Raw genomic sequence first — 56774 nt, 5'->3', positions numbered from 1 at the left:
CAGATGGACGGCTAGTGGCCTGGTAGGTGGACAGCGGGCCATCGCATCGTCGCCTCATCGACCGACAACGGGAGGCACGAGATGCGAGGCATCGCAGAGCACGCGGTGGTCCTGGGCGCCGGCATGGCGGGGCTGCTCGCCGCACGCGCGCTGGCCGGGGCGTACGAGCGGGTCACGGTCGTCGAGCGTGACGAGACATGGACGGGACAGGCCCGCAAAGGCGTCCCCCAGGGCAGGCACGCCCACATCCTGCTGCCGCGCGGGCAGCAGATCCTGGAGGAGTTCTTTCCCGGCGTGGACCGGGAACTGATCGACGGCGGGGCCGTCGTCGCCGACCCGGGAGCCGACCACCGGTTCGTGCTGGGCGGCCACCGGCTCGTGCGGCGGACCGGCGTGGAACGGGCGATCCAGGCGAGCCGCCCGTTCCTGGAGCAGGTCGTCCGGGACCGGGTGGCGGCGCTGCCGGGGGTGCGGTTCGCGTGCGGGCGCGACGTCGTCGGGCTGCTCACCCGCGGGCCGCGGATCGCCGGCGTGCAGGTCATGCCGAGGAACGTCGGCGGCGCCGCCGAGGAGATCCGCGCGGACCTCGTCGTCGACGCGATGGGCCGCGGCGGCCGCACCCGGTACTGGCTGGAGCGGCTCGGGCACGGGCCCGTCCCGCGGGAGGAGGTCCGCGTCGGGGTCGGCTACGCGTCCCGCCCGATCCGGCTGGCGCTGGACGCGCGGATCGGCAAGGCCGTCGTGGTGGGGCCGCGGCCGGGACGGCCGAAAGGGATGGCGATGGTCGCCGTCGAGGGCGACCGGTACCTGCTGACCGTCGCCGGGCTGGACAGCCGCCCGCCGGCGGACGGGGACGGCCTCCTCGCGTCCGCACGGGAACTCGCGCCGCCGGAGGTGTTCGAAGCGATCCGCGCCGCCGAGCCGCTGGACGACATCGCCACCCACCGGTACTCGTCGGATCTGCGCAACCACTACCAGCGGGTGCGGGGCCTCCCCGACGGGCTGCTGGTCATCGGGGACGCGCTGTGCAGCTTCAACCCGATCTACGCCCAGGGCATGACCGTCGCCTGCCTGGAGGCAGAGGTACTGCGCCGCTGCCTGGACGCGGGACCGCGCGGTGCGACCCGGCGGTACTTCCGGGCGGTGGCCAAGGCGCTGAACGACCCGTGGCGGATGGCCGTCGCCGCCGACCTGTCGATGCCGGAGGTCGAGGGGCACCGCGGACCGGCCGTCAAGGTGATGAACGCCTACGTGGACCGTGTCCAGGCGGCCGCCGCCCGCGACGCCGACGTCGCCGAGCAGTTCTTCCGCGTCATCGGGCTGCTCGACCCGCCGGCCGCGTTGATGCGGCCCTCCGTCCTGGTCCGTGCCCTGGTCCCCGTCGGGCGCGGTGGGGATTCGCGTCCCGGTGTTCAGGAGCGGCGTGCCGCCGTGTGAGGCGTTCCGCGCACCGCCACCGCGCCGGCGCGGTGGCGGTGCGCATAGCCTGTCCGCATGCGGAATGGTGTGGCCGGGCTGCTGGACGTGTGCTGCGTGCTCGTGTTCATCGCGATCGGGCGTGCAACGCACGAGGAGGCGGCCGGCCTTGCGGGGTATGCCGCTACCGTTTGGCCGTTCCTCGTCGGGGTCGGCGCAGGGTGGGTCGTCAGCCGGGCCTGGCGGAGGCCCGAGGCGCTCGTGCCCGCGGGTGTTGCGGTGTGGGTGACGACCGTGGCCGGCGGGATGGCGCTGCGGGCTCTGTCGGGAGAGGGCACCGCTGCCGCGTTCGTGATCGTGGCCGGCGTCTTCCTCGGTTCGACCCTGCTCGGGTGGCGTCTCGCCGCCCGCCTCGCGGGTGTGCGGACGGCGTCCCGGCAGGGGTGAGCGCCCCGCGCCTCTTGTGGGACGTCTCCAAATGACCGCCCGGTCTCTTTGCTGATCGTCCCGGTTGACGGAAACGTGGCGTCCTGATGAAGTTACCGGCGAGTCACGTGGGTGACCGAGGGGCATGTCGAAAGGGACACGATGGCATCTGCGCTGCGCGACTGGCTGGAGAAGCCGAACAGCGGACGCGGCGTTCACCTGGCGGCCGACGACGGCGGCTGGGAGTTCCGGGACTACGGCGAGCTGGCCTCCGCCGCGCGACGCACCGCCGGGGCGCTGATCGAGGAGGGCGTGCGGCCGGGAGACGTCGTGTGCCTGATCCTGCCCACGGACTTCACCTGCATCGAGACCTACTACGCGGTCTGGGCCGCCGGCGCGACCGTGTGCCTGATCACCCCGCCGCTGTTCCAGGACGGGGACGACTACGTCACGCATGTGGCGGCGATCCTGCGGCAGGCCACCCCCGCGCTGGTCGTCGCGTCCAAGGACCTGGCCGAGTACGCGGGACGGGCCATGGGCGAGGCGGGGATGAGCGGCGAGCCGTGGCGTCCTCGGCAGGCGATGGACGAGGCGGAGGTGCGGCCGGCCGGGGAGCTGGCGCTGCTGCAGTTCACGTCCGGGTCCAGCGGCGCGCCGCGCGGCGTCATGGTCACCTGGGGCAACCTGGAGGCCAACAGCGAGCTGATCGCCCGGTCGGCCGGGTACGAGGACGGGGACGTGGTGGCCACGTGGCTGCCGCTCTACCACGACATGGGACTCATCGGCACCTTCATCACGCCGATCGCGCGGCAGGGGATGCTGCGGCTGATGCGGCCCGACCACTTCATCCGGGACCCGGCACGGTGGATCCGGCTCTTCGCCGAGGCCGCGCACACGGCCGCGCCGCCGTTTGCGTACGCGTACTGCGCGCGGCGCGTCAAGCCGGAGCAGCTGGAGGGCCTCGACCTGTCCGGCTGGAAGATGGCGCTGATCGGCGCCGAGCCCATCGACCCGCACACCCTGGAGGTGTTCGCCCGGCTCGTCGAGCCGTTCGGGTTCTCCCGGACGATGTACAAGCCCGCCTACGGCATGGCGGAGACGACGCTGCTGGTCACCATGGACAACGAGCGGCGCGACCCGCTCGCCGTCCGGCCCGACCCCGAGTCGCTGTCGTTCGGGGAGCCCGTCCGCATCCTGGACCAGCACACGCTGGGGCCGGAGTCGCTCGGCGCGAAGGCCGGGTGGGTCGTCGGGTGCGGCACCCCTCAGGACGATGTGCCCGTCGCCATCGTGGACGACGGCGGCGGCGAACTGGGGGAGGGGCTCCTCGGCGAGATCGTCGTCGGGGGCCCGTCGGCGTGCCCCGGGTACTACGCGGGCGCCGAGGCCAAGTCGACCCGGTTCATGGACGGCAAGGTCTACACGGGGGACGCCGGGTTCTTCCACCAGGGCCAGCTGTTCGTGCTCGGGCGGATGGGCGACAGCATCAAGGTCCGCGGACGGTCGGTGTACGTCGAGGACCTCGAATCGAAGATCGCCGAGGTGAGCCGGCTCGGCAAGGGCCGCATCGCGGTCGTCAGCGTGCCGGGCGCGGGACGGAAGGGACTCGCGCTGTTCGCCGAGACCCAGGACGAGTCGTGGACCGGCGCCGTCCGCGAGATGCTGCGCCGCCGCCTCGGCGACGACGTGGAACTGACGATCGTCGTCGGCACCGGGCTGATCCACCGCACGTCCAGCGGCAAACCGCGCCGCCGCTACATGTGGGAGCGGCTGCGGAGCGGGCAGATGGACGGGGCGCGAATCGTCGCCTGACGACCGGCCGATTGCTAAAGCCGGTGACAACAGGACACCATGGCGGTGACGCCGTGAAAGGTCGACGATGCCGGCTGTTGCCAAAACGCTCTTGCGCCTGGGTTCCCGCCTGGGCTCCACCGCCCAGAACGCCCTTGAGGTCGCCCGGTTCGGGGGGTTCGACACCGACGAGGACGCCTCTCCCTGCGAGGTGGTGACCGAACAGCGGGTGTACCGGCTGCGGCACTACTTCCCGGAGTCGGCCGGCGGGCCGGTGGTGCTGCTCGTCCCGCCGCTGATGATCACCGCGGAGGTGTACGACATCTCCTCGCGGGTCAGCGCCGTCGGCGTTCTGCGCGATCTCGGCGTCGACCCTTGGGTGGTGGACTTCGGCGCCCCCGAGCGGGAGCCCGGCGGGCTGGAACGGACGGTCAGCGACCACGTCCTCGCCGTCAGCGACGCCGTCGACCGGATCCGGAAGGCCACCGGGCGGGACGTGCACCTCGCCGGGTACTCCCAGGGCGGCATGTTCGTCTACCAGGCCGCCGCGTACCGGCGCAGCGAGGGCATCGAGTCGGTGGTGACGTTCGGCAGCCCCGCCGACACCAGCGTCGGCCTCCCGTTCGGGCTGCCGAGCTGGCTCGCGTCCGAGGGCGTGGAACGGATCCCGGACGCGCTGCTCGGCGCGTTCGCCGTGCCCGGGTGGGTGACGCGGCTCGGGTTCCAGGCGCTCAGCCCGGTCAAGTCGGTGCGGTCGCGGGTCGACTTCATCCTCCAGCTGCACGACCGGGAACGGCTCGCCCCGCGCGAGCGGCAGCGGCGGTTCCTGGAACGGGAGGGCTGGGTGTCGTGGCCCGGCCCGGCGCTGGCGGAGTTCATCCGCCAGTTCATCCAGCACAACCGGATGCTGACCGGCGGGTTCGTCATCGGCGACCGGCTCGTCACGCTCGCCGACATCACCTGCCCCGTGCTCACGTTCGTCGGCGAGGTCGACGAGATCGCGGCGCCGCCGATGGTGCGCGGGATCAGGAGGGCCGCGCCGCGCGCCCAGGTGTACGAGGCGTCCCTGCGTGCCGGGCATTTCGGGCTCGTCGTCGGCAGCCTCGCGATCGGGCGGACGTGGCCGGCGGTGGCCGGGTGGGCGAAGTGGCGCGCGGGCGACGGTGACCTGCCGGACATCGTCGCGCCGGTCGCCGGGGACGAGGAGTCCGTCCCGGCGGGGCTGCCCGGCGGGTCCGCCGGGTACGGGCTCCAGCTCGCGATGGGCGTCGGCGCGAGCGCCGCCCGCTCCGCCTTCCGCACCGCGTCCCGGGCGGTCCACGGCACCCGGCAGCTCACCGGCGAGGCCGCGCAGAACCTGCCGCGGCTGGCCCGGCTGGAACGCATCCAGTCCGACACCCGCATGTCCATGGGGCTGCTGCTGGACGAGCAGGCCGGGCGCAGGCCCGGCGACGTGTTCTTCCTGTACCAGGGGCGCGCCCACACGCACGACGCCGCGAAACGCCGCATCGACGCCGTCGTCCGCGGGCTGATCCACATCGGGGTGCGGCGGGGCGACGCGGTCGGGGTGCTGATGGGCACCAGGCCGACCGCGCTGGCACTGGTCGCGGCGCTCAGCCGGCTCGGCGCCGTCGCGGTGCTGCTGCGTCCCGACGGCGACCCCGCCGCGGAGGCGCGGCTGAGCGGCGTGACCCGCGTGATCGCCGACCCGGAGCACGCGGCGCGGGCCGCGAAACTGGACGGCGTCGACGGCTACCTGCTCGGCGGGGCGGGACGCGGCGAACGCGGGCCGCTGACGGACATGGAGATCATCGACGCGGAGCGCGTCGCGCTTCCCGGCTGGTACCGGCCGAACCCGGGACGGGCGGGCGACCTGGCGTTCGTCGTCTTCACCGGCGACGGGGAGCACCTGCGGGCCAGCCGGGTCACCAACCGGCGCTGGGCCCTGTCGGCGTTCGGGACGGCGTCGTCGGCGTCCCTGTCCTCGTCCGACACCGTGTACAGCATCACCCCGCTCCAGCACCCGTCCGCGCTGCTGATGAGCCTCGGCGGCGCCGTCGCGGGCGGCGCCCGGCTCGCCCTCGCCAGCGCCCACGCCCCGGCTCCCGGGGGGCGTGGCGGGACGTCCCCCCACACGGAGATCGACCCCGAGACGTTCTGGGACGAGGCGCGCCGCTACGGCGTGACCGTCGCGTCCTACACGTGGACGCTGCTGCGCGACCTCGTCAACGCGCCGCCGAACCCGGCCGAGCGGCACCACGCCGTCCGGCTGTTCATCGGCTCCGGCATGCCGCGCGGCCTGTGGCGGCGCGTGGAGGACCGGTTCGCCCCGGCCCGCGTGCTGGAGTTCTACGCCTCCACCGAGGGCGAGTCGGTCCTGGTCAACCTGAGCGGCAAGAAACCCGGGTCGCTGGGACGCCCGCTGCCGGGCAGCGCCGGGGTGCGGCTGGCCCGGTACGACCTGGAGAGCGGGCGCCTGGAGGAGGGGCCCGACGGGTTCGCGGTCGAGTGCGAGGCCGGCGAGATCGGCATGCTGCTCGCCCGGGTGCGGCTCGCCGCCGTCGGCACCGCGGCCCGTCCGGTGCGCGGCGTCTTCGCCCCCGAAGACGCCTGGACGATCACCGGGGACCTGTTCCGCCGGGACGCCGACGGCGACTTCTGGCTGGTCGGACGGGAGGCCGAGCTGATCCGCACGGCGGAGGGCATCGTCCCGCCCGGCCCGATCCGCGACGCGCTCGGCGACCTGCCCTACATCGACACCGTCGCCGTCTACGGCATCCCGGTGGGGGAGGCCGAGGCCGCGGCGGCGGCGGTGAGCCTGCGCGACGCGGGGGAGTTGAAGCCCCTGGATCTGTCGGAGGCGCTGCTGCGGGTGGAGCCGGGGCTGCGGCCCGCGATCGTGCGGGTCGTGGACGAGGTGCCCGTCACGGCGGGGCGGCGGCTGCGGATCGAGCCGCTGCGGGACGAGGGCGTCCCGCCCGCCGGGGACGGCCGTACGTACTACCGGGACAAGGCGGGCGCGTACCGGCCGCTGACGGCCGCGGCCCGGCGGCGGATCCTCGCGGCCGGGGCGGCCCGCGAGGCGCGCTGACACGGAGGCGTAGGTCACGGCAGATGAGCCTGGACTCACATGCCTCCGCTACGTTAGAACAAAGCAACAGATTCCGGCCATTTGTTGCACGTGTTCCGGAGGGTTCATGACGAGCGTCCTCGCGCCGCCGCCGCAGGGCAGCGGCCTGAAGCCGGTCCCGGGCGTGCCCGGCATCCCGTACATCGGCAGCACCCTCGCGGTGATGCGCGACCCGATCGGGATGGCCCGCAAACGGTACGACGAGTACGGTCCCGTCGCCTGGGGATGGCTGCTCGGGCAGCGGACCGTCACCGTCCAGGGCCCCGAGGCCGCCCAGGTCGTCCTGGTCAACCGCGACAAGGCGTTCGCGAACGGCCCGGCGTGGAGCTACTTCATCGGCCCGTTCTTCAAGCGGGGCATCATGCTCCTCGACTTCGAGGAGCACCTGCACCACCGGCGCATCATGCAGGAGGCGTTCACCCGCCCCCGGCTCCAGGCCTACATGGACGCGATGGCGCCCGGCATCGTCAAGGGCGTCGAGTCATGGGAGCCCGGCGAGGGCTTCAAGGTGTACGACCACATCAAGCAGCTCACGCTCGACCTCGCCGTGGACGTCTTCATGGGCGTCGAACTGGACGACGCCGAGCGCGCGCGGGTCAACGGCGCGTTCATCGACGCCGTCCGGGCGGGGACGGCCTACGTCCGCTTCCCCGTCCCCGGGCTCCGCTGGCATCGCGGGCTGCAGGCCCGCAAGGTGCTGGAGGAGTTCTTCTACCGGCACCTGCCCGCCAAACGCCGCGACGGCGGTGTCCTTCGAGAGGGGACGACACCCCACGCCCCCCGTGGGGCCTCCGGCGGTAGCGACCTGTTCGCCGCGCTGTGCCAGGCCGAGACCGACGACGGCGAGCGGTTCACCGACGAGGACGTCGTCAACCACATGATCTTCGCGTTGATGGCGGCGCACGACACCACCACCATCACGCTGACCACCATGGCCTACTACCTGGCCAAGTACCCCGAATGGCAGGAACGGCTGCGCGAGGAGTCGCTGGACCTCGGCAGGGCGCAGCCCGGCTACGACGACCTCGACCACTTCACCGGCATCGACATGGTGATGAAGGAGTCGCTGCGGATGCTCCCGCCGGTCCCGGCACTGCCGCGCAAGGTCGTCAAGGACACCTCCATCCTCGGCTTCCACGTCCCGGCCGGCTCGACCGTCGTGGTGCCGATGCTCAGCAACCACCACATGGCCGAATGGTGGACCGACCCGGACGCTTTCGACCCCGGGCGCTTCTCCGCCGAGCGCCGCGAGGACAAGGTCCACAAGTACGCGTGGTCGCCGTTCGGCGGAGGCGCGCACAAGTGCATCGGCATGCACTTCGCCGGGATGCAGGTCAAGACGATCCTGCACCAGGTGCTGCAGAGGTACCGCTGGAGCGTCCCCGCGCGGTACGAATGGCCCCTGGACACCACGTCCCTGCCGTCACCGAAGGACGGGCTCCCCGTCCGGCTGAACCGCCTGGAGCAGAGCTGATGAGCAAGGTCGTCGCCATCACCGGGGCGGCGCGGGGGATCGGACTCGCCACCGCCCGCGCCCTCAAGGCCAAGGGCGCCACCGTCGTCATCGGTGACATCGACGAGGCCGCCGTCAAGGAGGCCGCGCGGTCCCTCGGCGTCCCCGGCCTGCCCGTGGACGTGACGTCCCGCGAGTCGTTCACCGCGTTCCTGGACGCGGCCGAGGAGTCCGCCGGACGGCTCGACGTGGTGATCAACAACGCCGGCATCATGCCGATCGGCCCGGTCACCGGCGAGAGCGACGCCGACGCCCGCCGCTGCCTCGACGTCAACGTGCACGGCGTCATGCTCGGCACCAAGCTCGCCCTCGACCGGATGCTGCCGCGCGGCGCGGGCCACGTCGTCAACGTCGCGTCGGTGGCCGGGATCACGTTCACCCCCGGCCTCGCCCTCTACAACGCCAGCAAGGCCGCCGTCGTCGGGTTCACCGAGGCGACACGGCTGGAGGTCCGGGACCGGGGCGTCCACGTCAGCGCCGTCCTGCCGACGTTCACCAACACCGAACTGGTCGCCGGGACGCGCAGCCCGAAGGGGCAGAAGAACTGCGAGCCCGAGGACGTCGCCGCCGCCATCGTCGAACTGATCGGGAGGCCGCGGCCGCAGGTCGTCGTCCCGGAGAAGCTGGGCAGGCAGGTCAGGCTGAGCGCGCTGTTCCCCGAACGGGTCAGGCAGGCCGTCGCGCGGCGCCTCGGACTCGACAAGATCTTCCTGGAGTACGACCCGGACGCGCGGAAGGGCTACGACGCCCGCATCCGCACCGGTTCCTAGCCCGTCAGGCCCGCCGCGTCCCGCGTGCTTTGCGGCGTGCTCTCTCGGAGGCACGGGCACGGCGGGCCTGCGGGACGTAGCGGACGGCCTCGGGCAGCAGCGGCCACACGCGGTTCCCCGCGCGGACGGCCGCCGCGAAACGCCGGTGGCGGCGCTCGTCGGCGTCGCTCCACGGCAGGCCGAGAAGCTCGCGCATCCGCGGGTGCAGCCCGCCGACCGTGATGAACCGGGCGACCGCGTTCAGCGGCGGCGACACCGCCCGCCACACCGGCGCAGGGACCTTCGGCGGCGCGGGCAGCCCCTTGGTGACGTATCCGACCCCGTACCGGGCGGTCTTGTGCGGGACGATCTCTTCGTCGAGCATCCGCTTCCAGTACGCCTGGAACGCCTCCCAGTCTTCCGGCACCGCCCGGTCGCTGACCCCGTACATCCGGAACCAGACCTTGGACTCCTCGTAGATGCGGCGCTTCTCCGCCTCGCCGAGGGGCCTGATGAACGTCTCGATGCCGTACAGCATGTTGTCGAGGAAGGTGGCGTGCGCCCAGTAGTAGGTCTCGGGATCGAGCGCGTGGTAGCGGGTGCCGTCCGGCATCGTCCCCTTGATGTCGCGGTGGTAGTCGCGGACCTTCCGGCCCGTCTCCGCGGACCGCTCCGCGCCGTACACGGTGTTCAGGATCGGGCCGGCGGACCGCTTCACACGCGCGAAGGTCTCGGAGAAGAACACCGAGTGGTCGAGGACGCCCTGCCCGAGCGCGGGGAGCATGTTCTGCAGCACGGCCGCCCGGGGACCGACGAGGATCATCCGGGTGTCGCCGAAGTAGCGCCAGGTCAGCGATCCGGGCCCGAGGGGTGCCGGGGTCCGCGTCTCGGCCTGTTCCGTCATGTGCACCGCCGGAGATCTGAAACAGAAGTACAGAACGACGATTATTGTAACTGTGTCGCACCCGATGGCGTGAGCCGGGTGCCCGAGCCGGTTAGGGTGCGGCTATGACCTTGCGCGCGACCGCCCGCGTGACCGCCCGCGTGAACACCGCCGACGGGCTGCGGGCCCGGCTGGCGACACCGGAGACCGACGCCGACGACCTCGACACCCGCATCCTGGACGCCGCGCTCACGGAGTTCGAGACCTACGGGCTGCGCAGGGTCAGCGTCGAGGACGTCGCCAAGCGCGCCGGGGTCGCGCGCACCACCATCTACCGGCGCTTCACGAACAAGGAGCAACTGCTCCAGGCCGTGATCCTGCGGGAGTGCCGCCGTTTCCTCACCGCGATAGCGGAGGCCACCGAGGACCTCGACTCCCCTGACGACGCCGTCGTGGAGGGGTTCGTGGTGGGGCTGCAGAGCGCCCGCACGCACCCGCTGATGACGCGCGTCCTGGAGAGCGAGCCGGAGGCGTTCCTGCCGCAGCTCAGCATGAACGGCGGCGCGGTGATGCTCGCCGCCCGCGACATCCTCGCCGACCGCCTGCGCCGCGCCCGTCCCGGCGACCCGGGCGACCACGACACCGTGGCCGAGGTGCTGCTGCGGCTCGCGGTGTCGCTGCTGCTCCTCCCCGGCGGCGGGCTCGCGCTGGACGACGAGGACGCCATCCGCGCGTTCGCCCGCGGCTACCTCACCCGGATGCTGCGCCCCGGAAAGGACGACTGAGCGGAGCTCGTCGGGTCGGTCGACGGTGGGTGGTGGGTGGAGGACGGTGTCCGAGCGGAGCTCGTCGGTTGAATGGTGGTGGGTGGGGGCTGGAGGACGGTGTCCGAGCGGAGCTCGTCGGTTGAATGGTGGTGGGTGGGGGCTGGAGGACGGTGTTCCGCCGTCCTCGGCCGTCCCGTACTCTCTGCTCTATTGAACTTCGTTCTAGAATTGGAGGCGGCGTATGGAGGCGGTCGTTCAGACGTCCCACGGGAAGGTCCGCGGCACGACACGGGACGGCGTCACCGCCTTCCTCGGGATCCCCTACGCCGCGCCCCCGTTCGGGCCGAACCGCTTCCAGGCGCCCCGTCCGCCGGAGCCGTGGGACGGCGTTCGCGACACCGTCGAGTACGGGCCGACCGCGCCCAAGCCCGGCTACCCCAAGCCGTACGACGCGCTCCTGCCCGACCGTGACATCCCGGGTGACGACTGTCTCAACCTGAACGTCTGGACGCCCTTGCGGGGGGTGTCAGGGGGGTCGTCCACCCTGAGTGACTCGGCGCCGGAGCTCGGCGGCTCGGGGCTTCCGGTCATGGTGTGGATTCACGGTGGCGCGTTCCGGAACGGCTCCGGGGCCGTGCCGGTCTACAACGGCCACAACTTCGCCCGCGACGGCGTCGTCTGCGTGACGATCAACTACCGGCTCGGCGTCGAGGGCTTCGCGAATCTGCCCGGCGCGCCGCTCAACCGGGGGCTGCTCGACCAGATCGCCGCGCTGGAGTGGGTCCGCGACAACATCGCGGGCTTCGGCGGCGACCCGGGCCGCGTCACGGTCTTCGGCGAGTCCGCCGGCGGGATGAGCGTGACCACACTGCTCTCCCTCGACCTCGGTCTCTTCGGCCGCGCGATCGCGCAGAGCGGCGCGGGCAGCATCGCCCAGGACCCGGCCGACGCCATGCTCGTCACCCGGGAGATGGCCGCCCGGCTCGGCGTGGAGCCGACCGCCGAGGCGTTCGCGGCGCTCGACCCCGCCGTGATCATGCCCGTCCAGTCCGCCGTCGCCGCCGAGGTCTCCATGCTGCCCGACCCCGGCCGCTGGGGCGTCACCACCGCCGCGGGAGGCATGTCACTGACGCCGATCCTGGACGGCGAGCTGCTGGCCCGGCGCTCCGAGGACGCCATCGCGGACGGCGCCGGACGGGACGTGGACCTGCTCATCGGCTACACGTCCGAGGAGTTCCGGTTCTTCCTGATGCCGACCGGGCTCGCCGGTGACCTCACCGACGAGCTGGCCGGAGCCGTCGCCGCGGGCATGGGCGTCCCGCCGGGACTGCCCGCCGCCTACCGCGGCCACCACCCGGACATGACGCCGGGCGAGCTGCTGGCGACGATCATCACCGACCATCTGTTCCGCGTCCCCGCGAACCGCGCGGCGGACGGGCACGCCGCGTCCGGCGGCACCGGCGGGACGTGGATGTACGAGTTCGCGTGGCGGTCGCCCAAGCACGACCTGGGCGCCTGCCACGCGCTCGAACTCGGCTTCGTCTTCGACAATCTGACCAGCGAGACCGAGGGCCTGGCGGGACCGAACGCGCCGCAGGCCCTCGCCGACCGCATGCACCGCGCATGGACGGACTTCGCCGTGCACGGCGACCCGGGCTGGCCGCGGTTCGATCCGTCCGCCCGAGCGGTCAACGTGTTCGACGGCCCCGCCGACGAGGTCGTCAACGACCCCGGCGGCGGCGACCGCAAACTCTGGGACTGAACGCCCCCGTCAGCTGCCGAGGCGCTTGCGGCCCTGCGCACGTACGCGCTTGCGCTGGGACGGGTCGAGCATCAAGTAGCCGACGAGCGGCGCCCCGAGGACGCCGAGGATGATCAGCGTGGTCAGCCACCAGGGAAAGATGAACAGGGTCAGGAAGCCGACGACGACGCCGCCGATCACGAACTTTGTCTGGGTCGACATCTGGTACCTCCGTTTACGGGCCGCCCTATCTCTACAACGGCCACCAGGCGACCGCTGTTCCACGATATGTCGCGAGTCTGCCTCATGGCCATAGTGAACCGTTCCCGCAGGCGGCACGGTCCATCGAATCAGATGCGCCGTCGATCAGATGCGCAGGGAGAGCTGGCCCCCGCCCAGGGTTCGCAGCACCTCGGCGTGCAGCTTGCCGTTGGTGCACACGACGCTGCCGCCGTCGGGCCCGGGGACGCCGGACAGGTCGGTGAACATTCCACCGGCCTCCTCCACGATGACCTGGAGGGCGGCGAGGTCCCACAGGGACACCTCGGGCTCGGCGGACACGTCGACGGCCCCTTCGGCGACCATCATGTGCGACCAGAAGTCGCCGAACGCCCTCGTCCGCCACACCGACCGGGTCAGGTCGAGGAAACGGTCGAGGCGCCCCTGCTCCTCCCATCCGCTGAGGCTGGAGAACGACAGTGACGCGTCCGGCAGCTCCGTCACCGACGACACGTTCATCCGGGTCGCGCGGGTCAGGCTGCGTCCCGTCCAGGCGCCGCCGCCCCTGGCGCCCCACCAGCGCCGGTTCAGCGCGGGCGCCGACACGACCCCGACGACGATCTCGTCGTTCTCCATCAGCGCGATCAGCGTCGCCCACACCGGGACGCCCCGCACGAAGTTCTTCGTCGCGTCGATCGGGTCGATGATCCAGCAGCGGTTGCCGTAGCCGGTCTTGCCGTACTCCTCGCCGAGCACCGCGTCCCGCGGGCGGGCCCGCTTCAGGGTGCCGCGGATCTGCTCCTCGACGCTGCGGTCGGCGTCGCTGACCGGTGTCAGGTCAGGCTTGGTCTCGATGGCGAGATCGAGAGCGCGAAAACGCCTGGTCGTGATGTCGTCGGCCCCGTCCGCCAGCACATGTGCGAGACGCAGGTCATCGGAATAGCCCGCCACGGCGAGCAACGCTACCCTGATCACGGGTGGTCCAGACACACTTACCCGGGCTGTTCCGGCTTTTCGGTCGTCCGGGTGTGGCGCGCCGGTGCCGATGTGGGCCGTTTCGCGGGCGCGGTGGTGGCAGCATGGGGGCCATGGCGCACGACCTTCCCGCATGGGTGGCCGAGCTGACCGACCCACGCCGGGCTGAGACGCTCGACGAGCTCGCCGACCGCCTCGTCCCGCTGGCCGAGCACGCCATCGACGTGTCCCGTCGATTGCAGGCGCAACTCAACGAGCTCAACGATCCGTTCAAGCGCGAGGCCCTCTACGGGCGGGTGGAACGGCTGAAGGCCCGCGCGGGCGAGGCGCTGGAGGAGATCACGGCGGAGATCGCCGCCTCCGGGGAGGAGCGCATCGAGCGGGTCTGGGCGGACTGGGCCGGGCAGGCGGGGCAGGGCGGGCGCGGCGAGCGCGAGCGTGAGCTGCGGCGAAGGCTGGACCGCGACATCGTCCCGGTGCTGTTCAAGCAGCAGCAGGACGTCGCCGAGCGGGTCGCCGATCGCACCTCCGGGGCGCTGGAGGACGCGACGCAGACGCTCCTGACCCGGGTGGAGGAGCTGGCCAAGGCGGTCACCGACCTGATCCACGACGTGCTGCCGCTCGCCCGGGAGGGGCTGACGCTGGCCAGCCGCATCTCGGCCCTGTCGGGTCACGCGCGGAAGGCGGGCCGGGGGCGGGTCCCGGACGAGCTGAGGGAGGCCGGGGCCGAGACGACCCGGGCGTTCGACGAGGCCGTCGCGCGGCTGGAGCTGGAGTGGGCGGCGCTCGGCGCCCGGTCCGCCAGCGTCCGGGCGGCGCTGCGCGGGGCGGAGGAGAGCGCGTTCAGCCGGGTCACCGAGGAGATGACCCGGTGCGTGGAGGAACTCGCGCCCGAGCACGTCAAGGCGCTGAACGAGGCCGAGGCCAGGGCCAGGAGCCTGTTCGAGGAGCCGTCGAAGGGCTAGATGGCCTGGGGGAAGCGGAACAGCCTTCCGGGGTCGCGGGCGGCTTTGGTCTTCTTGAGGCGGTCCAGGTTGGGGCCGTAGTAGGCGTGCGCCCAGCCTTCGAGGTCGGGGTCGATGTAGTTCACGTAGGCGGTGCCGCTCATGTACGGCTCCATCGCCGCGTGAGTGGCGCGCAGCCAGGCGTTGTCCGGCGCGAGGTACTGGACGCAGAACAGGCCCTTCCGGTGCGGGAAGGCGGTGTCGCCGGGGGCCGGGCGGCCGATGGCTCCGCCCATGGCGTCCATCAGCACGGAACGGTTCCGGACGTCGTTGCCCTTGTCGAAACGGCCCAGGAGGGCGTTGATGGCGTCGTCGGGGAGGGGCTTGTAGGCGATGTGCGACTTTCCGGCGTAGTCGGCTCTGGGAAAGCCGCCGCCCGGACGCTGGCCGGGCAGTTCGCCTTGCGCGTGGCACGCCTCGACGGTCTGTCCCGCGCAGCCGCCCATGAACTTCATCGCGTCCAGATGCGGACGGCTCTGCGCGGTGGACGAGGCCGGGTCGGTGCCTATCGCCGAGGTCAGCCGGTTCATGTGGCCATCGGCATCGGCGAGCGCCACCCCGATGATCTCGACGCTGGGAGAGCCGGCGCCGGGTTCGGTGTCGAGGTGCAGGCTCGTCCAGGCCTCCTCCGGCGCGCCCGGTGCCCAGCGCTGCCAGCCCCGGATCACCTGGGCTGCCTTCGGCCACGGCCAGCGCAGGCTGAACGGTGTGACGTCGCCGGCCTCGTGCGTCCGGTAGGTGAACGACACCGCGACGCCGAAGTTGCCGCCGCCTCCGCCCCGGCACGCCCAGAACAGATCGGTGTTCCGCTCGGCGTCGCACGTCAGGACCCGGCCGTCCGCCGTGACGACCTGGACCGACTCCAGGACGTCGCACGACAGCCCATACGCGCGGGACGTCACGCCCAGGCCGCCGCCCAGCGTCAGCCCCGCCACTCCGACCGTGGGGCAGCTGCCCGACGGGACGCTCACACCGTCGCCGGCGAGCTCGCCGTACAGGTCGATCAGCCGCGTTCCCGCTCCGACGGTCGCGCTGCCGCCGTCGCGCTTCACCGTGCTCATGGGGGAGACGTCGATGACGAGTCCCGTGCCCGTCGACCAGCCCGCGTAGCCGTGGCCGCCGCAGCGCACCGCGACCGGCATCCCCTTCAAGGTCGCGAACGCGACGCATTCGGAAACGTCCTGCGGTGTCTCGCAGTAGGCGATGCCCGCCGGTTCGATGTCATCGTAGCGCGGGATGTAGAGGCGCCGGGCCTGGACGTACGACGCGTCGGACGGACGGATCAGCGTCCCGTCCAGGCCGCGGGCGAGGGCGCTCCAGTCGGCCGGGCCGGTCGGACGGGGCCGCGCCGGCGACGACCTCCGGCCGCTCGGGGGCGGCTTGTCGTCCGAGCATCCGGCGGCGGCCAGACCCCCGAGGATCGTCGCCTTGAACACCGCCCGCCGGTTCACGCGCCCATTGCTCCCTCGCGTCAGAGCTTCCGCAGCGTCTTGAGGAACGTCTCGTAGTGGGGGACGCCCCCGTCCCAGTGCTTCTGGTCGCCGACCAGGATGGCCTGGTAGATGGCGCCGTCGAACTCGAACACCCGGACCAGGCAGCGGGCCGGGATGCCGTCCTTGGTGAAGGTGAACTGGAGATCGGCCGCGCTGCCGCCCTGGTACGGGACGTTCCGGTGGAACTTCTCCTGCTTGAAGCCGGGATACTGAGAGTCGTCCCTCATCTTCTCGATCGCGTCGGCGAGGCCGTCCCCGGGGTTCCCGGCGGACGCGGAGGCGACGCGCTGGATCACGATGCCGCGGTGCACGCCCTCGGTCTGGTCCGTGAAGGTGACGTCGTCCCCGGAGCCGTCGTCCTTCCAGCCCTCGGGGACGGCCACGACGAACGCCGACCCCCGGTAGTGGCGGTATCCGCCGGGCGCGGCGGCGTCCGGCGACGACGAAGTGGTCGTGCTCGTGGAACCGCCGGCCCGGCCGTCGCCGCCCTCCGGGCCCTCCCCCCGGCTGGTGAACATCACGACCGTGACGACGGCGACGACCAGCGCGGCGGCGAAGACACCGGCCGGGATGATCAGCGGCCAGGGCGGGCGCCGGGGGCCGGGCGGCACGATGGTCGGTGGGGCCACCGGTGGCTGCGGCGTCTCGTTACGGGGCTGCAGCGTCACGTTGCGCGGCCCCGGGTCCGGCGGGACGAACGGGGGCGGTGCGGGGACGTGGGGGGCCGGCCCCCGCGCGACCTGGCGGAGCAGCCGTCCGGCCTCGTCGGGGCTGATCCGCAGGCCGGGATCCTTGCGCAGGAGCCCCTGGAGCACCGGGGTCAGGGGCCCGGCGCGCTCGATCGGGTCCGGGTCGTCCGACAGGACGGCGGCCATCACGCCCCACACGTCGGGCCGCTTGTACGGGGGGCGGCCCTCGACGGCGGCGTACAGGGTGGCCCCCAGGGACCACAGGTCCGACGCCGGTGTCGCCTTCTGGTGACGTGCCTGCTCGGGCGCCAGGTACGCGGGCGACCCGACGATGGCCCCCGCCTGCGTCAGGGTCTCGTCGCCCGCCACGGTCGCGATGCCGAAGTCGGTGAGGACGGCGCGGCCGCGCGGCAGCAGCACGTTCCCCGGCTTCACGTCGCGGTGCACGACCTCGGCCGCGTGCGCGGCGCTCAGCGCGTCCAGCAGGTCGAGGCCGATCGCCGCGACCCGGCCCGGCGGCAGCGGCCCCTCCCGCGCGATGACGGTGTCGAGGGCCTCGGCCCGGACGAGCTGCATCACGATCCAGGGCCGGCCGTCCTCCTCCACGACGTCGTGCACCGTCACGATGCCGGGATGGTCGAGCCGCGCCGCCGACCTGGCCTCCCGGAACGTCCGCGCGTACGTCCGCTCGACCTGCGCGTCGTCCAGGCCCTGCGGCAGCGACACCTCCTTGACCGCCACCTCGCGGCCGAGCGTGCGGTCGCGGGCCCGCCACACGGCGCCCATCCCGCCGCGGCCGAGCACCTCGATCAGCTCGTAGCGCCCCGCGATCAACTGGACCATGGGGGAAGACGATACCGATGCGGGGCGGGCGCGGCGTTCGCTATCCGGGGCCGCTATTCGGGCTCTCCCTCGCGGCTGGCGAGCAGCCGCCGCAGCGAGTCCAGCCGGGCCCGGCTGGCGCGCCCGTCGGCCACCCAGCCGTCCAGCCCGCAGCTGTCCTGCAGATGATCGCAGAGCGGGGGGCAGCGCTCCGCCGCGCCCTCCGCGAGGTCCTCGAACGCGTTGATCACGTGCCGGGGCTCGACGTGCGCGAGACCGAAGCTCCGCACGCCCGGGGTGTCGATGATCCAGCCCTCGCCGCCGGGCAGCTCCAGCGCGATCGCCGACGACGAGGTGTGCCGGCCGCGGCCGGTGACCGCGTTGACGTGGCTGACGGCCCGCTCGGCGTCCGGGACGAGCACGTTCACCAGCGTCGACTTGCCGACGCCGGAATGCCCGACCAGCACGCTCGTCCGCCCGGTCAGGTGGCCGCGCAGCCCGTCGAGGTCGCCGCCGCGTCGCGTCACGACATAGGGGACGCCGAGCGGCGCGTACTCGGCGACCAGGTCGCCGGCGTCGGCGAGGTCGGCCTTGGTGAGGCAGAGCAGCGGGTCCATCCCGGCGTCGTAGGCGGCGACGAGCTGCCGGTCGATCATGCGGGGACGGGGTTCGGGATCGGCCAGCGCGGTCACGATCACGAGCTGGTCGGCGTTCGCGACGACGATCCGCTCGAACGGGTCGGTGTCGTCGGCGGTGCGGCGCAGCGACGACGTGCGCGGCTCGACGCGGACGATGCGGGCCAGGGTGTCGGGGGCGCCGGACACGTCCCCGACGAGGGCGACCCGGTCGCCCACGACGACGCCCTTGCGGCCCAGTTCGCGGGCGCGCATCGCGGTGACGCCCCGCTCGTCGCCGGTGCCCTGGTCCACGATGCAGCGGTACCGGCCCCGGTCCACCGCGATCACGAAGCCGGGCGAGGCGTCCTCATGCGCGGGACGGCGGCGGGTGCGCGGACGCGACCCGCGGCGTCCGGGCCGCACCCGGACGTCGTCCTCGTCGTAGTCGTGCGTTCCTCGTGGCAGTGGTCCGTCCCTGCTGTCAGGCGGGCGCCAGCATCGACGCCCACGACTCCGTGAAGTTCGGAAGAGTTTTGCCCACGGTGCCCGGATTCTCTACCTCAATGCCGGGAACGGCCAGTCCGAGCAGGGCCGCCGCCATCACCATCCGGTGGTCGTCATAGGTGCGGAAGACGCCGCCGTGCAGCGGCCGCGGCCGGATCTCCAGCCCGTCCGGCAGCTCCCGGACGTCGCCGCCCAGCCCGCTGATCTCGGTGACCAGGGCCGCGAGCCGGTCGGTCTCGTGACCGCGCAGATGCGCGATGCCCGTCAGCCGGGACGGGGAGTCCGCCAGCGCGGCGAGGGCCGCGAGCACGGGCGTCAGCTCCCCGACGTCGTGCAGGTCGGCGTCCAGCCCGGAGAACCCGCCGGGGCCCCGCACGGTCAGCCCGTCCGGCCCGTGGGACACCTGCGCGCCCATCGCGCCGAGCAGCCCGCGCAGCGCGTCACCCGGCTGCGTGGTCTCGACCGGCCAGCCCGGCACGGTGACGCGCCCGCCGGTGACCAGCGCCGCACCGAGGAACTGCGCGGCGTTCGACAGGTCCGGCTCGATCACCCACTCGGCGGCCCGGATCGGGCCGGGCGCCGCCCGCCACAGGTCCTCCTCCGTCTCGACCGCCACGCCCGCCTCGCGCATCATGCGGACGGTCATCGCCAGATGCGGCGCCGACGGCACCGGCGGGCCCTCGTGCCTGACCTCCACGCCCTTCTCGAAACGCGGCGCGGCCAGCAGCAGCCCCGAAACGAACTGGGACGACCCGGACGCGTCGATCACGACCTGCCCGCCGTTCACCGAACCCGCCCCGCGCACCGTGAACGGCAGCGTGCCCCGCCCGCCGTCGTCGATGCCGGCGCCGAGCGCGCGGAGCGCGGTGATGATCGGGCCCATCGGCCGTTCCCGCGCCCGCGGATCGCCGTCGACGGACACCTCGCCGGACGCCAGCGCCGCGACGGGCGGCAGGAACCGCATCACCGTCCCCGCGAGACCCACGTCCACCCGCGCCGACCCTCTCAGCTCATCGGGCCGCACCTGCCAGCCGCCGGAGTCTTCCTCGATCGCCACGCCGAGCGCGCGGAGCGCCCCCGCCATCAGTTCGGTGTCGCGGCTCCGCAGCGGCCCCGCGATGCGCGCGGGCGTTTCGGCGAGCGCCGCCAGGATCAGGGCCCGGTTCGTCATCGACTTCGAGCCGGGCAGCGGCACGGTCGCGCCGACCGGGGCATGGGCGACCGGGGCGGTCCAATGCGGAGTGGGCATGACCCAAGGTTATCGGGCCCTGGGACGATCGGGCCGGGGCCGCTCAGACGGGGATGGTCAGCAGCGTCCCGCCGCTTTCGAGCCGCACCTCGAAACGGCTGATCTCCTGGCGGGTGAGCCCGGTCCCGCCCTGCATGACGAGCGGCTTCGGCTGGCCCGGCACGCCGTACCCCTTGTCGGGGACGCGCCACCCGGCGACGACGCTGCGGTCACCGTCCCGGGCCACGGCCTCCAGGTGGCACCTCAGCGGGCCCTTGATGCCGCGCAGCTCCAGGCTGACCTGCGTGCCCCAGCCCTTGTCCACCAGGCCGACCGTGCCGGACGCGCCCGTGCCCGCGTTCGTGGCCTGGAACTTCTCGCCGGTGATGGTCAGCGGCGGCGGCTTCTGGACGGTCCCGTCGTCGTTCAGCGCCGTTCCCAGGCCGACGCCGACGGCCAGCATCGCGGCCGCCGCCGCGGTGCCGACGACGTACGCGCCGCGACGAAACCGGCGGTCCTCCCTCCGCCGGCGCCGCATCATGTCGATCACCGGCGCGGGAGGTCCGGACGGCTCGTCCCCACCGCCCTCCGGCCCGGGTCCGGCACCGCCCGCGTCCCCGCCGCCGAGCGCGGACAGGACACCGGCCGTCCCGGACATCTCGGTCAGTTCGGTCTGGCACATTCCGCACTCGCGGAGATGGGCCTCGAAGGCCCGCCGATCGCCGTCTTCGAGAAGGCCCAGCGCGTACGCGCCGACATCGGTGTGCTCGACCTGCGAACTCATGAGGTCACCCCCCTCTCCTCCAAGGCGACGCGCAACGCGCGCAACGCGTAGTACACGCGGGACTTGACCGTTCCCACCGGGATGCCGAGGTACTCGGCGGCCTGATTCACCGTACGGTCGCGCAGGACCGTCTCCGTCAGCGCCTGCCGGTGCGCCGGGGAGAGCGAGTCCAGCGCCTCGGTCACCACGACCTTGCGCAGCAGGCCGTCCATCTCGTCCGCCATCGGCAGGTTCTCCAGGGGGCCGTCGCCGACCTCCGGCGGTCGGACCTCGCGCTGCCGCCGGTTGTCGATCACGATACGCCTGGAGACCGTGGCCAGCCACGGCATCAGCGAGGACGTGCGGTCGTCGAGCCGGTCCGCACTGCGCCATGCCCGGATCATGGTCTCCTGTACCACGTCCTCGGCCCACTGGCGGTCACCGCCGGTCAGCCGCAGGACGAACGCGAGGAGGGGCCGATGGTACTCGCGGTAGAGCTCGGCGACGATCTCCTCGTCGCGCACGGCCGAAGCCGGTCGCGCCGTGCCGGGGCGGCGGAGCAGGCTCCGCAACCCGCCGGTCTGGCGACCGGTCGATCCGGGAACTGCCATGGCCGGGGCGTCTCCGTTGTGGGGGGTTGGAGGACGGTCATGTGGCAGTACGAGACCGCCCCGGCCCGCGGTTCAACCGATTTGAGCTTCTTTTAAGGTTCTCTTCGGGAAGTCAGCGCCTGACCGCCTGCTTCACCTTGCCCGCCTGGACCGCCGTCCCCGCCTTGGCGGTCTTGCCCGCCTTCATGGCCTTCGCCGCCTGAGTGGCCGTCCCGGCCTTGACGGTCTGCCCGGCCCGCGCCGCCCGGCCCGGCTTGGACGCCCGGCCGGCCTTGAACGCGTTGCCAGCCATGGAGGCGCCGCCGGCCTTGATGTTCTTCATCGCGCCGCCCGCCTTCCCGGCCTTGAACGCGCCGCCCGCCTTCGCCGACTTGGCGGCCTTGAGCACGCCGCCCGGCTTCGCGCCCTTGAGCACGCCGCCCGCCTTGCCGGCCTTGAAGCCCGGCCTGGCCGCCTTGGTCGCCTTGAGGGCGCCGCCCGGCTTCGCGCCCTTGAGGGCGCCGCCCGCCTTGCCGGCCTTGAACGTGCCGCCTGGTTTGGCCGACTTGGCGGCCTTCGTCGCCTTCGCGGTCTGCTTGGCGGCCTTCCGTCCGCCCTCGGCGCGGGCGATGCGCACCTGCCGGGACGCCTCCCGGCGGGCGTCCCGGAGCGTCGCGGCGGCCTCCCTGCGCAGCGCCCTGGCTTCGGCGCCGCTCTTGATCTGCGTCTCCCGCGCCGCCCGCCGCAGCTCCGCGGTCCGCGGCGGACGCCGCGGCTCGGTCGCCACCATGAGCAGCGCGCCGAACAGCCCGGCGTTCTTCAGCAGGTGGGAGCGCTCGTTGGCACGGCGCTCGGGGTCGTCCTCGGTCCAGTACCGGTGCTCGGTCGCGAGCGCGGGCACCAGCTGGGCGGCGAGCAGCAGCGTGGTGAGCCGGCGGAACCTGCCGGTCAGCAGCAGTGCGCCGGTTCCGAGGCTGAGCGCGCCCTCCATGCGGACGAGCGTCTCGGGGTCCTTCGGCAGCCAGTCGATCCGGTCGGCCACGGGCTTGACCGCCGGGCCGACCCGCTCGGCGCGCTCGCGTGGGTCCCGGATGGCGTCCAGGCCGGTCATGATGTAGGGCGCCGCCACGAGCGGGCGGGCCAGGGTCGTGAAGGGTCGCATGACCCGCTACATGCCCATCACGTCACGCCTCAAGCACGGCAGGATGGGACCCATGTGCGGACGCTATGCCACCACCCGTGCGCGTCAGGAGCTGCTGGACGAGTTCCAGGTGCGGCTCGACGCCGTCGACGGGGACATCCAGCCCGACTACAACGTCGCCCCGACGAAGCAGGTTCCGGTCGTGCTCAACCGGCGCCCGAAGGACGCCCCCGAGGAGGAGGCGGCCGTCCGGCAGCTGCGGACGGTGCGCTGGGGGCTCGTCCCGTCCTGGGCCAAGGACCTGTCCATCGGCTCCCGAATGATCAACGCGCGGTTCGAGACGGTGCACGAGAAGCCGTCGTTCCGCCGGGCGTTCGCGCGGCGCCGCTGCCTGCTGCCGGCCGACGGCTACTTCGAGTGGTACACCCTCCAGGACCAGGGCGACTCGCCCGACCCGGCCGAGGGTGAGAAGAAGGCCAAGAAGAAGAAGCCGCAGAAGCAGCCCTACTTCATCCGCCCCAACGACGGCGCCGTCATGGCGATGGCCGGTCTCTACGAGCTGTGGAAGTCCCCCGAGGACGAGTGGCTGTGGACGTGCACGGTGATCACGACCGACGCGCCGGACGATCTCGGCCGTATCCACGACCGGATGCCGATGATCGTCGAACCCGACCGCTGGGACGCCTGGCTCGACCCCGGACTGAACGACACCGAGCAGGTACGCGGCCTGCTGGTGCCCGCCATGGCCGGGACAATGGAGGCCTACCCGGTGTCCAAGGCGGTCAACAACGTGAAAAACAACGGGCCGGAACTCATAGAACCCTCGACTTCTGGGGATAGTTCTGGCAATCATTCCGACAGTTTGTTCTGACCCGCTGTTTGTTCTGGCCGCTGCACGCGGGGGCGGCCGGGGCGAGAGCGTATTGCCCGGCACCCCCCACCGGGAGGAGTTCGCAGCATCGTGGACACCGCCGCAGCCCGTTCCCGCCTCGAGGCGCTGCTCGAGGACCTGGACCGTTCCATCGCCATTCTCCGCGGAGAAAGCCCCGAGCGCGACAATTCAGCCGCGGACGCCGGGGCGGGCCTCACCGCCCATGACCGCGTGGAGGCGGCCCTGGAGTCGCTCGAACGCCACCGCCGGGGCGTGCTCGCCGCCCTGGAGCGGATCGGCGCCGGCACCTACGGCCGGTGCGTCGGCTGCGGCCACCCCGTCCCCGACGGCCGCCTGGAGGCCCGCCCGGACGCCGCCCGCTGCATCACCTGCCAGTCCGCACACGACCGATCGCGCTAGCCCGGCGCCCGCGCCGAGCGGTTCACCGGCCGCGCGGGCGGGGCGGTCACGCGCTGCCCACGCGGCGGGCGCTGGCAAGCAGGTGGATTCCTAGGGATTCGTCTGGTTGGGGGGCGTTCAGTTCGGTGCGGACCAGGCGGGGGAGGGCTCGCGGGGACTTGACCAGGACGTGTTCGACGGTCGAGGGGGAAAGGACCGTGCGGGGCCTGATCCACTCGACTTCCAGGCCGGCGTCGGCGAGGAGTTCGCGGAGCTGGTGGGCCGAGAACGAGCGGGTGATCGTGCCGTCCGGCCAGGGGATGAGGACCACCTCGGCGCTCGGGACGTCGGACAGGTGCGCCCAGTAGTTCCGTTCGGCCAGCAGCGCCATGCCGAGGGTCAGGGAGTCGACGCAGAGCAGGACGCGGCCGCCGGGGCGCAGGACGCGGGCGATCTCGGCGACCGTGGTCTCGGTGGCGAGGTGGCGGGACAGCACGCGGTTCTCGGCGATCACCGCGTCCATCGAGCCGTCCGAGAGGAAGCCGAGGGTGCCGGTGTCGCCGATCAGCGGGATGGTGGTGCCCTTGGAGGACGGTGCGCCGTGGGAGGACGGGAGGCCCTCGGACCGGCCCTGTTCCCGTGCGGAGGGGCGACTCCCCGCGCCCCCCGGGAACCGCGCGGGATCGCGGACTTCGAGGACGGTGTGGCGTGCCTCGGCGGCCTGGGCGGCGGAGTGTCCGTGCGAGATGTCCAGGACGCGGCCCGGTCTGCGCGGCAGCCATCGTGTCAGCTGGGCGGCGGCGACCGCCCAGTAGAACGTCCAGTAGCGCGCCAGGGCGTCGCCCGCCCCGTCCCCGGAGATGTCGCGCAGACTGGCGATGGTGGGCTCGGACGATTGCGCCGAAAGCACCGGATGCACGTTTGCTCCTGTTCTCGCCATGTATGTCACTTCTCTTCCCCGTTACCGGGGGCGTCACCCTCCGTGCAGGACGGGGCCGGGCACGCGTTATCGCTGCTTCCGGCCCCCGCCGGGGAATCGGCGGCGCCGCTCCGGTGTTGCACCGTCTCACAACCCATAACGCGGAGGTGCACACCGATGACCACAGCCGTTGCCGACCAGCAGCGGAGAGCCGGGACCGCGGCACCGCGCGGCGACGCGAAGGCCCCTGTACGCGTGGCCAGGCCGCGCGGACCGATATCGTCTGTGGGATACGACGCCGCCGGCCGAGCCGAGGCCAAGGGCGCCACAGCCGAGGGGGTGGGTCAGGTACAGGGCACCACGGAGACCGTGGAGCAGCGTCAGGAGCGGTTCGAGCGCGACGTGCTTCCGTTCTTGGACCAGCTGTATTCGGCCGCGCTGCGCATGACGCGCAATCCGGCGGACGCCGAGGATCTGGTCCAGGAGACGTTCGCCAAGGCGTTCGCGTCCTTCCACCAGTTCAAGGAAGGCACCAACCTCAAGGCGTGGCTCTACCGCATCCTGACCAACACGTTCATCAACTCCTACCGCAAGAAGCAGCGCCAGCCGCAGCAGGCCGCCACCGAGGACATCGAGGACTGGCAGATAGCGCGCGCCGAGTCGCACACCTCCAGCGGGCTGAAGTCCGCCGAGGCGGAGGCTCTGGAGCACCTGCCCGACTCCGATGTGAAGCGGGCGCTGCAGGAGCTGCCCGAGGAGTTCCGGATCGCCGTCTACCTCGCCGACGTCGAGGGCTTCGCGTACAAGGAGATCGCCGAGATCATGGGCACGCCCATCGGCACGGTGATGTCCCGCCTGCACCGGGGCCGGCGCCAGCTGCGCGTGATGCTGGAGGACTACGCTGATGAGCGCGGTCTCACGAGGACGGGCGGAGGGTCCAAGTGAGCGGGAAGCGCGCCTGCCGCGTACAGCGGAGCGAGATGCCCGACATCGCGCCGTGTGGCGACGCGGTGAACGAGAGGGGTGAGTGAGCCATGAGCTGTGGCAACCACCATGAAACCCCCTGTGACGAGGTCCTGGCGCGGGTCTACACCTATCTCGACGGTGAGCTCGACCAGGGCGGCTGCGGCGAGGTGCGGCAGCACCTGGACGAGTGCGGGCCGTGCCTGCGCGAGTACGGGCTGGAAGAGGCCGTCAAGAAGCTGGTGAACAAGTCCTGCGGCTGCGAGCAGGCCCCCACCGACCTGCGCGCGAAGGTACTCGGCCGGATCGAGGAGATCTGCGGCGACATCAAGGCGTCCGGCGGCGCCGAGAAGACCGAGAGCGCCTGACCGGCACCTGATGCTCGGGCGCGTGCGGCCGGGCGCGGTCCCGGCCCGCGCCGCCGCACGCCCACCGGTATCGTTCTCGGGTGCTCGCACTCGTCACCGGCGCGGCCGGTTTCATCGGATCCCATCTGGTCGACCGGCTCCTCGCCGATGGCCATGAGGTCATCGGCGTGGACGACATGTCGTCCGGCGCCAACGTCCGCCCCGGGCTGGAGCTGTGGGAGATGGACGTCGGCGATCCGGGGCTCGTCGGGAAGGCGGCGGTGCGGCGTCCCGAGGTGATCTGCCATCTGGCCGCGCAGGTGAGCGTCCGCGCCAGCGTGGCCGACCCGCTGGGCGACGCGCTGACGAACGTGGTCGGGACGGCGAACGTGCTGGAGGCGGCGCGGGCGGCGGGCGGCCGCAAGGTGGTGTTCACGTCGAGCTGCGCGGTGTACGGGGTGCCGGACGCGCTGCCGGTCCCGCCGGACGCCGAGCTGCGGCCCGCGTCCCCGTACGCGGCGTCGAAGGTCTCCGGCGAGGTGTACGCGGGGATGTACAGGGCGCTGCACGGCATCGACTCCACGACGCTGACGCTGGCGAACGTGTACGGGCCGAGGCAGACGCCCGAGGGGGAGGCCGGCGTCATCTCGATCTTCACGGACGCGCTGCTGGCGGGCCGTCCCACGCGGGTCTACGGCGACGGGTCGCAGACACGCGACTACGTCTACGTGCTGGACGTGGTGGACGCGTTCGCCCGCGCGGCGGGGGAGCGGGGCGGCGGGCGCCGTCTCAACGTGGGCACCGGCGTGCAGACGGCCGACCGGGATCTGCACACGCTGGTGGCGGAGGCGGCGGGCGCGCCGGACGACCCGGAGTTCGCGCCGCCGCGGCTGGGTGATCTGCCCGCCATGTCCGTCGATCCGCGGGCGACGCGGGAGGCGCTCGGCTGGGAGCCGAAGACGGGCCTGCGGGAAGGGCTCGCCGAGACGGTCGCATGGGCGCGGGATCGGAACGCCCCAGCATGACGGAAAGCCGGTGCTTGGCCGTTTTGTGACCAATTCCTGGCGGTTAATGAGATCAGTCGAGGATGCACGTGCATTGTGACGTGCAGAGGGATTGTGCAATTACGTTGGGTGCATTCGCCTGGGGCAATTGATCACTTAAGGTGACGATTGCTTCACGGCTTGCTTTCGTTTCCCCGCATGCCTGTGTGACCTGGGCAGTTCACGTTAGGCTTGTGCCGGAATCAGCGACGGGAGCACGTGCACGCCCGTGAATTCGGGGTATGTGCTCGCCCGGGAAGCCTGGACCGGTCCGGTCCCGGTGGCCGGCCGCGAGGCCGGACGGCCCGGTTCGCGGGGGGAGGCAAGGAGCCATGCTCAAGCGTGTGAAGCCGGTGGGACACGGCCGGCGCGAGAGCGCCTCGGCGTCGTCGCTGATGATGCCCGAGGGCGTGTCCTGGGTGTAGGTGCCGGCAGGCACGCGCAAGCCCGGTGGCGGCCCGCCATTCGTCACTGAACACTTTCATTCACGGCAGGAACGCACAGGCCACGCCTCTGCGGACGGGCAGGATGAGAGCGTTCACTCCCCGAGGGGGGCGGCAATGCGTGGACTACCTCTCGCTGCCTGGGCGTACGTCTGTGGTGTGGTCGCCCTCGCGGTGGGCCTCATCGCGACGTCGTCCTTCGCGGAGATCGACTGGGGCAAGCTGGCCGTCCTGGCCCTGCTGTTCCTGATCTGCGACTCCGCGCCCGCCCGGCTGAACGTCGCGCGCGCCAGGGTGTCGCTGAGCTTCGCCGCCAGCCTGGCCTCGGTGGTGCTGCTCGGACCCGCCGGCGCGGCCCTGCTCGGCTTCTGCGCCGTGATCACCGGCCAGCGGTTCTTCGCCCCCGTCAAACGGATCTTCAACGGCGCGCAGCTCGCGCTCAGCGGCTTCATCGCCGGGACGGTCTTCGACCTCCTCGGCGGCGACCGCTTCCACCCCGAGCAGGCCCGCTGGGTGGAGAACGTCATCGGGCCGTTCCTCGGCGCCCTCGTCACCTTCGTCCTGGTCAACCTGACGCTGATGGCCGGGGTGCTGCTGCTCAGCCGGCAGGCCGCGCCGCGCGAGCTGCTGCACGAGAGCGGCCAGCTCGCCGTCGGCTGCCTCGGCTACGGCATGGTCGGCCTGCTGATCGCCGGGCTGTGGCCGCGGGTCGGGCCGTTCGCCGCCGTCCTGGTCCTGCTGCCGCTGTTCATCGCCCGCTGGGCGATGGACCAGGCGTACGTGCAGCAGCAGGCGCACTCCGCCACCCTCGCCGCGCTCTGCCAGGCCGTCGAGACCAAGGACTTCTACACCCGCGGCCACTCCGAGCGGGTGTCCCGCGGCTCGGTGATGATCGCCCAGGAGATCGGGATGCGGGCCGACCGCGTCGAGGCGATCCGCTACGCGGGGATGCTCCACGACGTCGGCAAGCTCGGCGTGCCCACCAAGGTGCTGCAGAAGAACGGGCCCATGACCGAGGAGGAGTTCGCCGCGATCCAGCTGCACCCGATGCGCGGGCTGGAGATCGTCCGGGAGATCGGGTTCCTGGACGAGGCGCTCGCCGGCATCATGCACCACCACGAGAAGATGAACGGCCGCGGCTACCCGATGGGCCTGGCCGGCGACGAGATCCCCGAGTTCGCCCGTGTCATCGCCGTCGCCGACGCGTTCGACTCGATGACGTCCACCCGCTCCTACCGGGCCGCCCGCAGCGTCGACGAGGCCGTGACGGAGCTGCGCCGCTGCATGGGCGACCACTTCGACCCGGTGATCGTGGAGGCGTTCCTGCGGGCGCTCGAACGCGACCCGTGGGTGCCGCCCGGCCCGGTCGTCCTGCCCGACGACGACGTCGTGGAGACCACCCAGCAGGACCACGACGACCCGAGCACGCCCCTGCGGGTCGCCGGCGACGAGGTGCGGCGGTGACGGGACGTCCATGAGCAGCCAGGACCGCACCCGGGAACGGGCCGCGTGGCAGACCATCGACTCCGGCCAGCTGCTGCTGATCGCCACCGCCGGGCTGTTCGTGATCGTCGCGATCACGCAGGTCGCGGCGGTCGGCCTCCGGCAGCCCAACGTCGCGATCATCTTCGGCGTGCTGATCGCGCTCGGCGAGCTGTTCCGGATGGTGATGCCGGGCAACCGGGAGGTCGCGCCCATCGCGAGCGCGGGCGCGATCGGCTACGCGCTGCTGGTCGGCGTCGGTCCCGAGGGCGCCCCGCCGGACGCGCCGCTCGGCGTCGTCGCCGCCGAGCACTCCGCGCTGCAGGTCGTCGCCGTCACCGCGGCAGGCATGCTGATCGGCTCGCTGCCGCACATCGCGGTCGGCCGGTCCCCGCGGCTGGACGCGATGGCGCGGCGGCTGTTCACGGTCTCGGTCGTCGCGCTGTGCTTCCGGCCTGTGCTGTCGCTCGACCTCGTCTGGCAGCTGCTGCTGGCGGTGATGGGCATCGTCGTGATCGCGTCCTGCTTCACCGATGTGCTGATCGCCGCGGTGATCCGGGCGGAGGCCGTCCGGGCGCGGTTCGGCATCGCGCTGCGGGACGAGATCGAGGCGAAGATGGCGCTGTGCGCCGCGACCAGCGCGACCGCCATGCTGATCGCGGTGGCGACGACCGCGATGGGCGAGGCCGCGCTGCTGATCTTCACGGTGCCGATCCTGGTGACGCAGTTCGCGTTCCGCCGGTACGCCGGGATCCGCGCCACGTACCTGCAGACCGTCCGGGCGCTGTCGCGCGTCACCGAGGTCGGCGGCTACGTGGAGACGGGCCATTCGCGGCGCGTGTCGCAGCTCGCGGTCGCGATGGGACGCGAGCTCGGCATGTCCGAGGAGGAACTGCTCGAACTGGAGTACGCGGCCCTCATGCACGACATCGGCCAGCTGTCGCTCGGCGACCCGATCCCGGGCGGTGCGACCGTGCTGGCGTCCCCGGCCGAGCAGCGCCGCATCGCCGAGCTCGGCGCCGAGGTGATCAAGCAGACCGGGGTCCTGGACCGGGTGGCGCACATCGTCCAGCTCTCCTCCCACCCCTACCGGTCGGGACGCGATCCCGCCGCCGGTGACTCCGCCGACACCAGGCCGGTCCCGCCGCCGCTCGCGGGCCGCATCATCAAGGTCGCCAACGCCTACGACGACCTGGTGGGCGAATCCCCCGACCGGGACAGGGGCGCCGCCGTGCTGGAGCGGCTGAGGCTCGACTCCGCCGCCGAGTACGACCCGACCGTCGTGGAGGCGCTCAGCCGCGTCGTGGACCGCCGCCCCCGCCAGTAGAGCTCCTGGGCCGGTGCGACGGCGGCCGTGACGGCGGCGGTGGCCGTCCACAGCAGCAGCGCGCCGAGGTGCTGGTCGTCGAGCGGCGCGGCGCCCCACCGCCGGCCGAGTTCCTCGTACCAGCTGCCGAGGACGGTCCCGTCCCGCATCAGGGCGACCCCGGCGATGACGTGCAGCGGCAGGACGGCGAACGGGACCAGCGTCCCGGCCGTCCCGTGGAAGTACGCCAGCCCGATGATCAGGAAGCAGAGCATCGCGAGCGAGTGCAGCGCGTGGTTGCTGAGCGTCGCGCCGAACAGCGGCGACACGTAGAACGCGTAGAGGCTGAGCAGGAGCAGCCCGGAGGCGACGACGGGATGGGCGAGCAGCCGGATCCCGCGGCAGCCGGCCGCGGCGGCCAGAAGCTGCGCGTTCTCGCCCCGCATGGCCCGCAGCGCCAGCCGCACCGGCGCCCCGTACAGGAGCAGCAGCGGTGCCAGCAGCCCGATGAGGATGTGCTGAACGGCGTGGGCACTGAACAGGACCATGCTGTACCGGGAGATTCCGCCCCCGGTGGCGAGCAGCGCGACGAGCAGCCCGCCGGCCCAGGCGGCGCCGCGGTGCCACGGCCAGTCCCGCACGCGCAGGACACCCGCCCCGTACAGGACGGCGCCGGTCACGATGAGGGCGAAGAACAGCGGATCGATCCACCAGTCGAGCAGGTAGGGGCCGGGGCCCGCCGGGCCGGGCAGCGGGAAGCCGAGGCGCAGCGCGACGATGTCGAGCGTGTCGGGGGCGTTCTCGGGCGGGGGAGTGCGGGAGAGCCCGGTGGCGAGGGCCATGGTCGCCGTCATGATGAGGACCTCGGCGGTCCCGAGCCGCAGGAAGCGCCCCGCGCCCGTCCCGTCCCGCAGGGCGGGGATCGTGGCGCGCCGGTGCCACCAGCCCAGCGCGCCGAGGACGGTGAGGGCCGCGACCTTCGCCACGACCACCATCCCGTACCGCGACCCGAGGTGGAGGCCGCCGAGCCGCACCCAGGCGTTGACCGCGCCGCTCACCGCGACGACGACGAACGACACCAGCGCCAGGGTGCTGTAGCGGCCGACGATCCGGGGCAGCCCGTCGCGGAGCGCGGGCCCGGCGGTGACCAGGGCGACGAGCCCGCCGATCCACAGCGCGGCGCCCACGACATGGGCGGCCAGGCTGTAGACGGCGAGCGCGTGGTACGAGGCGCCCGCCGCGTGGCCGGTGAACAGCGGCGGAAGCAGGGCGGCGAGCGCGGCCGCCAGCAGGTATCCGGCGCCGCCCTTCGCGCGGGGCAGGCTCGCCGCGACCGACAGCGCGACCGCGACGGCGAGGACGATCAGCAGCGCCCGTCCCTGCGGCAGCTCGATGAGGAGCGTCCGCATCATGTCCCCGGTCAGGCCGCCGACGCCGATGCCGAACAGGTCGAGGGCGCTGAACACGATCAGCGCCAGCGTGCACAGCGCCCACGCCAGTGCCGCCATGGACGCGGCGCGCAGGCAGCGGCGCCCTGCGGGCGACGGCGGCCGGGCGAACACGGCCGCGACCAGCAGCCATCCGACGGTGAGGACCGCTGCGACGTTCCCGCCGAGCTTGGCGACCGACAGGCCGACCTTGGTCAGCGCTCCGGCCTGCGACAGCTCCGGCGCCGACGTCTCGCTGAGCGCCCCGCCCAGCCGTATCACCAGCGCGACGACGACCAGCGCGATCGCGGCGGCGCCGATGGCGAGCATCGGCTTGTCGGTCGGGTGAGCCCGCCGCTCATGTGTCGCCACGGACGGGGATACGCATACGGCCGATCAGAAGGTTCAAAGCGCAATAAGGTACCGCCAAACCGATCAAGCGCCGAGGAGCGAGATGAGCGCCCAGGATCAGGGCAACACGTATCTGGAGAAGGTCGTCGCCCAGCAGGCGGTCCTGGAGGACGACCTGAAGGCGAGGCGTTCCCCGGCGCCGGCGCCCGCCGGTGCGAGCGCGCCGGCGCAGGCGGCCGGTCCGCTCGCCAAACGCGACCGGGCCCTCGGTGGCGCGCCGTCCGGGGACCGCCGTCCCGCCCCCGGTCCGGTGGACGTGCGGATCAGCGGGTTCTGGCGGTGGAAGAACGTGCTCGTCCCGCCGAACGCGTTCGTCGTGCACACGCGGCGCGGACGGGCCGAGCCGCTGCACATCGGGCTCGGGGTCTCGTTCCGGTTCAACCCGTCCACCGACTCGTTCCTCGTGGTGCCGGGTGCGACGCAGACGATACTGATCAACGCGTACTGCATCTGCCGGGAACTGCAGGGCGTCCTCGTCCAGGGCTACGTTCAGTGGATCATCCAGGACTTCGCCGTCGCGTACCGCAAACTCGACTTCGGCGACGCCGACGACCCGATGCGGCTGGTCAACATCCAGCTCAGGGAGCAGGCGGAGGCCGCGATCAAGGACAAGGTCTCCACGATGGGCGTGCGGGACGTCCTCAGCGACAAGCAGCCCATCATCGAGGAGCTGACGGCCCGGCTGCGGGCCGTGGCCGAAGGCCAGAACGAGGAGGGGCAGGGCGACGAGGGGCTCGGGCTGCGGATCGTCACCGTGCAGATCAAGGAGGCGGTGGTCAGCTCGTCCCGGCTCTGGGAGAACCTGCAGAAGCCGTACCGGGCCGAGCAGGGGCAGATCGCCCGGCTGGCGGAGCTGGAGGCCGCGGAGGTCGTCGCGCAGCGCGAGATGACGGCCGCGCGGATCAAGGAGTCGCAGCGGCTGGAGCACGAGCGGGAGCTGGCGGAACTGCGCGCCCGCAACGAGTCGCAGCTGTTCGACACCGAGGCCGCCGAGAAGCTGCGCCGCACGAAACGCGAGCACGACGACACCCGCGAGGTCGCCGAGCTGGAGACCGAGACGACGCGGCACACCCTGCGGATGGAGCGCGAGCGGCACGAGGAGGAGGCGGAGACGGGGCGGCTGCGCATCGAACGCGACCACGAGCTGGCCCGGCTCCGCGCGGAGGGCGAGCTGGCGCTGGCCGAGTCCCGCGCCCGGTCCCGGCACGAGCAGGCACTGCTGGACCTGGAGCGGGAGGGCGCCCGCGCCGCGATCGAGAACGACCGGACGCCCGCCGCGCTGCAGTCCCGGCTCATCGCCTCGCTGCCGGAGATCATGACCAAGCTGCCCAAGCCGGACGAGCTGCGCACCGTCACCGTCAACGGCGCCGACCAGACCAGCGTGGCCGGGTTGATCACCCAGCTGACCGCGGTCATCGGCGCCCTCCGCGGCGCGAACGGCGGTTCGAACGGCGGCTCGAACGGCTCGGCGTGACCCGGACTAGGCGGGCGGGAACGTCACGGGGAGGGCGGTCAGGGCCCGGTGGAAGGGGCCGGGGCGCCACTCCAGGTCGTCCGCGGGGAGGGCCAGTTCCAGGTCGGGGAGGCGGTCCAGGAGCGTCTCCATGGCCACCGACGCGATGAGGCGGGCGTGGTTCTTGGCCGGGCAGGTGTGCGGACCGCCGGAGAACGACAGGTGCGCGCGGTTGCCCTTGCGGTCGGCCATCGACCGGGTCGGGTCGGTGTTCGCCGCGGCATAGCTGATCAGGACGGGCTGGTGGGCGGGCAGCCGGTACCCGTGGAAGTCGATGTCCTGGCGGGGGAACGTCGTCCCATAGCTGGCCATCGGCGGGTCGGTCCACAGGATCTCGTCGAGGGCGTCCTCGACGGGCAGGTTGCCGCCGGACAGGTCGCCGCCGAACCGGTCGTTCGACAGAAGGAGCAGGATCCCGTTGGCGATGAGGTTCTGCTCCGGCTCGGTACCGGCGCCGACGAGCAGCGTGATCTGGTGGGCCATCTCGAAGTCGTCGAGCCCGGCGGGATGCCGCAGCATCCAGGACGTCACGTCCGCGCCCGGCTTCTCGCGCTTGTGCGCCACCAGTTCGAGGGTGGCCTCGGCGAGCAGCGCGTTGCCCTCCTCGGCTCCGACGGTGTCGAAGATGGCGCTCATGCCCCGCACGAGCTTGTCGCCGATGTCGCGGGGGCAGCCGAACATCTCGTTGAACACCAGCAGCGGCAGCGTGCGGGCGTACTGGCCGATGAGGTCGGCCTTGCCGTCGGCGGCGAACATGTCGATGAGGCGGTTCGCGCCGTCCGCGACGTGCTCGCGCAGCAGCGCCGGGTCGACCCGGTCCAGGCTGTCGACGATCACCGACCGGAGGCGCGCGTGGACGGCGCCGTTGGTGAACAGGGCGTTGGGCCGGGTCATCATCATCGGCAGCACCGGGCACTCGGGTCCGACCTCCTCCTCCCACACCTCGCTGCAGCGCGGGAACCGGTCGGGATCGCGCATGATCTCCAGTGCCGCGTCGTACCCGAGGACGAGCGTCGCCGGGACGCCCGGGGACAGCTCGACGGGCGCGAGGTCGCCGTGGGCGCGCATCTGCGCGTAGACGCGCCGCGGGTTCCTGGCGAACTCCGGCCCGTACATCGGGAAGCGGGCCGGTTCGGGGGTGGTCCGGTCGTCGGTCACGGTGTCTCCGTGTCGAGGGTGAGGAGGTGGTCGACGAGCGAGATCAGCGCCTCGGTGGACGATCTGCGGTCGCGGGCGTCGCAGTTGACCAGGGGCGTGGTGGGCGCGAGGTCGAGAGCCTCGCGGACCTCGGACTCGGGGAAGACCGGCGACTCGTCGAAGTGGTTGACGGCCACCGCGTACGGCAGGCCCTGCCGCTCCACGATGTCCATGATCTCGAACGACTGCTTGAGGCGGGCGGTGTCGACGAGGACCAGCGCGCCGAGGGCGCCGCGCGCCAGGTCGTCCCACAGCCGGGTGAAACGCTGCTGGCCCGGCGCCCCGAACAGGTACAGGACGAGGTCGTCGCTGAGCGTGAGGCGGCCGAAGTCCATGGCGACCGTGGTGGTCGTCTTGTCCTTGATGCCGGCGAGGTCGTCGACCATCGCGCCGGCCTGCGTCATCCGCTCCTCGGTGCGCAGCGGGCGGATCTCCGACAGCGTCCCGACATAGGTGGTCTTGCCGACCGCGAAATGGCCCACGATGAGGATCTTGACGGCCGTCCGCACGCTGTCGCGCAGGTAGGGCGTCTCAGAGGCGAGCGCGGAGTCCATCGAGCACCTCCTGAAGGAGCCGGACCTTGGACTGCTGGGCCGCCGGCGCGCCGGCCCGGGTGGTGAGGTGCCCGCTGTCGACCAGGTCGGACAGCAGGACTTTGGTGACCCCGACGGGCAGGCCGAGATGCCCGGCGATCTCCACGACCGACAGCGCGCCGCCGCGGCACAGTTCGATGATGCGGAGCTTCTCCGGGGACAGCCCGGTCCGCGGCAGGTCGCCGGTGGCGATCAGGAGGGTGACGAGGTCGAACACGTTGCGGGTCGGGTGGGCCCGGCCGCCGGTGACGACGTGCGGGCGGACCAGCGCCCGCTCGTTCCTGCGGGGGTTCATGCGGGACGGCCCGCGCCCGGACGCGGCGGGCTGGTCATCTCCTTGCCCAGCCGCTGCACCAGTTCCTGCAGCCGGAACGACACGGTCTCCATGTCCACGTGCTGCGTCGCCGACACCGCCAGGTACGCGCCGGGCCCGGCGGCGACGAGGAACACGTACCCGTCGTCGAACTCGTTGACCGTCTGCCGCCACGTGGTGCCCGGATCGCCGCAGAACTCGGCGGTGCTGCGGGCGAGCGACTGCAGCCCCGACATGCCCGCGGCCTGCCGTTCCGCGTCGTCCCTGCTGATCCGCTCGGAGTGCGCCATGAGCAGCCCGTCGGCCGACAGCAGGATCGCGTAGCGCGTCTCCGGCATGCGCAGCGCGTCGTCCAGCATCCAGCCGAGCCGGTTCGTCCCGTCGTCCATCGCGCCGTTCCACCCCTCGTTCATGGCCGCAGGTCCTTGCTCTCGATAACGGGGCCGTCGATCTCCGTGCCCTCGCCGCCGGCGCGGCCGGAGCGCGTCCCGCGCTGCCAGGCGCCGAGGCCCGCGGCGGTCTCCCTGGCCGGCCTGGCCGGTGGCGGGTCGTCGGTGTCCGCCACGCCGGGCTCCTCGTCCGCGCCGTCCGTCCCGGCGGGCCGTTCGGCGACCGCGACGCGGCTGCGCTTGGGCAGGCCGCCGACCGTGGACGGCCCGTCCTCGGGGGCGACGGCGGCGTTCTCCCCGATCGGCAGCGACGTGGTCACCGGTTCGGGCGGCCGGGCGTCCGGGACGGTGGTGAGCAGCGTGCTCGGCACGAACACCACGGCCCGCACGCCGCCGTACGGGGAGCGGCTGTCGACCGCCACCCGGAACCCGTAGCGGGCGGCGAGCACGCCCGCCACCGCGAACCCGACCTGCGGCGGGTCGCCGAGCCGGTGGATGTCCACCGACGTCTCGCCCGACAGCAGGTCGGACGCGCGCTGCAGCTCGTCGGCGTCCATCGCGACGCCCGCGTCGTCGATCGTGATGGCGACGCCGTTGTGCGTGGACCGGAAGTTGACCTCGACGGAGGTGTCGGGGCGGGAGTGCCGCGCGGCGTTGTCGAGCAGTTCGGCCAGCGTCAGCACGACGGGCTCCACGGCCCGGCTCGTCACCGCGCTGTTCACCGTCCCCTCCAGGTTGACGCGCAGGTAGTCGCGGATGCGGGACGTCGCGCCGCGGACCACGTCGCTCATCGAGGACGCCGAGCGCTGCTGCCCCGGCCACGACCCGCACAGCACGGCGGTGGCCTGGGCGCGCCGTCCGAGCTGGGCGTTCATGTGGTCGATGCGGAGCAGGCCCTCAAGGACGTCCGGGTCGTCGTGGCGTTCCTGCATGGTCGAGATGGCGAGCTGCTGCTCGTTGGCCAGGCTCTGCACGGCGCGCATCATGGCCCGCAGCGTCGACTTCGCGGACCGGTCGGACCGCTCGCGGACGCGGGCGGCGGACCCGGCGAACAGGTCCATCACGGTCTGCAGCGACTGCCCGAAGGCGGGGGCCTCGCGGTTCAGGTCGTACAGCGGGCCGGTGACGTGCACGCCGGGGTTGCCCAGCGACTCCATGAGCTCGGGCAGCCGGACGTTGGCCAGGTGCCGCAGCTCCTTCTCCCGCAGGTCCAGACCACGGGCCAGCACGGCGTTCTGCTCGCGTAGTTCGGCGGTCGCCTGCCGCTGGCGCAGCAGCAGGACCGCGGCGGCGATGCCCGCGCCCGCCACGAGGACGAACGCCGTCGCCAGGAGGAATTGATCCATCAGATCCTCGGTGCACACGAATCGGGCGAGGTGGGCCGGAGCGGACCGCCTCATGGCCGGGTGGGGTGGGTTCCGGACGGCGCAGATACGCCGCGGTTTCGGCACCGTAGGACGGGTGCGCACGGTGGTGCTTGTGCTCGCGCGCAGAGAATTTGCCGCCGGGCGCATCGCGCGATCACACGCCGTCTGAATCGCGTCACTTTCCGCTGGATTCGCCTGATTTAGCGGCAGTGATCGTACTACGCTCCACCTGCGGTGATCATCAGATGCCCGATGGCGCGGGCCGCCTCGCCTCGGCGGCATGGTACGTGGACCGACCGGAGGAAGGGCCTGCTGTGGACGACTTCCTCAGCGGGCCGGTTCGGCAGAGCAGCGCCGCCTACCGGCTCGTCCTGTACCGGTCGGACCGGACCGACTACGTCCGCACGGCCGGGGAGGCCCGCCGCGACCCCGACGACGCCTACCGGTTCCTGATGCCCCTCCACGGCGAGTTGCTCGTGCTCCGGGACTCCGGGCAGGCGCGGCTCCGGCCGGGGACGGGCGGCCTGCTGTCGCCGGCGGCGCCGCTGCGCGTCGTCCAGGACCGGCCCGCCCGGGCGCTCGTCATGACGATCCCGGCGCACGAGGTGGACGACCGGCTGCGCCCCGCGTCGCCGCTCACCACCGACCTCGACCTGTCCGCCGGCCTCGGACGCGTCGTCGCCGACATGGTCAGGGCCGTCGGCGACGAACGCGAGACCCTCACCGAGCCGCAGTTCGACGCCGCCTGCGACCGGATCACCGAGCTGCTGTGCATCGTCGTCGCGGGGGAGGACCGGCCCCCCGCCCCCGGCCACCTCGCCGAGGTGGAGGCGGTCGTGCGCCGCTACGTCCGCGAGCACGCCACCGACCCCGGCCTCACCGGCGCCGCGATGGCGCAGGACCTCGGCTGGTCCCTGCGGCAGATCCAGCTCGCGCTGCAGCGGGCCGGGACCACCCCGCGCGAGCTGATCCGGGAGGAGCGGCTCCGCCTCGTCCGGGACCGCCTCCGCAACCCCCTCTACCGGCACGTCACCATCACCGACCTCGCCCACGCCACCGGTTTCTCCTCGGCCAGCGCCCTCAGCCACGCGTTCCGGCAGCGCTTCGGCGTCACCCCCCGCGAACTCCGCCGAAACGGCGTCCCGCACTGACGTGGCGCCGCCCACGCCCGGCCGCGCTCGTTCTGTGCCGCATGACATGGACAGCGGCCCATCCGGGGGCGTTCACTCGTACCGTGGACGCACCCCTCGCCCCCGCGCCGCCTCGCACCCTCACGACCTGGTCGGGGCTGAACTGCTCCGTCCTCTTCTGCGACATCGCAGGTTTCGGCGACCCCTCCCGCGGCGACGAGGACCGCCGGGTCGTCCGCGAGGTCATCTACCGCATCCTGCTGTCCGCGCTGGAGTCCTCGGGCGTCCCGCCCGCGGACACCTACCGCGAGGACCGCGGCGACGGCGCTCTGGTCATCGTCTCGCCCGCCGTCCCGACCGCGTCCCTCGTGGACCCCCTCGCCGGGCACCTGGCCGTCGCCCTCCGCCTGCACAACCACCGCGCGAGCGCCGCCGTCCGCATCCAGCTCCGCGTCGCCCTGCACGTCGGTCCCGTAACCCCCGACGCCGAGGGCCTCAACGGGCAGGTCATCATCCAGACCGCCCGCCTCATGGAGGCCCCCGCCCTCAAGACCGCCCTCGCCGAAACAGGTGCCGACCTGGGCTTCATAGTCTCGCCGTTCGTCTATGAGGCCTTCGTGGCCCACCTGCGCGGCCCCCTGGACCCCCGTGCCTTCGAACAGGTGACCGTCCAGGTCAAGGAGACGGCCACCGAAGCCTGGATGTACCTGACGGGCGCAGAGCCCCCGTCCACCCGGCCTCCCGCGCCGACCTCAGACGGCCCCGACCGCCCCCAGGGCTCCACCGTCTTCAGCGGCAACGTCGAGGTGCGAGGTGACCTCGTCCTCGGCGACAAAATCATCAACGAACGCTGAGGCCACGCTCCCCCAGCGTTCGTTGACCCCCTGCATCAGCCGTGCCCACTTGCCGGGAGACCGCGAAACCGCGAGATTTCGGACGGCCGTGAACCGCAGCAACCAGGCCCTCGCGTCCGCGGTGAGCGAGGCTCCGGATTCGACCTGATAGGCGTCCAGGAAAGCCTGCGTCAGATCCCACCGCAGATTCGCCGGCTGGACATAAGCCAGATGGAGCGCCGTCAGCGTGACGTCGTACCACTGGACGTCCCAGTGCGCTCGGTCCCAGTCGACGATCTCGACGACCTCGCCATTCCTGACGAGGAGGTTCTCGGTTCGCAGATCATGATGCGTGAGCCCCTTGGGCCCCAGGTCCAGACCGGGCCGCTCGGCGCGGAGACGGGTCATCCCCGCCTCGACGGCCGTGACGTGATCGTGTGTCCTCCCCCGCGACGCCATATCGTCGACCAGGGCATCGATGCCCTCGAGAACGCTGGACATCCCCCAGTCATAGACCTGCAGGCCAGACGTCGGTGCGCGGAGCACGCCGGGATCGATGGCGCTTGCGGTCCGGTGCACGAGCGCCAGTTTCCGCGCGGCGTCGGTCACGAGTGGCTTTGACAGCCAGTCGGGCGTGCGGTCGTGCTCGGTGTAGGAGCGGACGAACCAGCGGTTGGACGGTCCCGTCACCCAGTCGCGACCACGGCGCCGCTTCGTCGCGACGGGAGAGCGCACAACGCACCCCGCGTCTGTCCTCTCCAGCGCCCGCATGATGGCGAACTGCCGGGAGAAAGGGATCCGCCCGCGCTCCTTGCGCACCTTCGAGGCGACGTAGAGACGGTCGCCTTGCCGATAGGTGTAGTGCAGGCTGTAGTGGCGGCGCGGGGCACCGAGGAACTCGGGTCGCCGGTGACCGTAATGCCACCTGAGAATCTCACGGCAAGTGAGAAATCGGTCGTTCGGATCCAGCAAGGCACGTCCTTGGCGCTTTACCTCGGGTCTCACTTGGACCCAGACTGCAAATTGCACCACACGTCGCTCCACGGACACCCTCTGAATGTTGAATCAACAGAGAGTCGGGAGCTGGAATTGGCCGCCGCTACAGCAACTGTTCGAGTTCCCGTGCGATGGCGGTCGCCTCGGCCATCGCGGCCTGTGCCTCGGTCGTTCGTCCGGCGGTGTCGTGGATGGTCGCAAGCAGCCGGAGAGTCTTGGCCTCTTCGTGGCGGTCTCCTAGTTGCAACGCCACCCGCTGGGCGAGCAGGGCCTTTGTCAGCGCCTCGGCGGGTCGGTCGAGCACCATCAGAATCTCGGCCAGGGCCCGCAACGTGACCGTCTGGCCGTAGCGGTACCCCACGCTCTCTTCCAGGGTGAAGGCCAGTTCGGCGGTCCTGAGCGCCTTCTCCGCGCGGCCCGTTCTCAGATACACCTTGCTGAGCAGGTCGAGGGAACTCGTGATCCCGCGCTCATCGCCGATGAGGTGACAGAGCCGCAATGAGCGCTTCGCCGCGCGCCGTGCCCGCCCCAGCGGACCGGCGTTGAGCTCGATGAGGCCGAGGGCGTTGAGAGCCGTCGCCTCCCCGTGCCGGCCGCCGGTGGAACGGCTGATGGACAGCGAGCGCTCGGCCTCCGCCCTGGCCTCGTCGAACATGCCCATGCGCCGGTAGCAACGGCACAGGCTGTTGCGGGCCTCGGCCTCGCCCTGCCGGTCACCGAGTTCCTGGAGGATGTCGAGCGCCTCCAGGCCCGTTTGGAGCGCGTCCTCGTACCGCCCGAGCCGCCGCCGGATCGTGGAGAGGTAGACCAGGGCCTGGCCCTCACCGTGCCGGTCGGCGATCTTCCGGCGGATGGCGAGGGCCTGTTCGATGTGTTCGCAGGCTTGGTCCTGGCGGCCTGTCCACCTGTAGAGATCACCGAGAAAGGCGAGCGTCTCGCCTTCGCCGTGGCGGTCCCCGATCTCTTTGCGGATCTTCAGCGCCCGTCTGGCGGCGTCGAGCGAGTGGTCGACGTGTCCCCAGCCGAAGTAGATCCGGGCCATGTTGTCGAGGGTCTCGGCCTCGCCCCTGAGGTCCCCGATCTCCTTCCGGATGGTCAGCGCGTCATCGGCGCATCGGTAGGCCCTGTCGTACTTGCTCAGCCCCTGGTAGCCGCGGGCCAGAGTGTCGAGCGTGGTCGCCTCGGCGTGCCGGTCGCTGATCTCGCGGCGGATCACGAGCGCCTGCTTGCCCAGTTCGAGTGCCATCCGGTAGTCGCTGAGCTGGAGGTAGGTCCTGGCCATGTTGTCCAGCACGGCCGCCTCGCCGTACCGGTCCTCGACCTGGACGCTGAGCTGGAGAGCGCCCGCGGCCTCCAGCAGTGCCTCCTGTGTCTGGCCGAGCTCGCGGAAGATGACCGAGATGTGGTGATGCATAAAGAAACGGGCGAGCGGATTGGAGCCCCGGTAGGTCGCCTCCAGGCCGAGCCGGTGGACCTCGAGGTTGTCGTGGCAGTACCGGCGCAGTTCGAAGAAGTCGTAGACGGCGTCGGCCAGCTCCCAGGTGAGCTGGTCCCAGTGGAGGCGGGCCACCTGCCGGGTGAGTTCGGTCAGGTTCTGCTGTTCCGACGCGAACCATTCGAGGTGGCGGACCCGCTCGGCGGGATCCGGATTCACGGGCGGCGCCGTCAGCTCCTGGCGGATGGTCCGGCGGTACCTGTCGAGAAACCGTCCCGCCTGCTGGGCGGTGGCGAGGTACCACATCGCGAGGCGCTGGATCGCGGCGGTCCGGACGACGGGCGAGTCCTCCCTGAGCGCCCGTCCGTGCGCGTACTCGCGGAGCAGTTCGTGAAGGTGGTAGCGGCCGCGTCCGATCGCCTGGACGAGGCCGGAGGCCTCCAGCCGGTCGAGCAGCCGCCGCGCCGCCTCCGGAGTCGTCCCCAGCAGCGCCCCCACCGCCTCCGGCGCGACGTTCGGCCCTTCCACCAGTCCCAGCAGCCGGAAGGCGCGCCGTGTCTCGGGGACCAGGCCCCGGTACGACAGGTCGAACGCCGCGCCGACGGCTTCGCCCGGGTCCTCGCCCAGGGCGAGCTTCGACAGCCGGTCGCCCTCCGCGAGAGCGGCGACGGTGTCGGCGACCGTCCGCTGGGGGCTGGTGGCGAGGTTCGCGGCGGCGACCCGGAGGGCGAGCGGGAGTCTCGCGCACATTTGGACCAGCTCCGCGGTGGCGTGCGGTTCGGCGCGCGTGCGTTCGGGTCCTGCGACCTCGCTGACCAGGTCGAGCGCCTCGGCCGCGCGCAGCAGGTCGAGCGGTATGGCGCGGGCGCCGTACCGCGCCACGAGCGCGGTGAGTTTCCGGCGTCCGGTCACGACGACGACGCATGCCGACGTGCCGGGCAGCATCGGGTAGACCTGCTGCGGCGACGCGGCGTCGTCCAGGACGATCAGGACGCGCTTGCCGGCGAGCCGCGAGCGGTAGAGGGCCGCGAGTTCGTCCTCGTCGACGGGCAGTCGGCTGGACGGGACCCGCAGCGTCCGCAGCGCCTGGCCGAGTGCTTCCCGGGGAGACAGGGCGCCGCGCCTGGAGTAGCCGCGCAGATCGATGAAGAGCTGCCCGTCCGGAAAGCGTTCCGACATCAGGTGCGCCCAATGGACCGCGAGCGCCGTCTTGCCGATGCCGGGCATCCCGGTGAGCGCGATGATCACCGGGGCGGAGCCACCGGCCTCAACGAGGGAGTTGAGCTGTGCGAGGACGTCCTGCCGCCCGGTGAACCCGGGGATGTCCAAAGGGAGTTGCCGGGGAGGATCGTCGGCCTCCGGCGATGCCGCGGTCATGTGAACGATCTTGTTGCCCGAGACCGAGTCGCCCCCGATGCTCGCCCCGCTTAGATAGGTCGTCATGCCGGGACCTCCGCGGTTAGATCGACCTGGGCTCACCGTAACCCGTGACGTTCCCGCGGGACTGCGGACAAGTGCACACACCGCGCGCGCGGCTACGCGGGTGCAGGGGACCCCGGCAGGGTGACGGTCACGTGGAGGCCGCCGGGTTCGCGGGGGGCGGCGCTGACGGTGCCGTCGTGGGCCCGGACGATCGACTGGACGATCGACAGGCCGAGACCCGCGCCCTTCGCGGTGACGACGCGGTCGGCGTCGAGGCGGCGGAACGGTTCGAAGAGGGCGGGGATCTCGTAGCGCGGGACGACGGGGCCGGAGTTGGACACCTCCAGGACGACCCGGTCGTGTTGTGTCCGGCACGCGACCTTCACCCAGCCGGGTTCGGTGTTGTGGCGCAGGCCGTTCTCCAGGAGGTTCTGCACGACGCGTTCGAGGAGGAGGGCGTCGCCGGTGGTCATGGCCTCGGCCGCGTCCGCCTCGACGGTGATGCCGGCGTCCCTCGCCTCCGGGGTGGTCTGGGACGTCACGTGCGCGACGACGTCGGCGAGGTCGACGGGGGTGCGGGTGGTGATCTCGTTCTCGGAACGGGCGAGCAGGAGCAGGCCGGTGATGAGGCGTTCGTGGCGGGCGTTGATCTGCAGGAGGGTCTCGCCGAGCTGCCGGACGTCCGGGGACGCCGAAGCGCGGTGCATCGCCACCTCGACCAGGGCGCGGCCCAGGGTGAGGGGGGTGCGCAGCTCGTGGGAGGCGTTGGCGACGAACCGGCGCTGGCCGTCGAAGGATCTGTCGAGGCGTTCGACCATCGTGTCGAAGGTGTCGGCGAGTTCCTTGACCTCGTCGCGGGGGCCGCGGAGCGCGATGCGTTCGTGCAGGCCGCGGTCGGCGGCGGGTGAACCGGCGATGCGGCGGGCGGTGTCGGTGACGCGGTGCAGGGGGGTGAGGACCCGGCCCGCGATGAGCCACCCGAAGCCCACCGCGGCCCCGCCGACGACCAGGAGCGCGATCGACCCCTGGGTGACCAGGGAGGTGGTGGCCGCGTCGTGCAGTTCGTCGCGCTCCTTCTCGAAGAGGCGCCGGATCTCGGTCATGGCGCGGCCGTCGTCGTCCAGGGGTGCGGGCGCCTCGGCGGGGCCGGGGCCGGGGCCGGTGCGGGTGGCGAGGATCTTGGTGTTGGAGCGGGACAGCTGCTGGCCGAACAAGACGTAGGTGACGCCGAGGAGCAGCAGGCCCGCGACGAAGAACAGGACGCCGTAGGTGAGGGTCAGCCGGGCGCGGAGCGACATCCTCATGGGATCCGGTACCCCGCCCCCTTGACGGTCTCGACGACGGGCGGGTCGGCGAGCTTGCGGCGCAGCTTGAGGACGGTGAGGCGGACCGCCCCGGTGAACGGGTCGGCGTGCTCGTCCCACACCTTCTCGAGGAGCTGCTCGGACGAGACGACGGCGCCGTCGGCGCGGAGCAGTTCGGCGAGGACGGCGAACTCCTTCTTCGCGAGGGGGACGTAGCGTCCGTCCCGGAACACCTCGCGGCGCGCCGGGTCGAGGGTGATGCCGGCGCGGTGCAGCGTCGGCGGCGCGGCGGGACGGCAGCGGCGGCCGAGGGCGAGGACGCGGGCGGCCAGCTCGGGGAACGCGAACGGTTTGGTGAGGTAGTCGTCGGCGCCGAGCCCGAGGCCGCCGACGCGGTCGGTGATCTCGGCGGCGGCGGTGAGCATCAGGACGCGCGCCGTGGTCACGCCCCGTGCGATCTCCCGGCAGACGTCGTCGCCGTGGACGAGGGGAAGGTCACGGTCCAGGACGACGACGTCGTAGTCGTTGACGCCGACGCGTTCCAGGGCGGCGGCCCCGTCGTGGGCGAGATCGACGGCGTGGGCCTCGTCCCGCAGCCATTCGGCGATCGCGCCGGCGAGCAGCCGCTCGTCCTCCACCACCAGCACCCGCATGATGCTCCCTCCACCTGCCTCGACCGGTGAAAGTGTGCCCGGCGCGGTGTTTCGTTTCCGTTAGTGATCTGGTCGCGGGGCGCGGAAACGCGGGGGAAACGTCCGGCCGGGTTGCATCGCTGTCCGTCCGGCCGGAACCGCTCCGGCCGTGGAGACGAGGGGACGACACGATGCGACTGCGGATGCTTGCGGTGGTGCCGCTGGCCCTGGCCCTCACACTGTCCGGCTGCGGCTCGGACGAGGAGGACGGCTCGGGCGTGGCGTCGGCGGGCGGCGCGAAGCGGGGCGGCGCGGCGGGGGACGGCGAGAACCTGAGCCCGGAGGAGATGGGCGTGAAGTTCGCCCAGTGCATGCGCGAGCACGGCGTGGACATGGAGGACCCGAAGCCCGGCCAGGGCGTCCGGCTCAAGGTCCAGGGCGACAAGGCGGTCGTGGACAAGGCCATGGAGGCGTGCCGGCGGTACAGCCCGCAGGCGAACCGCACCGGCGCGCCGGATCCGAGGCAGCAGGAGCGGGCCCGCGAGTTCGCCGAGTGCATGCGCCGGAACGGGGTGGAGAAGTTCCCGGACCCCGACCCGAACCAGCCGGGCATCCGGATCGACAAGAACGAGATCGGCGACGACCCGGACCTCGAGAAGGCGCAGCAGGAATGCGAGAAGGGCCTGCAGGGCGGCGGGAAGTGATGGGTGGGACCACCGCGGAGCGCGCCCCGGCGAAGGGGGACGAGCGTCCGCCGCGCCGCCGCCGGCCGCGCCTGAAGGTCGCCCTCGCCGTCGGCGCCCTGGTCGCGGTCGGCGGCGTCGCGACCGCCGCGGCGCTCGTCGGCGGCGGGGACTCCGGCGGCGGGACGGCGAGGGACCTGCCGCCGGGCACCACGAAGGTGGCCAGGCAGACGCTCAAGGACACCCTGACCGAGGACGGGAGGCTCGGCTACGGCCCGGCGCACACCGCGACGAGCCAGGCGAAGGGGACGCTGACGAGGCTCCCCGAGAGCGGCGACGAGATCACCCGGGGCCGCGAGCTGTACGAGGTGGACGGTGACCCGGTCGTGCTGATGTACGGGTCGAAGCCGTCCTACCGTCCGCTGACGATCGGCACCGAGGGAGCCGACGTGAAGCGGTTCGAGGCGAATCTCGGCAAGCTCGGTTACGGCGGCTTCACCGTGGACGGCGAGTACACCGCGGACACGGCCGCCGCCGTCATGGAATGGCAGGACGACATCGGCGTGGCCGAGACCGGGATCGTGGAACTCGGGCGGGTCGCGTTCGCGTCCGGGCCCGTCCGGGTGGACGCCGTCCACGCGAATGCGGGCGAGCCCGCGGCGCCCGGCAAGAAGGTCCTCGACTACACCGGCACCGCCAAGGCCGTGACGGTGGAGCTGGACACCGCCGACCAGCGGATGGCCGAGGAGGGCGCCGAGGTCGAGGTGACCCTGCCGGAGAACACGACCGTCACGGCGAAGATCGACCAGGTCACGACGGTGATCGAGCCGGGGGAGCAGGGACAGGACCCGTCGACGAAGGTGGAGGTGACCGTCTGGCTCGACTCCGGCGAGGCGAAGAAGGCCGCCGCCGAGTACGCGCTGGCCTCGGTCGACGTCGCGTTCACCGCCGGGAAGCGCGAGAACGTCCTGACGGTGCCGGTCTCCGCGCTGGTGGCGCTGCGGGAGGGCGGCTTCGGCGTGGAGGTCGTCGAGGGCGCCGCCTCGTCGTACGTCCCCGTCGAGACCGGCCTGTTCGCGGACGGGAGAGTGGAGGTCTCCGGGCCGGGGATCGCCGAGGGCACGGTCGTGGGGGTACCGAAATGATCACACTGCGGGACGTGACGAAGCTGTATCCCGGCGGCGTCCGCGCCCTCGGCGGCGTGTCGCTGCACATCGGCGCGGGGGAACTGGTCGCGATCGCCGGCCCGTCCGGGTCCGGCAAGTCGACCATGCTCAACGTCCTCGGCACGCTGGACCGCCCGACCTCGGGCACCGTCCACATCGACGGGCACGACGTGGGGCGGCTGGCCGACAACCGGCTGTCGGCGCTGCGGGCGAGCCGCATCGGCTTCGTCTTCCAGCACTTCCATCTGGCCGCGGGCACTCGGGCGCTCGACGACGTCGCGGACGGCCTCCTGTACTCGGGGCTGCGTCCGGCGGTGCGGCGCCGGCGGGCCGCGGCGGCGCTGGAGCGGGTCGGCCTCGGCCACCGGCTGGACCATCTGCCGCACGAGCTGTCCGGAGGCGAGCGGCAGCGCGTCGCGATCGCGCGGGCGGTGGCCGGCGAGCCGGCGCTGCTGCTGGCGGACGAGCCGACCGGCGCTCTCGACTCGGCGTCGGGGGACGGGGTGATGGCGCTGCTGCGCGAGCTGCACGCCGCCGGGACCACCGTCGTGGTCATCACGCATGACCGGGAGATCGCGGCCGGGCTGCCCCGCCGGGTCCGGATGCGCGACGGCCTCGTGGTGGAAGACTCCGCGACCGGCCCCGCGCTCACGGAGACGTCCACCGCAAGGGCGGCACGATGACGGCCCCGGCGCCGCGGCCCGCGCGGATGTGGCCGGGGGACGTGGTCGGGGTCGGCGCGGTCGGGCTGCGCACCCGTCCGATGCGGGCGTTCCTGTCGGCGCTCGGCATCGCGATCGGGATCGCGGCGATGGTCGCGGTCGTCGGCGTGTCCTCGTCCTCCCGCGCCGACCTCGACCGGGCGCTCGCCGCGCTGGGCACGAACCTGCTGACGGTGTCGCCCGGCAGCACGCTGACCGGTGAGGAGGCGCAGCTTCCCCTCGAATCGGAGGCGATGGTGGCGCGGATCGCCCCGGTGCGGGAGGTGTCGGCGATCGGCCTGCTGGACGAGGCGAAGGTGTACCGGACGAACAAGGTGCCCGAGACCGAGACGAAGGGGATCGCCGCCTACGCCGCCCGCACCGACCTGCGGGACGCCACGGGGGCCGGGCTCCGCAGCGGTGTCTGGCTGAACGCCGCGACCGGCGGCTTCCCCACGACGGTGCTCGGGGATACCGCCGCGGACCGGCTCGGCATCGGTCACGCCGCCCCGGACGTGCAGGTTCTCATCGGCGGCCGGTGGTTCACCGTCATCGGCATCCTCGAACCGGCGCCGCTTGCGCCCGAACTGGACGCCGCCGCGCTGGTCGGCTGGCCGGCCGCGCAGGACCGGCTGGGCTTCGACGGGCACCCGACGACGATCTACACGCGTTCGCAGGAGGCGAGCGTCGAGGACGTCAGGGACGTGCTGGGCGCGACCGCGAACCCGCAGGCGCCGAACGAGGTGGAGGTGTCGCGCCCGTCGGACGCGCTGGCGGCGAAGAAGGCCGCCGGTGAGGCGTTCACCGGACTGCTGCTCGGACTCGGCGCGGTCGCGCTGCTCGTCGGCGGAGTCGGGGTGGCCAACACGATGGTCATCTCGGTGCTGGAGCGCCGCTCGGAGATCGGCCTGCGCCGGTCCCTCGGCGCGACCCGCGGCCAGATCCGCACGCAGTTCCTCGCCGAGTCGCTGCTGCTGTCGGCGCTCGGCGGCGCCGGCGGCGCGTTCATCGGGGCGATCGTCACCGGCGTCTACGCCCTCTACCAGGGCTGGCCGGTCGTCGTCCCGGCGTGGGCGGTGGCGGGCGGAGTGGCCGCGACCCTGGTCATCGGCGCGGTGGCCGGTCTCTACCCGGCGGTCCGGGCGTCCCGCCTCAGTCCCACCGAGGCGCTGGCGGCGACCTGATGCCGGCGGCGACGCATGGACGGGGCGCGAGCGGTGAGGTTCCGGGGCATGGACGAGGGGGAGGCCGATCCCGTCACGATCGTGGTCACGTGGGACGTGAAACCCGGGCGGGAGCGCGACTTCGAGGAGTGGGCGGAGGGTTTCCACCGTGCCGCGGTCCGGTACTCCGGGCACCGGGGCGCGACGTGGCTGCGCGCCGAGGGGTCACGGACCCGGTACTACACCGTCGTCAACTTCTCCGACCGGGAACGGCTCGACCGGTGGCTGCGGTCCGGCGACCGCGCGGCCTGGATCGAGCGGGTCCGCGGGATCGCCGAGGAGCACCAGCGCGACACCACCGGAATGGAGACGTGGTTCAACCTGCCGGGGGAGTCGGTTCCGGCGCCGTCCAAGATGAAGATGATCATCGTGACGTTCTGCGCGGTCTACCCGCTCAGCCTGCTGCTGAACGCGTTCGTCACCCCGCTGACGAAGGCGTGGCCGGTGCCGGTGCAGGCGATGGTGTTCCCGCTCCTGGTGGTTCCGCTGCTCACGGTGTTCGTCATGCCCGCGCTCAGCCGGCTGCTCCGGCGCTGGCTGTACCCGGTCGGGCGGGTCCACCGGCCGGCGAGGCCCGGCCGGTGACCCCGCCGCCGGTCAGGCGAGCAGCTCCCGCAGTTCGTGGACGGCGTCGCGGAGCCGGTCCGCGAACGCCTGCATCTTGTCCGCCACCGGGCGGGGGGTGCTGAGGTAGACGTTGAAGCGGCCGGGGAGCAGCACGTACGCGACGCCGACGCACTGCTCGCTGGTCGACCCGAAACCGAAGTACCGAATGTTGACCGACGGCGCCGAGCTGGTGCTCAGGTAGTCGTCCCGCATCGTCAGCCAGCCGGGCGACTCGAACAGGGGGAGCGGCCCGGTGACGCCCAGCTCGGCACCGCGCCGCTTCTGGATCAACTGGAGCTCCCAGAGGTGCTGCTCGGGGGCCTGCCCGGACTGGCACTCCTTGGCGCGCCGGACGTGGGCGTCGGCGGCGGCGCGGAACGCGTCCCGGCGGGCCACGATGCCGGCGGTGGGATCGTCCATGATCTCCACGAAGCGCAGCACCTCCGGGGTGACGACGCGCATCGCCTCCGTGCGCCCGTGCCGGTACTGGCGGGTCGCGATCGACTCGTACGTGGCGCCGGTGAGGCCCTTCGCGCGCCTGTGGGCGAGCTGGTAGGCCATCTGGACGAACGCGTCCGGCGACATTCTCAGCCGCTTGATCGCATCGGTGCCGAAGTCGTCGAACGACACGGTGGCGGTGGCCGTCGCGGCGCCGTACGCGGCGAACGACGACGCGGCGTCCCGGATGTCGCGCCGCAGGTCGTCGTCGAGGACGAACTCGACCGACTCGACGATCGGGAGGCCCTGCGACACGGCGCCCGACCGCTGGGAGAGCTTCTCGGGGGAGGTGTTCAGCACCGCGTCGACGAAGCTGAGGATCGTCGTGCCGTCCAGGCCGCAGTGTTCGACGTTGATGCCCGCGGTGCCGTCGCCGAAGACGATGAACGACACGGCCTTGTCGAACCAGCGGTTGGCGCTGTCGCCGTGAAGCAGATGGTCGCAGGCGTCGAGGGTGTTCTTCGGGGTGAAGTTCTCCAGAGAGACGCAGAACAGCGCCGTCTCCACGTCGTCGAGCGCCTTCGCGTTGCCGGGGTCGAGGGCGAGGAGGGCCCGGCGGCTCGCGGCCCACTCGGCGCGGGCCTTGGTGGTGAGGTGGCCGGTGGACGGCTCCGGCGCCGCCTCGGCCTTCATGATCGTGCGCAGCCCCGCCATCAGCTCGTCCAGCGTGTGGGGACGTCCGTCCGGGCCGAGCACGTCCATCCGGATCATGTTGCCGCGGAAGAACACCACGATGTGGCGGGCCTGCGACGGCCCGGGCGACTCCTCCGTGTAGGGGGCGCGGACGGTGTCCTGCTCGGTGCCGGGGATGCGCGTCGTGGAGAACAGGAACTTGTTCTGCTCCATCGTCAGCGGCCGCCCGCGCTGCACGATGGGCGGGACGGCCTCGTCGTCGAGCCGCTGCTTGTAGTCCAGCGCACCGGCGATGAGCCCGGCCGCGCGTTCCACCTGCCCCTCGTCCGAGTCCTTGAAGAGGAAGAAGAAATTCGCGTTCAACGCGATCCGGTCACGCCGCCCGAGGTAGCGGTACGGCCAGAAGGTGTCGAGCCAGCTGTGCACGCCCTCGGCCGCGTCGTAGCGTTCGAGTGCCGCGTGCAGCGCGCGGCCCGGGCCGTCCGGGCGGGTGAACTCGGCCACCGCGGACTCGGTCCGCGCCCGCTGCTCATCGGTCAGCAGCGGCCCGCACCACTCCATGAACCGTTCGCAGGTCGCGTCGAGCGTCGGCAACGGCACCCGCGGCAGACGCTCCTCGTTGCCGAAGGTGCGGGTCGAGAGTTCTTCGCTGGCGTTCAATTCGATCCTCGTGTTCGGTCGCGGGGCTTGGAAATGTAGAGCTGCGCGTAGAACCAGCCGTCGGTCTCCAGGCCGCTCGGGTCGACGCCGGCGCCCGCGAGGCGGTCCAGGACGAGCGACTGCTCCTCGGGTGTCGCGAACCGCCGCTGCTTGAACAGGCCGTCGCGGCGGACGGTCTCGTACCCGGCGCCGGCGAGCGTCTCGGCGATCGGGTCGAACGGGAACATTCGCAGAACGAAATGCGCCATCCACGGCCTGCGCTCTTCCTGCGCGTCGACGACCCGGGAAATGGTGCGCTCGGTGACGTATCCGAGGCAGCCCGTCGAGATGACCAGGTCCGTGTGGGCGAGTTGTGCGCGCTGCTCGTCGGTCGGCTCGCCGTTCTCCAGATCGGCGTGGACGGCGCCGTCCAGGAATCCGGCTTCGAGTGCGTAGGAAAGGGCCTGTTCCGAGGCGTCCAGGCCGAGGAACCGCAGGCGATCGCCATGTTCACCGTAACCGTCGTGTTCCCCTGAAACGTCGTGTCCACCGGAACGGATCAGCTCCCGGTCGCGGGACAGCAGCGTTGCGCGCGTGTACCGGTGGGCGTCGTGGCCGCTGTAGCGATCGTACAGCTCGTCCATGGTGGCGCCGTATTTCACCAGGGCCGCGTTGATGCCGTAGGAGCAGCCGATGTCGAGAACGGTCGGGGACGGCACCCGGCGCGCCTCCCGGTATTCGGCGACGATCCGGCGGAAGTGCGGTTTGGCCAGTTCCGGGATGTTGTAGTCGAGTTCGCGGAGTGTGCTGAAGTAGGCGCGGGGGTCGGGTCGCGTGTAGATGTGGTCGAGCGAGATCTTGCCCGTCGTGTCGACGCGCACGGATAGCCTCCTAGTGAACACTTTCATCCTCGGTGGCCTGCACGGTGACGGCCTTGGGGACGGGCCGGATGAAAGGTTCAGTCCAGCAGCCGGTCGACCCGGACGGCGCGTCCCTCCGCCGCCAGGTGCTCGGGCAGGACGCGGCCGAAGAGCTGCTTCGTGCGCGCGACGCTGCCGATGACCCCCGGGCGCTCGCTGTAGGCGAAGATCGCCGTGTGCCGCGCCGTGTTCCCGTCGACGGTGCTCACCCGGTGCAGCGAGTACCGCCCCTTGAAGAGCTGCAGGTCGCCGGGGCGCAGCGTCAGCCGCCGGACGAGGTCCCCGCCGCGCCCGGTCAGCACCCGGCGGACGTCGCCGAAGTTCTCCGCCTCCGCCGAGCGGATGTTCGGGCAGTACTCGAAGACGCCCCCGTCCTCCGATTGCCGGGTCAGCAGGCTGACGGTGAACTCGTTGGTGTCGAAATGCCAGGGATGCTCCATCCCGGGGTTGACGACGTTGAGGCAGAGCCCCGACAGCGGGTCGGCGAGTTCGTGGACGCGCGGCAGCCCGAAGCAGGCCGCCACGAACCGCTGGAAGAGTTCGTTCGAATAGAGCCGGTGGATGATGAAGTCGGCGGGGATGTGGTCTCGGGCGACGAACGCGTTGCCCCGCTCGATCGTGATGCGCCCCGGATGGTCGTCCGGCAATGGGGAGCCGACGTCGATGTTGTAGGCGTTCACCGTTTCGACGTCGTAATGGGCGCGCGGCGCGATCGTCGCGCATTCCGCGCTCAGCGCCTCCTGCAATGACGGGCGAATGAAGTCGGGCAGTGCACAGCACCCGGATTCCGCCAGCGCGGCACGGGTGCGGGAAACGGCGGAGTCCCATCCGGCGCCGTCCGGCTCCGTGAGCGGATAGCGCCTCGTATCGATCACCCGGCCGAGAGCCTCCGCTGCGCCCATGAAGATCCTTCCAGTCCGGCGAACCCCAGATGGGTTTAGCACAATCCTTCCGGCAATTCAGGCCATACCTTTCTGGCCTGGTTTGTCAGAAAACGATAGGCCAGGCCCGTGACCTGTGCCTTCGAACGTTCCCGGGCTCGCCCGCCCGCCGTGTCCGGTGTGTCCCATCTCACCACCTCCCCCGGCCAGGGGGGTGACGACCGGCCGGACTTTCCGCGAACCTTTCCGCACACGGCGGCGTCACCGTCCTGTGAAGCATGATCGACGAAACGCGGAGGACGGGATGAACTGGCGGCTGACGGAGTTCACCGAGGACCGCGAACTCGGTCGCGGCGCACAGGGACGGGTCGTCCTGGCCCGCCACACCACGTCCGGCACACCGGTCGCGATCAAGTACCTCGCCGGTGACGACGCCGAGGCCGTCGCCGGGCTGCGGGCCGAGGCGCAGATGCTCGGCCGGCTGACCAGCCCGTACGTGGCGCGCCTCTACCGGTTCGTGGAGAGCGAGCACGGCGCCGCGATCGTCATGGAGGCGATCAACGGGGCGTCGCTGAAGGAGGTGCTGCGCGAACACGGGACCCTCGCACCGGAGGCGGCGCTGCTCGTCCTGAAGGGCTCGCTGCTCGGGCTCGCGGCGGCCCACGCCGTCGGCGTCGTCCACCGCGACTACAAGCCCGCGAACGTCATGGTGCAGGCCGACGGGCTCAGCAAGCTCGTCGACTTCGGCGTCGCCGTCCTGGCCGGACGCGGCTCGTTCGCCGGCACGCCCGTCTACATGGCGCCGGAGCAGTGGCGCGGCGAGCCGACCGGCCCCGCCACCGACGTGTACGCAGCGACCTGCGTGTTCGTCGAATGCGTGACCGGGCGGCGGCCGTTCGCCGCGGCGGAGCGGGCCGCGCTGATGAACCAGCACCTCACGGCGCCGGTCGACGCGGACGACGTGCCCGAGCCGCTGCGCCCCCTCGTCCTGCGGGGGATGGCGAAGGACCCGGCGGAGCGGCCCGCCGGCGCGGCGGCGTTCGTGACCGAGCTGGAGTCCGCCGCTGCCGCCGCTTATGGGCCCGACTGGGAGCAGCGCGGCGTCCGCGCGCTGGCCGCCGCCGCGGTCGCCCTGGCCGCGCTGTTCCCGCTCGGCGCGCTCACGGTCGCCCCGGCCGCGTCCGCCACCGCGGGCACCGCGGCCACCGCGGGCGCGACGGGCGCGGCGGGGACGGGCGGCGGCGCGTCGGCCGGCACCGCGGGGGCGGCCGTGAGCAAGGGCTTCCTCGCCACGGCGGCCGGCAAGGGCACGATGGCCGCCGCCGGCGCCGCCGTGGTGGCCGCGACCGCGGGCGGCACGGTCTACGCGGTGAAGGACAGCACGGAGCCGCCGCCCCGTCCCGTCGCGGCCGTGACCCTGGCCGCCGACGCCCGGACGCTCACCGGCCGGCCGACGATCCAGATCCAGAACGCGCGGTACGCGAAGGTCAGCGGCCTGAACGACCCGGCCCTGGAGCGCCGGATCAACACCGAGCTGCGCGGCCCGCTGGACCGGCTCATCGCGATGGCGAGGGGAGGCGCCGGCGAGCTGCCCTGCCGGGGCAGGCCCGTGAAGATCGGCACCCAGACGACGCTGGGGGTGCGCGGCCCTCGCCTGGTGTCCGTCCGCTACTTCCAGATCTCCGACTGGTGCCAGCAGGCGGACGGGTCGCCGGGCGGCGAGGTCGTCACCGTCGACCTGCGCACCGGCCGCAGGCTCACCGCCGCCGACGTGTTCCGTCCCGGCACGCTGACGGCCGCGGGCGTGCGGCGGCTCCAGTCGCACGTCGAGCAGCGCCGGGACGAAGGCGGGCGCCTCTGGGCGGACTGCAGCCCGGACGGACGGTTCGAGGTCGCCGACTTCCTGCCCAAGAAGGCGCCCACCGCCCCTGGCCGGGACACCGACCCGCCCTACCTGAGCGCGTTCTTCACCCCCGCCGAGTTCCGGATCGCGTTCCTCGCCGGCGGCAGTGACGGCTGCGGCAACCTGAACTTCGGCGGCTCCTACGAAAGCGTCCGCGAACTGCTGAAACCCGAGATCGTCGCGATGCTGCCCGGTGGCCCGTCCCCGGCGCGCACTTGACCTCGGGGTTCACATAGCGTGGTCCGAGGTGGGTAGGCGATCTTCCAGGGGTGTGAGACCTTCCAGGGTGTGAGACGGGTCCCGATGGAGAGCGGACGGTGCAGGGCGGCGAGTCGATGCTGAGAGAGCTGGTGGCGGCCAGCCACTTGATGTCCATGGAGCAGCTCCCCGACGCGGTCACCCGGCACGCCGCCGACACGGGCCTGCGCGACGTGGTGATCTACGTCGCCGACCTGCAGCAGACGGTCCTGAGGCTCCTGACCGGGCGTGGGCACGACGCCGCGCGGGACCCCGGTCACGAGGTCGCGGAGTACAAGATCGAGGGCACGCTGGCCGGGCGGGCGTTCCAGACCGTGGAACCGGTCACGGGCCAGGTGTTCGACGACGGGACCTGTCGGCGATGGGTGCCGATCCTCGACGGCGCCGAGCGGATCGGGGTGATCCGGGTCACCGTCCGGCGGGACGACGAGCGGGCCATGGACGACGCCGAGTACCTGGCCGGGCTGGTCGCGCTGATCATCGTCAGCAAGGGGCCGTACAGCGACTCCTACTCCCGGCTGGTGCGGACCCGGCCCATGACGGTGTCGGCGGAGATGCAGTGGCGGCTGATGCCGCCGATGACGTTCGCCAACGACCAGGTGGTGGTCGGCGCGGCCCTGGAACCGGCCTACAAGCTGGGCGGCGACGCCTTCGACTACGCGCTGGCGGCCGACACCGCCTTCCTCGCCGTCTTCGACGCCATGGGGCACGACACGGCGGCGGGGCTGACGTCCAACCTGGCCGTCGCCGCCTGCCGCAACACCCGGCTCCAGGGCGCGGGCCTCGTCGAGACGGGGCAGGCGATCGAGGACGTGCTGGTCGAACAGGACGGCGGGCGGTTCGTGACGGCCGTGCTGGCGGAGCTCGACATCCGGACCGGGATCCTGTCGTGGGCCCTGTTCGGGCATCCCGCGCCGGTCGTCCTCCGGCGGGGGCGCTGGGTGACCAGCCTGGAGTGCCGGCCGGGCGTCCCGCTCGGCATCGATCTCGGCATCGCCCCCGAGCTGTGCGGCATGCAGCTCGAACCGGGCGACCGGGTCCTGTTCTACACCGACGGCATCGTGGAGGCCCGCAACCCGGACAAGCAGGAGTTCGGGCTCCGCCGCTTCGTCGACTTCATCATCAAGCAGGAGGCCAACGGCCTGCCCGTTCCCGAGACGCTGCGGCGGCTCATCCACGACATCCTGGAGCATCACGCGGGGCGGCTGGACGACGACGCCACCGTCCTGCTCCTCGAATGGCACGGCCCGCCCGACAATCCCGAGGACGCCATCGAACCGGTGCGGCACATCTGACCCCGCGCCGCCCGCTTGGCCCCGCGCCGCCTACCTGAGCCTCGCGGCCGCAACCCGGAGCGTCGCCGCCTACCTGAGCCCGAGGGCGTCCATCAGCATCGGGTACGCCTCGTGCAGGTCGCGCTCCCAGTACGGCCAGTCGTGCTGCCCGTCGAAGAAGCGGGCGGTGACG

51 protein-coding genes and 1 pseudogene (2 of these 52 running past the window's edge) are annotated in these 56774 nt (G+C 72.2%); 27 read left to right on the top strand and 25 right to left on the bottom strand.

The genetic code is table 11. The features are described 5' to 3' along the window. From ACTWPP_RS27440 to ACTWPP_RS27410, 7 genes are all read left to right on the top strand, one after another. Positions 1–15, top strand: partial view of an AAA family ATPase gene (locus ACTWPP_RS27440; RefSeq protein ID WP_443107251.1) — the end only. Its footprint begins 2016 nt before the window's first position; 15 of the gene's 2031 nt are visible here — the last part of the coding sequence; the start codon falls outside the window, past its left edge; the stop codon is at positions 13–15. 66 nt (positions 16–81) lie between these two features. Continuing rightward, a complete protein-coding gene (locus ACTWPP_RS27435) occupies positions 82–1437 on the top strand; it encodes an FAD-dependent oxidoreductase (RefSeq protein ID WP_443107250.1) in 1356 nt (451 codons plus the stop codon). Between the two features lie 57 nt (positions 1438–1494). Next, positions 1495–1863, top strand: a complete 369-nt coding sequence (locus ACTWPP_RS27430) for a DUF3054 domain-containing protein (protein ID WP_443107249.1) — start codon at positions 1495–1497, stop codon at positions 1861–1863. A 141-nt stretch (positions 1864–2004) separates the two neighbouring features. Continuing rightward, entirely contained in the window at positions 2005–3654 is a 1650-nt protein-coding gene (locus ACTWPP_RS27425) for an AMP-binding protein (RefSeq protein ID WP_443107248.1), read from the top strand. A gap of 91 nt (positions 3655–3745) precedes the next feature. Continuing rightward, positions 3746–6724 carry an AMP-binding protein gene (locus tag ACTWPP_RS27420; protein ID WP_443107247.1) on the top strand — a complete coding sequence of 993 codons (2979 nt, stop codon included), beginning with the start codon at positions 3746–3748 and terminating at the stop codon, positions 6722–6724. A 106-nt stretch (positions 6725–6830) separates the two neighbouring features. Further along, the gene (locus ACTWPP_RS27415; protein WP_443107246.1) at positions 6831–8237 is read left to right on the top strand and encodes a cytochrome P450; all 1407 of its coding nucleotides are present in this window, start codon (positions 6831–6833) and stop codon (positions 8235–8237) included. Beyond that, positions 8237–9046, top strand: coding sequence for an SDR family oxidoreductase (locus tag ACTWPP_RS27410; protein WP_443107245.1), 810 nt, complete (start codon positions 8237–8239; stop codon positions 9044–9046). The genes ACTWPP_RS27415 and ACTWPP_RS27410 overlap by 1 nt, the downstream gene beginning before the upstream one ends. A gap of 4 nt (positions 9047–9050) precedes the next feature. On the opposite strand, the gene ACTWPP_RS27405 is transcribed toward ACTWPP_RS27410, so the two are convergent. Then, positions 9051–9929: an oxygenase MpaB family protein gene (locus tag ACTWPP_RS27405; RefSeq protein ID WP_443107244.1), complete on the bottom strand. Its 879-nt coding sequence runs from the start codon at positions 9927–9929 to the stop codon at positions 9051–9053. Positions 9930–10033: 104 nt separating this feature from the next. Here ACTWPP_RS27405 and ACTWPP_RS27400 point away from each other — a divergent pair, with 104 nt between their 5' ends. Together ACTWPP_RS27400 and ACTWPP_RS27395 are read left to right on the top strand one after the other, a co-directional pair. Further along, the gene (locus ACTWPP_RS27400; protein ID WP_443107243.1) at positions 10034–10693 is read left to right on the top strand and encodes a TetR/AcrR family transcriptional regulator; all 660 of its coding nucleotides are present in this window, start codon (positions 10034–10036) and stop codon (positions 10691–10693) included. Positions 10694–10916: 223 nt separating this feature from the next. Beyond that, entirely contained in the window at positions 10917–12437 is a 1521-nt protein-coding gene (locus ACTWPP_RS27395; protein WP_443107242.1) for a carboxylesterase/lipase family protein, read from the top strand. Between the two features lie 9 nt (positions 12438–12446). Here ACTWPP_RS27395 and ACTWPP_RS27390 read toward each other — a convergent pair whose 3' ends face one another. Further along, the gene (locus ACTWPP_RS27390) at positions 12447–12638 is read right to left on the bottom strand and encodes a hypothetical protein (protein WP_443107241.1); all 192 of its coding nucleotides are present in this window, start codon (positions 12636–12638) and stop codon (positions 12447–12449) included. A gap of 144 nt (positions 12639–12782) precedes the next feature. Then, the gene (gene hisN / locus ACTWPP_RS27385) at positions 12783–13586 is read right to left on the bottom strand and encodes a histidinol-phosphatase (RefSeq protein ID WP_443107240.1); all 804 of its coding nucleotides are present in this window, start codon (positions 13584–13586) and stop codon (positions 12783–12785) included. A gap of 137 nt (positions 13587–13723) precedes the next feature. Here hisN and ACTWPP_RS27380 point away from each other — a divergent pair, with 137 nt between their 5' ends. Then, positions 13724–14575, top strand: a complete 852-nt coding sequence (locus tag ACTWPP_RS27380) for a hypothetical protein (RefSeq protein WP_443107239.1) — start codon at positions 13724–13726, stop codon at positions 14573–14575. On the opposite strand, the gene ACTWPP_RS27375 is transcribed toward ACTWPP_RS27380, so the two are convergent. From ACTWPP_RS27375 to ACTWPP_RS27345, 7 genes are all read right to left on the bottom strand, one after another. Next, positions 14572–16065 carry an FAD-binding oxidoreductase gene (locus tag ACTWPP_RS27375; protein WP_443107238.1) on the bottom strand — a complete coding sequence of 498 codons (1494 nt, stop codon included), beginning with the start codon at positions 16063–16065 and terminating at the stop codon, positions 14572–14574. The genes ACTWPP_RS27380 and ACTWPP_RS27375 overlap by 4 nt on opposite strands. A 20-nt stretch (positions 16066–16085) precedes the next feature. Next, complete coding sequence (locus tag ACTWPP_RS27370) at positions 16086–17639, bottom strand: serine/threonine-protein kinase (protein WP_443107237.1); 1554 nt, start codon at positions 17637–17639, stop codon at positions 16086–16088. A gap of 53 nt (positions 17640–17692) precedes the next feature. Further along, a complete protein-coding gene (rsgA, locus tag ACTWPP_RS27365; RefSeq protein WP_443107261.1) occupies positions 17693–18700 on the bottom strand; it encodes a ribosome small subunit-dependent GTPase A in 1008 nt (335 codons plus the stop codon). A gap of 16 nt (positions 18701–18716) precedes the next feature. Then, positions 18717–19988: a 3-phosphoshikimate 1-carboxyvinyltransferase gene (gene aroA, locus ACTWPP_RS27360; RefSeq protein ID WP_443107236.1), complete on the bottom strand. Its 1272-nt coding sequence runs from the start codon at positions 19986–19988 to the stop codon at positions 18717–18719. Between the two features lie 43 nt (positions 19989–20031). Then, positions 20032–20751 (bottom strand): hypothetical protein, encoded by a 720-nt coding sequence (locus tag ACTWPP_RS27355; RefSeq protein ID WP_443107235.1) that lies wholly within the window; start codon positions 20749–20751, stop codon positions 20032–20034. After that, positions 20748–21341, bottom strand: a complete 594-nt coding sequence (locus ACTWPP_RS27350; RefSeq protein WP_392900991.1) for a sigma-70 family RNA polymerase sigma factor — start codon at positions 21339–21341, stop codon at positions 20748–20750. The genes ACTWPP_RS27355 and ACTWPP_RS27350 overlap by 4 nt, the downstream gene beginning before the upstream one ends. 112 nt (positions 21342–21453) lie before the next feature. Next, positions 21454–22482 (bottom strand): DoxX family membrane protein, encoded by a 1029-nt coding sequence (locus ACTWPP_RS27345; RefSeq protein WP_443107234.1) that lies wholly within the window; start codon positions 22480–22482, stop codon positions 21454–21456. Positions 22483–22534: 52 nt separating this feature from the next. On the opposite strand from ACTWPP_RS27345, the gene ACTWPP_RS27340 reads away from it, so the two are divergent. Both ACTWPP_RS27340 and ACTWPP_RS27335 read left to right on the top strand, forming a co-directional pair. Then, positions 22535–23332 carry an SOS response-associated peptidase gene (locus tag ACTWPP_RS27340; RefSeq protein WP_443107233.1) on the top strand — a complete coding sequence of 266 codons (798 nt, stop codon included), beginning with the start codon at positions 22535–22537 and terminating at the stop codon, positions 23330–23332. 90 nt (positions 23333–23422) lie between these two features. Next, positions 23423–23752, top strand: a complete 330-nt coding sequence (locus tag ACTWPP_RS27335) for a TraR/DksA family transcriptional regulator (RefSeq protein WP_443107232.1) — start codon at positions 23423–23425, stop codon at positions 23750–23752. A 46-nt stretch (positions 23753–23798) separates the two neighbouring features. Here ACTWPP_RS27335 and ACTWPP_RS27330 read toward each other — a convergent pair whose 3' ends face one another. Continuing rightward, positions 23799–24650 carry a methyltransferase domain-containing protein gene (locus ACTWPP_RS27330; protein ID WP_443107231.1) on the bottom strand — a complete coding sequence of 284 codons (852 nt, stop codon included), beginning with the start codon at positions 24648–24650 and terminating at the stop codon, positions 23799–23801. Between the two features lie 339 nt (positions 24651–24989). Between ACTWPP_RS27330 and ACTWPP_RS27325 the strand changes: the two genes are divergently transcribed. From ACTWPP_RS27325 to ACTWPP_RS27305, 5 genes are all read left to right on the top strand, one after another. Next, positions 24990–25595 carry a sigma-70 family RNA polymerase sigma factor gene (locus tag ACTWPP_RS27325; RefSeq protein ID WP_443107260.1) on the top strand — a complete coding sequence of 202 codons (606 nt, stop codon included), beginning with the start codon at positions 24990–24992 and terminating at the stop codon, positions 25593–25595. A gap of 89 nt (positions 25596–25684) precedes the next feature. Continuing rightward, positions 25685–25981, top strand: a complete 297-nt coding sequence (rsrA, locus tag ACTWPP_RS27320) for a mycothiol system anti-sigma-R factor (RefSeq protein WP_443107230.1) — start codon at positions 25685–25687, stop codon at positions 25979–25981. An 80-nt stretch (positions 25982–26061) separates the two neighbouring features. Beyond that, a complete protein-coding gene (locus ACTWPP_RS27315; RefSeq protein ID WP_443107229.1) occupies positions 26062–26985 on the top strand; it encodes an NAD-dependent epimerase/dehydratase family protein in 924 nt (307 codons plus the stop codon). Between the two features lie 578 nt (positions 26986–27563). After that, complete coding sequence (locus ACTWPP_RS27310; RefSeq protein WP_443107228.1) at positions 27564–28910, top strand: HD-GYP domain-containing protein; 1347 nt, start codon at positions 27564–27566, stop codon at positions 28908–28910. A 10-nt stretch (positions 28911–28920) separates the two neighbouring features. After that, entirely contained in the window at positions 28921–30255 is a 1335-nt protein-coding gene (locus tag ACTWPP_RS27305; RefSeq protein ID WP_443107227.1) for an HD-GYP domain-containing protein, read from the top strand. 23 nt (positions 30256–30278) lie between these two features. Here the strand turns inward: ACTWPP_RS27305 and ACTWPP_RS27300 are convergent. After that, a pseudogene (locus tag ACTWPP_RS27300) lies at positions 30279–31643 on the bottom strand (cytochrome c oxidase assembly protein); the annotation flags it as partial. A 472-nt stretch (positions 31644–32115) separates the two neighbouring features. Here ACTWPP_RS27300 and ACTWPP_RS27295 point away from each other — a divergent pair. Beyond that, a complete protein-coding gene (locus ACTWPP_RS27295; protein ID WP_443107226.1) occupies positions 32116–33546 on the top strand; it encodes an SPFH domain-containing protein in 1431 nt (476 codons plus the stop codon). A 6-nt stretch (positions 33547–33552) separates the two neighbouring features. Here ACTWPP_RS27295 and ACTWPP_RS27290 read toward each other — a convergent pair whose 3' ends face one another. Genes ACTWPP_RS27290 through ACTWPP_RS27270 form a run of 5 tightly spaced genes read right to left on the bottom strand, consistent with a single transcriptional unit; the run spans position 33553 to position 37423 of the window. Further along, positions 33553–34743, bottom strand: a complete 1191-nt coding sequence (locus ACTWPP_RS27290; protein ID WP_443107225.1) for a cytochrome P450 — start codon at positions 34741–34743, stop codon at positions 33553–33555. Next, positions 34740–35336 carry a GTP-binding protein gene (locus tag ACTWPP_RS27285; protein ID WP_443107224.1) on the bottom strand — a complete coding sequence of 199 codons (597 nt, stop codon included), beginning with the start codon at positions 35334–35336 and terminating at the stop codon, positions 34740–34742. The genes ACTWPP_RS27290 and ACTWPP_RS27285 overlap by 4 nt, the downstream gene beginning before the upstream one ends. After that, on the bottom strand, positions 35314–35670 hold the full coding sequence (locus tag ACTWPP_RS27280) for a DUF742 domain-containing protein (RefSeq protein WP_443107223.1): 357 nt from the start codon (positions 35668–35670) through the stop codon (positions 35314–35316). The genes ACTWPP_RS27285 and ACTWPP_RS27280 overlap by 23 nt, the downstream gene beginning before the upstream one ends. Beyond that, a complete protein-coding gene (locus ACTWPP_RS27275) occupies positions 35667–36101 on the bottom strand; it encodes a roadblock/LC7 domain-containing protein (RefSeq protein ID WP_358454586.1) in 435 nt (144 codons plus the stop codon). The genes ACTWPP_RS27280 and ACTWPP_RS27275 overlap by 4 nt, the downstream gene beginning before the upstream one ends. Further along, a complete protein-coding gene (locus ACTWPP_RS27270) occupies positions 36098–37423 on the bottom strand; it encodes an ATP-binding protein (protein WP_443107222.1) in 1326 nt (441 codons plus the stop codon). The genes ACTWPP_RS27275 and ACTWPP_RS27270 overlap by 4 nt, the downstream gene beginning before the upstream one ends. A gap of 335 nt (positions 37424–37758) precedes the next feature. Between ACTWPP_RS27270 and ACTWPP_RS27265 the strand changes: the two genes are divergently transcribed. Next, positions 37759–38595, top strand: coding sequence for a helix-turn-helix domain-containing protein (locus ACTWPP_RS27265; RefSeq protein WP_443107221.1), 837 nt, complete (start codon positions 37759–37761; stop codon positions 38593–38595). Between the two features lie 83 nt (positions 38596–38678). Further along, entirely contained in the window at positions 38679–39428 is a 750-nt protein-coding gene (locus ACTWPP_RS27260; protein WP_443107220.1) for a hypothetical protein, read from the top strand. Here the strand turns inward: ACTWPP_RS27260 and ACTWPP_RS27255 are convergent. The 4 genes from ACTWPP_RS27255 to ACTWPP_RS27240 all read right to left on the bottom strand — a co-directional run bounded on the left by ACTWPP_RS27255 (position 39327) and on the right by ACTWPP_RS27240 (position 45217). Continuing rightward, positions 39327–40379: a phosphotransferase gene (locus ACTWPP_RS27255; RefSeq protein ID WP_443107219.1), complete on the bottom strand. Its 1053-nt coding sequence runs from the start codon at positions 40377–40379 to the stop codon at positions 39327–39329. The genes ACTWPP_RS27260 and ACTWPP_RS27255 overlap by 102 nt on opposite strands. A 127-nt stretch (positions 40380–40506) precedes the next feature. Next, positions 40507–43281 carry an ATP-binding protein gene (locus tag ACTWPP_RS27250; protein ID WP_443107218.1) on the bottom strand — a complete coding sequence of 925 codons (2775 nt, stop codon included), beginning with the start codon at positions 43279–43281 and terminating at the stop codon, positions 40507–40509. 92 nt (positions 43282–43373) lie between these two features. Further along, positions 43374–44564, bottom strand: a complete 1191-nt coding sequence (locus ACTWPP_RS27245) for a sensor histidine kinase (protein ID WP_443107217.1) — start codon at positions 44562–44564, stop codon at positions 43374–43376. Further along, positions 44561–45217, bottom strand: a complete 657-nt coding sequence (locus tag ACTWPP_RS27240; protein ID WP_443107216.1) for a response regulator transcription factor — start codon at positions 45215–45217, stop codon at positions 44561–44563. The genes ACTWPP_RS27245 and ACTWPP_RS27240 overlap by 4 nt, the downstream gene beginning before the upstream one ends. Positions 45218–45387: 170 nt before the next feature. Here ACTWPP_RS27240 and ACTWPP_RS27235 point away from each other — a divergent pair, with 170 nt between their 5' ends. From ACTWPP_RS27235 to ACTWPP_RS27215, 5 genes are read left to right on the top strand one after another with little or no spacing between them, the layout of a single operon-like run. Then, complete coding sequence (locus ACTWPP_RS27235) at positions 45388–45900, top strand: hypothetical protein (protein WP_443107215.1); 513 nt, start codon at positions 45388–45390, stop codon at positions 45898–45900. Then, on the top strand, positions 45900–47024 hold the full coding sequence (locus ACTWPP_RS27230) for a peptidoglycan-binding domain-containing protein (protein WP_443107214.1): 1125 nt from the start codon (positions 45900–45902) through the stop codon (positions 47022–47024). The genes ACTWPP_RS27235 and ACTWPP_RS27230 overlap by 1 nt, the downstream gene beginning before the upstream one ends. Further along, positions 47021–47728 carry an ABC transporter ATP-binding protein gene (locus tag ACTWPP_RS27225; RefSeq protein WP_443107213.1) on the top strand — a complete coding sequence of 236 codons (708 nt, stop codon included), beginning with the start codon at positions 47021–47023 and terminating at the stop codon, positions 47726–47728. Before ACTWPP_RS27230 ends, ACTWPP_RS27225 begins: the two co-directional genes overlap by 4 nt. Then, entirely contained in the window at positions 47725–48930 is a 1206-nt protein-coding gene (locus ACTWPP_RS27220; RefSeq protein WP_443107212.1) for an ABC transporter permease, read from the top strand. Before ACTWPP_RS27225 ends, ACTWPP_RS27220 begins: the two co-directional genes overlap by 4 nt. 48 nt (positions 48931–48978) lie before the next feature. Beyond that, positions 48979–49554 (top strand): antibiotic biosynthesis monooxygenase, encoded by a 576-nt coding sequence (locus tag ACTWPP_RS27215; protein WP_443107211.1) that lies wholly within the window; start codon positions 48979–48981, stop codon positions 49552–49554. A gap of 12 nt (positions 49555–49566) precedes the next feature. Here ACTWPP_RS27215 and ACTWPP_RS27210 read toward each other — a convergent pair whose 3' ends face one another. The 3 genes from ACTWPP_RS27210 to ACTWPP_RS27200 form a co-directional block, all read right to left on the bottom strand. Further along, positions 49567–51366, bottom strand: a complete 1800-nt coding sequence (locus ACTWPP_RS27210; protein WP_443107210.1) for a choline/carnitine O-acyltransferase — start codon at positions 51364–51366, stop codon at positions 49567–49569. Beyond that, on the bottom strand, positions 51363–52226 hold the full coding sequence (locus ACTWPP_RS27205) for a class I SAM-dependent methyltransferase (protein ID WP_443107209.1): 864 nt from the start codon (positions 52224–52226) through the stop codon (positions 51363–51365). Before ACTWPP_RS27205 ends, ACTWPP_RS27210 begins: the two co-directional genes overlap by 4 nt. 77 nt (positions 52227–52303) lie before the next feature. After that, the gene (locus tag ACTWPP_RS27200) at positions 52304–53167 is read right to left on the bottom strand and encodes a HalD/BesD family halogenase (RefSeq protein ID WP_443107208.1); all 864 of its coding nucleotides are present in this window, start codon (positions 53165–53167) and stop codon (positions 52304–52306) included. A 283-nt stretch (positions 53168–53450) separates the two neighbouring features. Here ACTWPP_RS27200 and ACTWPP_RS27195 point away from each other — a divergent pair, with 283 nt between their 5' ends. Together ACTWPP_RS27195 and ACTWPP_RS27190 are read left to right on the top strand one after the other, a co-directional pair. Next, complete coding sequence (locus ACTWPP_RS27195) at positions 53451–55268, top strand: serine/threonine-protein kinase (protein WP_443107207.1); 1818 nt, start codon at positions 53451–53453, stop codon at positions 55266–55268. Between the two features lie 98 nt (positions 55269–55366). Then, positions 55367–56602, top strand: a complete 1236-nt coding sequence (locus ACTWPP_RS27190) for a PP2C family protein-serine/threonine phosphatase (RefSeq protein ID WP_443107206.1) — start codon at positions 55367–55369, stop codon at positions 56600–56602. A gap of 69 nt (positions 56603–56671) precedes the next feature. Here ACTWPP_RS27190 and ACTWPP_RS27185 read toward each other — a convergent pair whose 3' ends face one another. Beyond that, positions 56672–56774: the 3' end of an alpha/beta hydrolase gene (locus ACTWPP_RS27185; RefSeq protein WP_443107205.1), read on the bottom strand. It continues 878 nt past the right edge of the window; only the last 103 of its 981 coding nucleotides appear in the window; the start codon falls outside the window, past its right edge — the gene reads right to left on this strand; it ends in the stop codon at positions 56672–56674.

Source organism: Actinomadura sp. 3N407, assembly GCF_052245875.1.
In the GTDB taxonomy this organism is placed as follows: Bacteria; Actinomycetota; Actinomycetes; order Streptosporangiales; family Streptosporangiaceae; genus Spirillospora.
This window is presented reverse-complemented; position numbering and strand designations above follow the sequence as displayed.

Excerpts from the sequence above, each read along its gene's own strand:
- ACTWPP_RS27195 (WP_443107207.1), top strand. The coding sequence starts at position 53,451 with ATGAACTGGCGGCTGACGGAGTTCACCGAGGACCGCGAACTCGGTCGC.
- ACTWPP_RS27285 (WP_443107224.1), bottom strand. The coding sequence starts at position 35,336 with ATGGACTCCGCGCTCGCCTCTGAGACGCCCTACCTGCGCGACAGCGTG.
- ACTWPP_RS27240 (WP_443107216.1), bottom strand. The coding sequence starts at position 45,217 with ATGCGGGTGCTGGTGGTGGAGGACGAGCGGCTGCTCGCCGGCGCGATC.
- ACTWPP_RS27305 (WP_443107227.1), top strand. The coding sequence starts at position 28,921 with ATGAGCAGCCAGGACCGCACCCGGGAACGGGCCGCGTGGCAGACCATC.
- ACTWPP_RS27295 (WP_443107226.1), top strand. The coding sequence starts at position 32,116 with ATGAGCGCCCAGGATCAGGGCAACACGTATCTGGAGAAGGTCGTCGCC.
- ACTWPP_RS27415 (WP_443107246.1), top strand. The coding sequence starts at position 6,831 with ATGACGAGCGTCCTCGCGCCGCCGCCGCAGGGCAGCGGCCTGAAGCCG.
- ACTWPP_RS27270 (WP_443107222.1), bottom strand. The coding sequence starts at position 37,423 with ATGGATCAATTCCTCCTGGCGACGGCGTTCGTCCTCGTGGCGGGCGCG.
- ACTWPP_RS27380 (WP_443107239.1), top strand. The coding sequence starts at position 13,724 with ATGGCGCACGACCTTCCCGCATGGGTGGCCGAGCTGACCGACCCACGC.
- ACTWPP_RS27400 (WP_443107243.1), top strand. The coding sequence starts at position 10,034 with ATGACCTTGCGCGCGACCGCCCGCGTGACCGCCCGCGTGAACACCGCC.
- ACTWPP_RS27280 (WP_443107223.1), bottom strand. The coding sequence starts at position 35,670 with ATGAACCCCCGCAGGAACGAGCGGGCGCTGGTCCGCCCGCACGTCGTC.
- ACTWPP_RS27430 (WP_443107249.1), top strand. The coding sequence starts at position 1,495 with ATGCGGAATGGTGTGGCCGGGCTGCTGGACGTGTGCTGCGTGCTCGTG.
- aroA (WP_443107236.1), bottom strand. The coding sequence starts at position 19,988 with ATGCCCACTCCGCATTGGACCGCCCCGGTCGCCCATGCCCCGGTCGGC.
- ACTWPP_RS27405 (WP_443107244.1), bottom strand. The coding sequence starts at position 9,929 with ATGACGGAACAGGCCGAGACGCGGACCCCGGCACCCCTCGGGCCCGGA.
- ACTWPP_RS27435 (WP_443107250.1), top strand. The coding sequence starts at position 82 with ATGCGAGGCATCGCAGAGCACGCGGTGGTCCTGGGCGCCGGCATGGCG.
- rsrA (WP_443107230.1), top strand. The coding sequence starts at position 25,685 with ATGAGCTGTGGCAACCACCATGAAACCCCCTGTGACGAGGTCCTGGCG.
- ACTWPP_RS27345 (WP_443107234.1), bottom strand. The coding sequence starts at position 22,482 with ATGCGACCCTTCACGACCCTGGCCCGCCCGCTCGTGGCGGCGCCCTAC.
- ACTWPP_RS27370 (WP_443107237.1), bottom strand. The coding sequence starts at position 17,639 with ATGGTCCAGTTGATCGCGGGGCGCTACGAGCTGATCGAGGTGCTCGGC.
- ACTWPP_RS27410 (WP_443107245.1), top strand. The coding sequence starts at position 8,237 with ATGAGCAAGGTCGTCGCCATCACCGGGGCGGCGCGGGGGATCGGACTC.
- ACTWPP_RS27220 (WP_443107212.1), top strand. The coding sequence starts at position 47,725 with ATGACGGCCCCGGCGCCGCGGCCCGCGCGGATGTGGCCGGGGGACGTG.
- ACTWPP_RS27390 (WP_443107241.1), bottom strand. The coding sequence starts at position 12,638 with ATGTCGACCCAGACAAAGTTCGTGATCGGCGGCGTCGTCGTCGGCTTC.
- ACTWPP_RS27250 (WP_443107218.1), bottom strand. The coding sequence starts at position 43,281 with ATGACGACCTATCTAAGCGGGGCGAGCATCGGGGGCGACTCGGTCTCG.
- ACTWPP_RS27230 (WP_443107214.1), top strand. The coding sequence starts at position 45,900 with ATGGGTGGGACCACCGCGGAGCGCGCCCCGGCGAAGGGGGACGAGCGT.
- ACTWPP_RS27395 (WP_443107242.1), top strand. The coding sequence starts at position 10,917 with ATGGAGGCGGTCGTTCAGACGTCCCACGGGAAGGTCCGCGGCACGACA.
- ACTWPP_RS27275 (WP_358454586.1), bottom strand. The coding sequence starts at position 36,101 with ATGAACGAGGGGTGGAACGGCGCGATGGACGACGGGACGAACCGGCTC.
- ACTWPP_RS27340 (WP_443107233.1), top strand. The coding sequence starts at position 22,535 with ATGTGCGGACGCTATGCCACCACCCGTGCGCGTCAGGAGCTGCTGGAC.
- ACTWPP_RS27310 (WP_443107228.1), top strand. The coding sequence starts at position 27,564 with ATGCGTGGACTACCTCTCGCTGCCTGGGCGTACGTCTGTGGTGTGGTC.
- ACTWPP_RS27355 (WP_443107235.1), bottom strand. The coding sequence starts at position 20,751 with ATGAGTTCGCAGGTCGAGCACACCGATGTCGGCGCGTACGCGCTGGGC.
- ACTWPP_RS27425 (WP_443107248.1), top strand. The coding sequence starts at position 2,005 with ATGGCATCTGCGCTGCGCGACTGGCTGGAGAAGCCGAACAGCGGACGC.
- ACTWPP_RS27200 (WP_443107208.1), bottom strand. The coding sequence starts at position 53,167 with ATGGGCGCAGCGGAGGCTCTCGGCCGGGTGATCGATACGAGGCGCTAT.
- ACTWPP_RS27350 (WP_392900991.1), bottom strand. The coding sequence starts at position 21,341 with ATGGCAGTTCCCGGATCGACCGGTCGCCAGACCGGCGGGTTGCGGAGC.
- ACTWPP_RS27245 (WP_443107217.1), bottom strand. The coding sequence starts at position 44,564 with ATGAGGATGTCGCTCCGCGCCCGGCTGACCCTCACCTACGGCGTCCTG.
- ACTWPP_RS27215 (WP_443107211.1), top strand. The coding sequence starts at position 48,979 with ATGGACGAGGGGGAGGCCGATCCCGTCACGATCGTGGTCACGTGGGAC.
- ACTWPP_RS27225 (WP_443107213.1), top strand. The coding sequence starts at position 47,021 with ATGATCACACTGCGGGACGTGACGAAGCTGTATCCCGGCGGCGTCCGC.
- ACTWPP_RS27235 (WP_443107215.1), top strand. The coding sequence starts at position 45,388 with ATGCGACTGCGGATGCTTGCGGTGGTGCCGCTGGCCCTGGCCCTCACA.